General features: G+C 71.7%; 54 protein-coding genes and 1 pseudogene (1 of these 55 running past the window's edge). 21 read left to right on the top strand and 34 right to left on the bottom strand.

Annotated elements, in window-relative coordinates:
- Positions 1–709 carry the 5' portion of an LLM class flavin-dependent oxidoreductase gene (locus tag DEJ04_RS06305; RefSeq protein ID WP_110864787.1) on the bottom strand. It extends 341 nt beyond the left edge of the window, so the window shows 709 of its 1,050 coding nt (coding positions 1–709); its start codon is at positions 707–709; its stop codon lies beyond the left edge, outside the window.
- 63 nt (positions 710–772) lie between these two features.
- Complete coding sequence (locus tag DEJ04_RS06300) at positions 773–1,165, bottom strand: VOC family protein (protein ID WP_111046556.1); 393 nt, start codon at positions 1,163–1,165, stop codon at positions 773–775.
- Between the two features lie 70 nt (positions 1,166–1,235).
- Between DEJ04_RS06300 and DEJ04_RS06295 the strand changes: the two genes are divergently transcribed.
- The 3 genes from DEJ04_RS06295 to DEJ04_RS06285 all read left to right on the top strand — a co-directional run bounded on the left by DEJ04_RS06295 (position 1,236) and on the right by DEJ04_RS06285 (position 3,890).
- On the top strand, positions 1,236–2,102 hold the full coding sequence (locus DEJ04_RS06295; RefSeq protein ID WP_111046555.1) for an SMP-30/gluconolactonase/LRE family protein: 867 nt from the start codon (positions 1,236–1,238) through the stop codon (positions 2,100–2,102).
- Positions 2,099–2,698 carry a hypothetical protein gene (locus DEJ04_RS06290; RefSeq protein WP_146248655.1) on the top strand — a complete coding sequence of 200 codons (600 nt, stop codon included), beginning with the start codon at positions 2,099–2,101 and terminating at the stop codon, positions 2,696–2,698. The genes DEJ04_RS06295 and DEJ04_RS06290 overlap by 4 nt, the downstream gene beginning before the upstream one ends.
- A 184-nt stretch (positions 2,699–2,882) precedes the next feature.
- The gene (locus DEJ04_RS06285) at positions 2,883–3,890 is read left to right on the top strand and encodes an SPFH domain-containing protein (RefSeq protein ID WP_152377666.1); all 1,008 of its coding nucleotides are present in this window, start codon (positions 2,883–2,885) and stop codon (positions 3,888–3,890) included.
- 186 nt (positions 3,891–4,076) lie between these two features.
- Here the strand turns inward: DEJ04_RS06285 and DEJ04_RS06280 are convergent, their stop codons facing one another.
- The 5 genes from DEJ04_RS06280 to DEJ04_RS06260 form a co-directional block, all read right to left on the bottom strand.
- Positions 4,077–5,345 carry a sugar ABC transporter permease gene (locus tag DEJ04_RS06280; protein WP_111046553.1) on the bottom strand — a complete coding sequence of 423 codons (1,269 nt, stop codon included), beginning with the start codon at positions 5,343–5,345 and terminating at the stop codon, positions 4,077–4,079.
- Positions 5,342–6,106: an ATP-binding cassette domain-containing protein gene (locus DEJ04_RS06275; protein WP_110864792.1), complete on the bottom strand. Its 765-nt coding sequence runs from the start codon at positions 6,104–6,106 to the stop codon at positions 5,342–5,344. Before DEJ04_RS06275 ends, DEJ04_RS06280 begins: the two co-directional genes overlap by 4 nt.
- Positions 6,107–6,235: 129 nt before the next feature.
- Positions 6,236–7,351, bottom strand: coding sequence for a sugar ABC transporter substrate-binding protein (locus tag DEJ04_RS06270; RefSeq protein WP_110864793.1), 1,116 nt, complete (start codon positions 7,349–7,351; stop codon positions 6,236–6,238).
- A gap of 206 nt (positions 7,352–7,557) precedes the next feature.
- Positions 7,558–8,730: an ROK family transcriptional regulator gene (locus tag DEJ04_RS06265; protein ID WP_111046552.1), complete on the bottom strand. Its 1,173-nt coding sequence runs from the start codon at positions 8,728–8,730 to the stop codon at positions 7,558–7,560.
- 116 nt (positions 8,731–8,846) lie between these two features.
- Positions 8,847–9,782 (bottom strand): ketopantoate reductase family protein, encoded by a 936-nt coding sequence (locus DEJ04_RS06260; protein WP_111046551.1) that lies wholly within the window; start codon positions 9,780–9,782, stop codon positions 8,847–8,849.
- A gap of 78 nt (positions 9,783–9,860) precedes the next feature.
- Here DEJ04_RS06260 and DEJ04_RS06255 point away from each other — a divergent pair, with 78 nt between their 5' ends.
- Positions 9,861–10,427 carry a TetR/AcrR family transcriptional regulator gene (locus DEJ04_RS06255; protein ID WP_111046550.1) on the top strand — a complete coding sequence of 189 codons (567 nt, stop codon included), beginning with the start codon at positions 9,861–9,863 and terminating at the stop codon, positions 10,425–10,427.
- Positions 10,428–10,431: 4 nt separating this feature from the next.
- On the opposite strand, the gene DEJ04_RS06250 is transcribed toward DEJ04_RS06255, so the two are convergent.
- From DEJ04_RS06250 to DEJ04_RS06240, 3 genes are read right to left on the bottom strand one after another with little or no spacing between them, the layout of a single operon-like run.
- Entirely contained in the window at positions 10,432–11,391 is a 960-nt protein-coding gene (locus tag DEJ04_RS06250) for a hypothetical protein (RefSeq protein WP_258371322.1), read from the bottom strand.
- The gene (locus tag DEJ04_RS06245; RefSeq protein WP_111046549.1) at positions 11,388–12,350 is read right to left on the bottom strand and encodes an NAD-dependent epimerase/dehydratase family protein; all 963 of its coding nucleotides are present in this window, start codon (positions 12,348–12,350) and stop codon (positions 11,388–11,390) included. Before DEJ04_RS06245 ends, DEJ04_RS06250 begins: the two co-directional genes overlap by 4 nt.
- A complete protein-coding gene (locus DEJ04_RS06240) occupies positions 12,347–12,994 on the bottom strand; it encodes a MerR family transcriptional regulator (protein ID WP_111046548.1) in 648 nt (215 codons plus the stop codon). The genes DEJ04_RS06245 and DEJ04_RS06240 overlap by 4 nt, the downstream gene beginning before the upstream one ends.
- Positions 12,995–13,333: 339 nt before the next feature.
- Here DEJ04_RS06240 and DEJ04_RS06235 point away from each other — a divergent pair, with 339 nt between their 5' ends.
- From DEJ04_RS06235 to DEJ04_RS18850, 4 genes are read left to right on the top strand one after another with little or no spacing between them, the layout of a single operon-like run.
- Positions 13,334–13,903 (top strand): alternate-type signal peptide domain-containing protein, encoded by a 570-nt coding sequence (locus DEJ04_RS06235; RefSeq protein ID WP_111046547.1) that lies wholly within the window; start codon positions 13,334–13,336, stop codon positions 13,901–13,903.
- Positions 13,904–13,926: 23 nt separating this feature from the next.
- Positions 13,927–14,478, top strand: a complete 552-nt coding sequence (locus tag DEJ04_RS06230) for a hypothetical protein (RefSeq protein ID WP_111033127.1) — start codon at positions 13,927–13,929, stop codon at positions 14,476–14,478.
- Positions 14,475–15,743, top strand: coding sequence for an RICIN domain-containing protein (locus DEJ04_RS06225; protein WP_111046546.1), 1,269 nt, complete (start codon positions 14,475–14,477; stop codon positions 15,741–15,743). Before DEJ04_RS06230 ends, DEJ04_RS06225 begins: the two co-directional genes overlap by 4 nt.
- Positions 15,740–16,411, top strand: a complete 672-nt coding sequence (locus DEJ04_RS18850) for a signal peptidase I (protein ID WP_181433039.1) — start codon at positions 15,740–15,742, stop codon at positions 16,409–16,411. The genes DEJ04_RS06225 and DEJ04_RS18850 overlap by 4 nt, the downstream gene beginning before the upstream one ends.
- 483 nt (positions 16,412–16,894) lie before the next feature.
- Here the strand turns inward: DEJ04_RS18850 and DEJ04_RS18845 are convergent.
- Positions 16,895–17,497 (bottom strand): annotated as a pseudogene (locus DEJ04_RS18845) (epoxide hydrolase family protein); the annotation flags it as partial.
- A 93-nt stretch (positions 17,498–17,590) separates the two neighbouring features.
- On the opposite strand from DEJ04_RS18845, the gene DEJ04_RS06210 reads away from it, so the two are divergent.
- A complete protein-coding gene (locus tag DEJ04_RS06210; protein WP_071404274.1) occupies positions 17,591–18,184 on the top strand; it encodes a MarR family winged helix-turn-helix transcriptional regulator in 594 nt (197 codons plus the stop codon).
- On the top strand, positions 18,181–19,101 hold the full coding sequence (locus DEJ04_RS06205) for an NmrA family NAD(P)-binding protein (protein ID WP_111046544.1): 921 nt from the start codon (positions 18,181–18,183) through the stop codon (positions 19,099–19,101). Before DEJ04_RS06210 ends, DEJ04_RS06205 begins: the two co-directional genes overlap by 4 nt.
- On the opposite strand, the gene DEJ04_RS06200 is transcribed toward DEJ04_RS06205, so the two are convergent.
- The 4 genes from DEJ04_RS06200 to DEJ04_RS06185 all read right to left on the bottom strand — a co-directional run bounded on the left by DEJ04_RS06200 (position 19,070) and on the right by DEJ04_RS06185 (position 21,176).
- Positions 19,070–19,378, bottom strand: coding sequence for a hypothetical protein (locus DEJ04_RS06200; RefSeq protein ID WP_111046543.1), 309 nt, complete (start codon positions 19,376–19,378; stop codon positions 19,070–19,072). The genes DEJ04_RS06205 and DEJ04_RS06200 overlap by 32 nt on opposite strands.
- Positions 19,379–19,383: 5 nt before the next feature.
- Positions 19,384–19,629 (bottom strand): hypothetical protein, encoded by a 246-nt coding sequence (locus DEJ04_RS06195; RefSeq protein WP_111024494.1) that lies wholly within the window; start codon positions 19,627–19,629, stop codon positions 19,384–19,386.
- A 74-nt stretch (positions 19,630–19,703) separates the two neighbouring features.
- Positions 19,704–19,952 (bottom strand): hypothetical protein, encoded by a 249-nt coding sequence (locus DEJ04_RS06190; protein WP_146248653.1) that lies wholly within the window; start codon positions 19,950–19,952, stop codon positions 19,704–19,706.
- Positions 19,953–20,120: 168 nt separating this feature from the next.
- Complete coding sequence (locus DEJ04_RS06185) at positions 20,121–21,176, bottom strand: hypothetical protein (RefSeq protein WP_146248652.1); 1,056 nt, start codon at positions 21,174–21,176, stop codon at positions 20,121–20,123.
- A gap of 24 nt (positions 21,177–21,200) precedes the next feature.
- Between DEJ04_RS06185 and DEJ04_RS06180 the strand changes: the two genes are divergently transcribed.
- A complete protein-coding gene (locus tag DEJ04_RS06180; RefSeq protein WP_111046540.1) occupies positions 21,201–21,800 on the top strand; it encodes a TetR/AcrR family transcriptional regulator in 600 nt (199 codons plus the stop codon).
- 12 nt (positions 21,801–21,812) lie between these two features.
- Here DEJ04_RS06180 and DEJ04_RS06175 read toward each other — a convergent pair whose 3' ends face one another.
- The 11 genes from DEJ04_RS06175 to DEJ04_RS06125 all read right to left on the bottom strand — a co-directional run bounded on the left by DEJ04_RS06175 (position 21,813) and on the right by DEJ04_RS06125 (position 32,890).
- The gene (locus DEJ04_RS06175; RefSeq protein WP_111046539.1) at positions 21,813–22,952 is read right to left on the bottom strand and encodes a glycosyltransferase; all 1,140 of its coding nucleotides are present in this window, start codon (positions 22,950–22,952) and stop codon (positions 21,813–21,815) included.
- A 22-nt stretch (positions 22,953–22,974) separates the two neighbouring features.
- A complete protein-coding gene (locus DEJ04_RS06170; RefSeq protein WP_111046538.1) occupies positions 22,975–24,345 on the bottom strand; it encodes an FtsX-like permease family protein in 1,371 nt (456 codons plus the stop codon).
- A gap of 1 nt (position 24,346) precedes the next feature.
- Positions 24,347–25,081, bottom strand: coding sequence for an ABC transporter ATP-binding protein (locus DEJ04_RS06165; RefSeq protein ID WP_111030393.1), 735 nt, complete (start codon positions 25,079–25,081; stop codon positions 24,347–24,349).
- Positions 25,078–25,770, bottom strand: a complete 693-nt coding sequence (locus DEJ04_RS06160) for a hypothetical protein (protein WP_111046537.1) — start codon at positions 25,768–25,770, stop codon at positions 25,078–25,080. The genes DEJ04_RS06165 and DEJ04_RS06160 overlap by 4 nt, the downstream gene beginning before the upstream one ends.
- A gap of 129 nt (positions 25,771–25,899) precedes the next feature.
- Positions 25,900–28,725: a LuxR family transcriptional regulator gene (locus DEJ04_RS06155; RefSeq protein ID WP_220035549.1), complete on the bottom strand. Its 2,826-nt coding sequence runs from the start codon at positions 28,723–28,725 to the stop codon at positions 25,900–25,902.
- Positions 28,726–28,797: 72 nt separating this feature from the next.
- Positions 28,798–29,313, bottom strand: a complete 516-nt coding sequence (locus tag DEJ04_RS06150; RefSeq protein WP_111030391.1) for a MarR family winged helix-turn-helix transcriptional regulator — start codon at positions 29,311–29,313, stop codon at positions 28,798–28,800.
- A gap of 94 nt (positions 29,314–29,407) precedes the next feature.
- On the bottom strand, positions 29,408–29,764 hold the full coding sequence (locus DEJ04_RS06145) for a nuclear transport factor 2 family protein (protein WP_244993449.1): 357 nt from the start codon (positions 29,762–29,764) through the stop codon (positions 29,408–29,410).
- A 60-nt stretch (positions 29,765–29,824) separates the two neighbouring features.
- Positions 29,825–30,316 carry a nuclear transport factor 2 family protein gene (locus tag DEJ04_RS06140; protein WP_181433040.1) on the bottom strand — a complete coding sequence of 164 codons (492 nt, stop codon included), beginning with the start codon at positions 30,314–30,316 and terminating at the stop codon, positions 29,825–29,827.
- Complete coding sequence (locus DEJ04_RS06135; RefSeq protein ID WP_111030389.1) at positions 30,309–31,268, bottom strand: alpha/beta hydrolase; 960 nt, start codon at positions 31,266–31,268, stop codon at positions 30,309–30,311. The genes DEJ04_RS06140 and DEJ04_RS06135 overlap by 8 nt, the downstream gene beginning before the upstream one ends.
- An 82-nt stretch (positions 31,269–31,350) precedes the next feature.
- Positions 31,351–32,298 carry an SDR family NAD(P)-dependent oxidoreductase gene (locus tag DEJ04_RS06130; RefSeq protein ID WP_111046536.1) on the bottom strand — a complete coding sequence of 316 codons (948 nt, stop codon included), beginning with the start codon at positions 32,296–32,298 and terminating at the stop codon, positions 31,351–31,353.
- Positions 32,291–32,890 carry a type 1 glutamine amidotransferase domain-containing protein gene (locus DEJ04_RS06125; protein WP_220035548.1) on the bottom strand — a complete coding sequence of 200 codons (600 nt, stop codon included), beginning with the start codon at positions 32,888–32,890 and terminating at the stop codon, positions 32,291–32,293. Before DEJ04_RS06125 ends, DEJ04_RS06130 begins: the two co-directional genes overlap by 8 nt.
- A gap of 89 nt (positions 32,891–32,979) precedes the next feature.
- Here DEJ04_RS06125 and DEJ04_RS06120 point away from each other — a divergent pair, with 89 nt between their 5' ends.
- A complete protein-coding gene (locus tag DEJ04_RS06120) occupies positions 32,980–33,363 on the top strand; it encodes a helix-turn-helix transcriptional regulator (protein WP_111046534.1) in 384 nt (127 codons plus the stop codon).
- Here the strand turns inward: DEJ04_RS06120 and DEJ04_RS06115 are convergent.
- The gene (locus DEJ04_RS06115; protein WP_111046533.1) at positions 33,360–34,106 is read right to left on the bottom strand and encodes an NADPH-dependent F420 reductase; all 747 of its coding nucleotides are present in this window, start codon (positions 34,104–34,106) and stop codon (positions 33,360–33,362) included. The two genes, DEJ04_RS06120 and DEJ04_RS06115, sit on opposite strands and share 4 nt — an antisense overlap.
- Positions 34,107–34,139: 33 nt before the next feature.
- The gene (locus tag DEJ04_RS06110; protein ID WP_111046532.1) at positions 34,140–39,611 is read right to left on the bottom strand and encodes a discoidin domain-containing protein; all 5,472 of its coding nucleotides are present in this window, start codon (positions 39,609–39,611) and stop codon (positions 34,140–34,142) included.
- Positions 39,612–39,762: 151 nt separating this feature from the next.
- On the opposite strand from DEJ04_RS06110, the gene DEJ04_RS06105 reads away from it, so the two are divergent.
- On the top strand, positions 39,763–40,917 hold the full coding sequence (locus tag DEJ04_RS06105) for a low temperature requirement protein A (protein ID WP_111046531.1): 1,155 nt from the start codon (positions 39,763–39,765) through the stop codon (positions 40,915–40,917).
- Between the two features lie 75 nt (positions 40,918–40,992).
- Here DEJ04_RS06105 and DEJ04_RS06100 read toward each other — a convergent pair whose 3' ends face one another.
- Both DEJ04_RS06100 and DEJ04_RS06095 read right to left on the bottom strand, forming a co-directional pair.
- Entirely contained in the window at positions 40,993–42,822 is a 1,830-nt protein-coding gene (locus DEJ04_RS06100) for a BCCT family transporter (protein ID WP_258371321.1), read from the bottom strand.
- 54 nt (positions 42,823–42,876) lie between these two features.
- Positions 42,877–43,161 (bottom strand): YrhK family protein, encoded by a 285-nt coding sequence (locus tag DEJ04_RS06095; RefSeq protein WP_111046530.1) that lies wholly within the window; start codon positions 43,159–43,161, stop codon positions 42,877–42,879.
- A 258-nt stretch (positions 43,162–43,419) separates the two neighbouring features.
- Here DEJ04_RS06095 and DEJ04_RS06090 point away from each other — a divergent pair, with 258 nt between their 5' ends.
- The 4 genes from DEJ04_RS06090 to DEJ04_RS06075 are packed head-to-tail and all read left to right on the top strand — an operon-like array spanning position 43,420 to position 49,108.
- A complete protein-coding gene (locus DEJ04_RS06090; protein ID WP_111046529.1) occupies positions 43,420–44,691 on the top strand; it encodes an ABC transporter substrate-binding protein in 1,272 nt (423 codons plus the stop codon).
- Positions 44,692–44,716: 25 nt separating this feature from the next.
- Positions 44,717–45,688, top strand: a complete 972-nt coding sequence (locus tag DEJ04_RS06085; protein WP_111033103.1) for a carbohydrate ABC transporter permease — start codon at positions 44,717–44,719, stop codon at positions 45,686–45,688.
- Positions 45,685–46,596, top strand: coding sequence for a carbohydrate ABC transporter permease (locus DEJ04_RS06080; protein WP_111024510.1), 912 nt, complete (start codon positions 45,685–45,687; stop codon positions 46,594–46,596). The genes DEJ04_RS06085 and DEJ04_RS06080 overlap by 4 nt, the downstream gene beginning before the upstream one ends.
- Positions 46,597–46,606: 10 nt before the next feature.
- Positions 46,607–49,108 carry a TIM-barrel domain-containing protein gene (locus DEJ04_RS06075; RefSeq protein ID WP_111046528.1) on the top strand — a complete coding sequence of 834 codons (2,502 nt, stop codon included), beginning with the start codon at positions 46,607–46,609 and terminating at the stop codon, positions 49,106–49,108.
- Positions 49,109–49,175: 67 nt separating this feature from the next.
- Here DEJ04_RS06075 and DEJ04_RS06070 read toward each other — a convergent pair whose 3' ends face one another.
- Genes DEJ04_RS06070 through DEJ04_RS06055 form a run of 4 tightly spaced genes read right to left on the bottom strand, consistent with a single transcriptional unit; the run spans position 49,176 to position 52,481 of the window.
- Positions 49,176–50,222, bottom strand: coding sequence for a LacI family DNA-binding transcriptional regulator (locus tag DEJ04_RS06070; RefSeq protein ID WP_111046527.1), 1,047 nt, complete (start codon positions 50,220–50,222; stop codon positions 49,176–49,178).
- A gap of 54 nt (positions 50,223–50,276) precedes the next feature.
- Positions 50,277–50,990, bottom strand: coding sequence for a GAF and ANTAR domain-containing protein (locus DEJ04_RS06065; RefSeq protein ID WP_111046526.1), 714 nt, complete (start codon positions 50,988–50,990; stop codon positions 50,277–50,279).
- Complete coding sequence (locus tag DEJ04_RS06060) at positions 50,987–51,700, bottom strand: GAF and ANTAR domain-containing protein (RefSeq protein ID WP_111046525.1); 714 nt, start codon at positions 51,698–51,700, stop codon at positions 50,987–50,989. Before DEJ04_RS06060 ends, DEJ04_RS06065 begins: the two co-directional genes overlap by 4 nt.
- Positions 51,693–52,481, bottom strand: a complete 789-nt coding sequence (locus tag DEJ04_RS06055) for a helix-turn-helix transcriptional regulator (protein WP_111046524.1) — start codon at positions 52,479–52,481, stop codon at positions 51,693–51,695. Before DEJ04_RS06055 ends, DEJ04_RS06060 begins: the two co-directional genes overlap by 8 nt.
- A gap of 184 nt (positions 52,482–52,665) precedes the next feature.
- Here DEJ04_RS06055 and DEJ04_RS06050 point away from each other — a divergent pair, with 184 nt between their 5' ends.
- From DEJ04_RS06050 to DEJ04_RS06035, 4 genes are all read left to right on the top strand, one after another.
- Positions 52,666–52,998: a hypothetical protein gene (locus tag DEJ04_RS06050; protein WP_071405799.1), complete on the top strand. Its 333-nt coding sequence runs from the start codon at positions 52,666–52,668 to the stop codon at positions 52,996–52,998.
- Positions 52,992–54,032, top strand: a complete 1,041-nt coding sequence (locus DEJ04_RS06045; RefSeq protein ID WP_071405798.1) for an AraC family transcriptional regulator — start codon at positions 52,992–52,994, stop codon at positions 54,030–54,032. Before DEJ04_RS06050 ends, DEJ04_RS06045 begins: the two co-directional genes overlap by 7 nt.
- Positions 54,033–54,166: 134 nt before the next feature.
- A complete protein-coding gene (locus DEJ04_RS06040; protein WP_110864824.1) occupies positions 54,167–55,276 on the top strand; it encodes an acyl-CoA desaturase in 1,110 nt (369 codons plus the stop codon).
- Between the two features lie 16 nt (positions 55,277–55,292).
- A complete protein-coding gene (locus DEJ04_RS06035; protein ID WP_071405807.1) occupies positions 55,293–55,502 on the top strand; it encodes a cold-shock protein in 210 nt (69 codons plus the stop codon).
- The last annotated feature ends 495 nt before the right edge of the window (positions 55,503–55,997 follow it).

Raw genomic sequence — 55,997 nt, 5'->3', positions numbered from 1 at the left:
GGGCGGCAGCGGGGTCGGGGTGGACGTCGAGGTAGGCGTCGATCTGGGCGCGCTGGTTCGTGGCGAAGTCGGTGCCGTTCTCACTGCGGGTGACGCTCGAGGTGAGCAGGTGGAAGCCGTTCTCACCCGCCCACACGGCCGACTTCGTGCTGCCGGTGCCGTACCAGATCCGGTCGGCCAGACCGGCGCTGTGCGGCTGGACGGTGCTCGCGAACTCCTCGATGCCACGCCGTTCGACGGTCTCGGTCGCCGTCACCGGGTCACCGCGCACCAGGTCGCGGAAGCGCAGGAGCCGGTCGTTGCCGAGGTCCTCGTGCTCCAGGGTGTCGGGGTAGATCGCGTCGCGGTACAGGTCGAAGTTCATCGGCGTGCCGACCGAGAACCCGGGGTTCAGGCGGCCGCCGAGCAGGACGTCGACCGTGCTGAGGTCCTCCGCCAGGCGGAATGGGTTCTCGGCGCCGAGCGGGGTGACGGCGGTGCCGAGGTCGATACGGGAGGTGCGCTGCGAGGCCGCCGCCATCACCGCGACGGGGGAGGAGATGCCGTGCTGCAGGTGCCGGTGGCGCAGCCAGGCGCTGTCGAAGCCCAGGGCCTCGGCGCGCTCGATCACGCGCAGGGTGTCCTCGTGGCCCTCGGACGGTCGGGCGGGGTCGAACGACCCGATCGTCAGGAAGCCGAGCCGGTGCAGGGGAGTTCCGTCGAGGGGCATGGGTCGATCGTGCCAGATGCGTCGTCCGTTGCGGCTGTCGATGACCGTCGTGCAGCCGCCGGGTCAGTCGCCGCTTTCCTTGATCAGCGCTTCGACGTTGTTGCCGTCCGGGTCGGACACGAACGCGGTGTACGCGTGGTACTCCGGCCAGTAGCGCGGTTCGTGCCGTGACACCCCGCCGGCGGCGACGGCTTCGCGGTGGAAGGCCTCGACCTCGCTCCGTGACCCGGCCTGGAACGCCAGGTGGAGTCCGCGCGTCGTCGCCTCGGGGGTCCGGGCAGTCTCGAGCGAGACGCTCGGGGTGTCGTCCCCGTGCTGCCAGAACTCGGCGACGGCGTCCGTGCGGTAGCCCGCTCCGATGCCGAGGGGCGCGAGGGCGGCGGTGTAGAACGCGTCGCTCGCGGCGAAGTCGCTGGCGAAGACGCCCAGGTGGTGGATGAGGTGACGACCCGGCATGGGACGACCCTAGGCCGCCGTCACGGCATCCGTCCGGGCAGCTTCCCGGTCCCGCTGGCAGGCTGGATCCGTGCACATCACCCTGGACTCAGCGACCGACATCGTCATCTCCGGCATCCGCTTCCCGGAGGGCAACCGCTGGCACGACGGACGGCTCTGGTACTCGGACATGCACACGGGCCAGGTCTTCTCGGTCGACCCGTCCTCGACCGACGGCCCCCGGCTCGAGGCCACCGTCGACGGGCAGTCGTCGGGGCTCGGGTGGCTCGCCGACGGGCGGCTCATCATCAGCTCGATGGAGTCCCGCACGGTCGTCGCCGTCGACCCGGACGGCAGCACCTCGGTGTTCGCCGACCTGTCCACGATCGAGTCGTCGCTCGTGAACGACCTGGTCGTCGACGCCCAGACCGGGCGGACCTACATCGGTGCCTTCGGCTACGACCTGTACGCGGGCGAGGAACTGCGCCCCGGCCCGCTCTACGTGATCGGCACCGACGGCTCCGTCCGCCTCGCCGCCGAGGGCCTGGTGTTCCCGAACAGCGCCAACATCCTGCCCGGCACCCGGACCCTGGTGGTCAGCGAGACGTGGGGCGGCCGGCTCACCGCCTTCGACATCGAGGACGACGGTTCGCTGACCGGGCGGCGCGAGTGGGCAGCCCTGCCCGGCGGCGTGACCCCGGACGGCAGCACCGTCGACCGTGACGGCGCGATCTGGGTCTGCTCGGTCGACACGGGGGAGTTCCTGCGGGTCGTCGAGGGTGGCGAGGTGACGGACCGCATCGACGCACCCGGGGACTGCGCGATCGACTGTGCGCTCGGTGGCGAGGACGGTCGCACCCTCTACCTGGCGACCGCCGACAGCTACGACCCGGCCGTGACGGCGACGACGCGCGCCGGTCGGATCAGCTCGGTGCGGGTCGAGGTGCCCGGGTGGTGAACCCGAGCGACCTCGCCGAGGCGACGCGTCGTGCCGAGTACCTGGTCGAGCACGGGCCGACGGTGGTCGTCATGTCGCAGCAGGCGGGGTTCGCCGGCATGTCGATCCTGTGGGCGTTCATCAGCGTTCCCTCCGTGCTCCGCACCGACTCGGTGATCTGGTTCCTGTTCGCCCTGGCCGGAGCGGTCGTGAACGTGACCGCATGGGTCCGTGCTCGACGCCACCGCAGGCTGCTGCCGTACCTCGTCGAGACGCCGCAACAGCCGCTCGGCGCGCTCACCCCGGCGGACCGCAAGTCCGTGACCCGACAGGTCAGCGGGAGGGCACCAGTGACGCCCGATGCCGTGCCGCTGGTGCGGGCGATGCTCGCGTGGCAGCGTCGGTCCGCCCGGATCTCGGCCCCGACCCTGATCGGCACCGGGCTCAGCCTGTTGGGACTCGGCGGCGCCTCGGCTACGACGTTCGGTTGGGGTTGGGCGTTCCTGGTGTTCATCGCCGTCGTCGCGGTGTTCGTCACGGTCGCGTCGGTGATCGGCGTGCGTCGAAGCCGCCGAGTTCTGGCCGAGATCGATCGGGCAGGCGCGCCCGTCTCCTGATCGGCAGGGCCTCACTCGGTGCGAGGTTGTACGCCTGGTGCGAGGCGGCAGGGTCGCACCAGGCGGACAACCTCGCACCAGGCGACACGGACGGCGCGCACCGCCCGCCACCACGCGCACCCGCGTCACCCGCACCCCTCCGGTTACGGCAGACTCAACGGACAAGCATCCAGGAGTGATCGTCATGTTCGTCGCCGCCATCGTCTTCCTCGTCATCGCGCTCGTCGCGCTCTTCTTCCGAACACGCACCTACTCCACCCCCGCACGACCGGCCACGCCCGGTCGCGAGGCACGTCCCGCCGTCCCGACCCGCCGCCCGAACCTCATCGCGACGTGGACCGCGGCCGCCGCCGGCGTCCTGTTCGTCGGGCTCACGCTCGGCAGCACCCTGTACGCGCAGGACACGGGCGAGTCGAAGGTCCAGGTGGACATCTCCGGCAACATCGTCGGACAGACCACGGACTCCGGGTTCCACTTCAAGGCACCGTGGGCGACGCTCCACACGTTCAACATCCGGAACCAGACCGTCACCTACATCAACGCGGTGAACGGCTCCGACTCGGACAACAACGGCAACGTCCGCTCCGGCCCGTACGTCACGGTGCAGGACCAGGACGGCGTCTCGTCGAACGTCAGCCTGAACCTGCAGTACAGCATCGACGCGAAGTCGGTCACCGACATCTACCGGTCGTACAAGACCGAGGAGAACTTCAAGACGCAGTTCATCGGCAACTCGGTGCGCAGCGTCGTCCGCCAGGTGCCGAACGACTTCACCACCATCGAGCTCATCACCAAGCGCGGCACCGTCGAGAAGGCGATGATCCAGGCGCTCGAGACGCGCTGGAAGGGCTCTGGCGTGCACGTCGACAACTTCGCGCTGCAGGAGATCACCCCGCCGAAGTCGGTCATCGACGCCTACGCCACGGCGCAGCAGGCGCAGATCCAGGTCACGAAGGAGCGCGCGCTCCTGGATGCCAAGAAGGTGCAGGCGCAGCAGCAGGTCGCCGAGGCCCAGGGTCAGGCCGACGCCAACGAGGTCCTCAACGAGCACCCGCTCTCCGACGCGGCCCTCAAGCAGCGCGAGATCGAGGCGCTCAAGAGCGCCGGCGACAACGGCTCCCTGATCGTCGTGCCGCAGGGCACCGACAACATCCTCAGCCTGCCCGGCACCTCGGGTTCGAAGAGCAAGTAGCGCGCCGAGACGCCGCCCAGTCGCCGAGACGCCTCCGTTTTCGGAGGCGTCTCGCGCACGGGGCGGCGTCGGGGGCACACGACGGCGTCTTCCGGATCCGAGACGCGCGCCGAGACGGACGGGAGGCACGGTGCCAGCTGGCGCCGTGCCTCCAGTCAGTCCGCGTGGCGGGGTCCAGGGCCCCGCTCAGGCCGCGCCGTGACTGGCGCGGCTGCGCCGCGAGAGCGAGTCGATGATGACGGCCAGCAGCAGGACCGCGCCGGTGATCATGTAGCGGATCGACGAGTCGAGGCTCAGCAGGGTGAGCCCGTTCGAGATCGACTGGATCACGATGATGCCGAGCAGTGCCGACCAGGCGCTGCCACGGCCACCGAACAGGCTGGTCCCGCCGATGACGGCTGCGGCGATCGCGTTGAGGTTCGTGTCCCCGGCGCCGGACGACAGGCTCGCCGAGTTCAGGCGGGCGGCGGCGAGGATGCCGCCGACGGTCGCGAAGAGCGAGGTCAGCATGAACACCGAGATGTAGATGCGGTTCACCCGGATGCCGGAGCGCCGTGCGGCCTCGACGTTGCCACCGACCGCGAAGACCGAACGGCCCCAGCGGGTGCGCTTCAGCACGAAGTTCATCAGCACGACCAGCACGACGAAGAACACGAACGAGGTCCCGGTGCCGAAGTCGCGCGACAGGTACCAGACCATCAGCGCGAGGCCGAGGAACAGGGCGACGGCCTTCACGATGGTCAGCGACATCGCTCCGGTCGACAGCCCGGCACGGCGGCGGCGGGCAGCGCGTCGGATCTCGGTGAAGAAGAGCCCGCCGGCGGCCAGGACGGCGAGCAGGTAGGCGAGCCACGGCGGCAGGTACGACGCCGACGCGAACTGCACGATCGGGGAGTCGTACGGCAGGTTGATCGAGCCGTTCGGGCCGAGGATGAGCAGCTGCAACCCGAGGAACCCGAGCAGACCGGCGAGCGTGATGACGAAGCTCGGCACCCCGAAGCGGGTGAACAGCAGGCCGTAGAGCAGACCGGCGGCGGCACCGACGGCCAGGGCGACCGTGAGCACGAGCCACAGCGGCCAGCCGAGCGTCGTGAGCCCCTGGCCGAGGATCGCGGCGGAGAGCCCGCTGACGCTGCCGACGGACAGGTCGATCTCGCCGAGCAGCAGCACGAGGACGATGCCGATCGCGATGGTGCCGACCGCGGCGCACTGCAGGGCGAGGTTGACCAGGTTGCCCGGGGACAGGAAGTCGGGGGAGAGCGCCTGGAACACCGCCCAGATGACGATGAGCCCGACGACCACCGGCAGCGAACCGATGTCACCGCCGCGCACCCGGCGGACGAACGCCTTCGCCGCGCCGCCGATCCCCTGGTCGCGCAGGAGCCGCTCGTCCTGCAGGTCGGCCGCCGAGGGCGTCGGGGTCGCTGCGGTGAGGGTCTCGTCGGTCTTGCTCATGCGCTGGTCTCCTGCTCGGTGCGGGCGGCGGCGCGACGGGTGACGGCGTTGTCGGTGGCGCCGGTGATGGCCGCGATGATCTCCTCGTAGGAGACGTCGTCGATGCGGAACGTGCCGTTGTTGCGGCCGAGTCGCAGGACCGCGACCCGGTCGGCGACGGCCTGCACGTCCGCGAGGTTGTGGCTGATGAGGACGACGCCGAGCCCGCGCTCACGCAGGCGTTCGACGAGGTTGAGGACCTCGGCGGTCTGTGCGACGCCGAGTGCGGCGGTGGGCTCGTCGAGGACGACCACCTGCGGGTCGCCGATCAGCGAGCGGGCGATCGCCACGGTCTGCCGCTGCCCACCGGACAACGACGCGATCGGGATCCGCACCGAGGGGATCCGTGCGGCGAGCTGCTGGAGGAGCTCCCACGATCGGCGCTCCATCTCCTCTTCGTCGAGGAACGGGTGGGCGATCTCGCGCCCGAGGAACAGGTTCGAGACCACGTCGAGGTTGTCGGCGAGGGCGAGGTCCTGGAACACCGTGGCGATGCCGAGGGTCTGGGCCGCGGCGGGGTTCGGGACGCTGACCTCGTCGCCGCCGAAGGTGATCGTGCCGCCGTCCGGCGTGTAGACCCCGGCGAGGATCTTCACGAACGTCGACTTGCCGGCGCCGTTGTCGCCGACGATGGCGACCACCTCGCCCGGGTAGACGTCGAAGTCGATGTCGCTGAGGGCCTGGACGGCGCCGAACCGCTTGGTGATCCCGCGCAGGGACATCACCGGGTCGGCGGAGGGGTGTGCTGCTGGTGACGCGTTGCTCACGGGTGTCGTGCTCACGGGTGTCGTCCTCGATCGGTGAGGCCCGCCCGGTCCGCAGTCGGACCGGGCGGGCAGAGGGGGTCGGACCTACTTGATGCCGGCGCTGTCGCAGGCCGACTTGTACTGCGCGGTGCAGATCTTCGACACCTCGTACAGGCCGTCCTTGACCACCGTCGACTGGACGTTGTCCGTGGTGACGGCGACCGGGTCGAGCAGCGTCGACTGGACGCTGGCGCCGCCGGCGGTGTCGACGGTGGTGTCGCCCTTCGGGGTCTCACCCTTCGCGAACTGGATCGCCAGGTCGGCGGCCTTCGACGCCTCGGGCTTGAAGGCCTTGTAGACGGTCATGTACTGCTCACCGGCGAGGATCCGCTGGATGCCCGCGAGCGAGGCGTCCTGCCCGGTGACGGGCGGGAGCTCGGTGACGCCGGCCGACTTCAGGGCCGCGATGACGCCGCCGCCGGTGTCGTCGTTCGCCGCGTAGACGCCGGTGATCTTGTCCTTGCCGAGCTTGCTGATCTGGCCGGCTGCCCAGTCCTGCGCCTTGGCGGGGTCCCATCCGGGGGTGTCGTACTCGGCGAGCACCTTGTAGCCGCTGTCGTCGATGACCGAGTGCGCGCCCTTCTTGAACTGCGAGGCGTTGTTGTCGGTGGGGGAGCCGTTCACCATGATGATGCCCGAGCCCTCCGGGACCTTCTTCGCCTTGAGGGCGTCGACCAGGGCCTGGCCCTGCAGCTCGCCGACCTTCTCGTTGTCGAACGAGATGTAGTAGCTCAGGTCGGGGCTGTTGATGAGCCGGTCGTAGGAGATCACCGGCACCTTCTTGGCCTTCGCCTGCTGGACGATGGACGCTGCGGCCTCGCCGTCGAACGGGTCGAGGACCAGGACCTTGACGCCCTGCGTGAGCATCGACTGGGCCTGCTGCAGCTGCTTCGACGCGTCGCCGTCGGCGTTCGCGTAGATGACCGAGCAGCCGCTGCACTGCTTCTTCACCTCGGCGGTGAAGAGCGGACGGTCGGCGCTGGCGTAGCGGGCGGTGACGGAGTCGGGCAGGAGCAGGCCGATCTTGGCCTTCGACGCGTCGCCGCCGCCTCCGCCGGAACCGGTCCCGGCGTCCGCGCCGTTGGAACAGCCCGCCAGGGTGGTGATCGCGAGCAGCAGGGCGCTGACGCCCAGCATCGCTCGTGTGGTGGATTTCTTCATTGAAACGTCCTCCAACAGTGGACCGCCCCCATCGGCGGTGCCCTGAGTGTGACAGCGAGCGTTCTTGGCTGCAAGAGTTGAACGCAAGGACCGCGCGCCGTGACGAAAACGTTATCCGGAGGGCGCGGAGCGGCACGGCCGGCGCAGCGCGGAGCGCCCCGGCCTGCACGGGGTGCCCCGGCCGGCACGGCCCGGCGCGTCTCCGCCTAGCGTGCGCGCGTCACGTCCACGGCTTCGATCGCCAGGGCCAGCGCGCCGGTCACCGAGGCCTTCTCGCCGAGCTGCCCCTGCACCACGTCCGGCGTGCCGTCCACGTCGACGATCAACGACGACTCGAGGGCCTGCCGCATCGGGCCGAGCAGGAGTTCCCCGGCCCGTGCGAACTCGCCGGTGACCACCACCCGCTCCGGGTCGAGGACGTTGCACAGGCCCACCGCCGCCGAACCGATCGCCCGCCCGGCGTCGGCCACGGCACGCATGCAGACCTGGTCGCCGCCCATCGCGCGCAGGATCAGGTCCGCCAGCTTCAGGGTTCCGACCTCGTCGCGGACGCCCTCGAGCACCGCGGGCGCGCCGGCGATCGCCTCGAGGCACCCGCGGTTGCCGCACCGGCACAGGGGCCCGTTCGGCAGGACGGGGGTGTGCCCGAACTCACCGGCGATGCCGTGGTGCCCACGGAACAGGTGCCCGCCGAGCACGAGTCCGGCGCCGATGCCGTTGCCGACGTCGAGCGTCACCACGGTGTCGCGGCCGCGGGCCGCCCCGCTCCGGTGTTCCGCCAGGGCGGCGAGGTTGGCGGAGTTGTCGACCTGCACGGGCTTGTCCATCCGCCGGGCGAGCGACTGGCCGAGCGCGATGCCGTCCCAACCCCGCAGGATCCCGCCGCGCGCCGTCATCCCGGTGCGGGCGTCGATCGGTGCGGCCACGGCGAGGCCGACTGCGAGCACCTCGTCCATCGACGACTCGATGGACTCCACCATGTCCAGCACGAGCAGCGCGGTCTTGTCGAGCTCGGCGTCCGCGCGGTGGTCCCGGGCCAGGGGCATGTGCCGTTCGGCCAGGACGGCACCGTTCAGGTCCGACAGCGCCAGCCGCAGGTGCCGCGGCGAGACGTGCACCCCGGCGACCAGCCCGAGGCCGTGCGGCAGGGTCACGCGGAGCGCCCGACGGCCGCTCGAGGTGCTCGGCGTCGCGTGCAGAGCGCCGGTCGCGACGAGTTCCTTGACGATGTTCGAGACGGTTGCGGGGGAGAGTCCGGTCACCCCGGCGAGCTCGACCTGCGTCAGTCCGCCGTGCCGCTTCACCGCGCTGACGACCCGGCCCCGGTTGGCTTCACGCAGTGAAGCTTGGTTCCCCGGACTGCGGCGCGGCTCTGACACGGGGACAGCGTAACGGGCGGGTCCGGAACGCTCGCCGTGACGGTCTGGAGGCACGGTGCCAGCTGGCACCGTGCCTCCAGTCCGTGGGTCGTCGCGTCCACCGCCCGCACCCGTCGTCAGACGCGTCGCGCCGTCCGGTCGAGGCGCGGGGTCGGGATGTCCAGGGCGGCGGCGGTGCGCCGGACGTCCTCGAGGACCGCGAGGGGTTCGGCGGCGGAGGGGTCGTCGTGCGCGGCGAGGCTCGCCCGCGCGATCGGGACGAGCGCCGTGGCCGTGGCCACCACGGCGGCCGTCACCCCCGGGCGTCGGACGGGCAGGGTCGTGGAGCGGTGTCGGGAGAGGTCGACGCCCCGTGCCTCCAGGACCGGGAGGAGCTCGCGGCCGGTCAGGAACGCGTCGCGGAGCGCGTGCCGATCCCCGACCATCGTCGCCAGGCCACCGCTCTGCAGGGCCTGTGCGAACATGCCGGCGTCGAGTACGAAGTGCAGCCACAGCCATCCGCGGATGTCGTCCTCGTCCTGCACGGTGAACCCCGCCCGCTGGAACACCGACCGCACCAGCTCCCGCCGGTCCGGAGCCGTGCCGGTCGTCCCGAGCCGGATCGAACGGAGGACGGCACCGTGCAGGACCCCGTCGGCGTCGAACCCGCCGCCGGCGCCCGGGAACCCGAACAGCACCCGGTCCGCGGCGAGCGGTGCGACCGCGGCGAGGGGTTCGTCCCACACGTTGCCGAGGACCAGCACCGTGGCGTCGCCGATGCGAGGTGCCAGGGTGGCCACGGACTCCTGCAGTCGGTGGTGGCCGACGCTGAGGACGACGAGGTCGTACGCGTCGTCCGCGTCGATCGACTCGACCAGTCTCGTCGGCGACGTCGATCGGGTCCGCCGCCCCAGGGGTCCGCGGCGGCCGTCGATGAAGTCGGTCTGCACGCTGTCGCCGTACTCGGCAGCACGCCCCGGCCGCACCAGGTGGTCGACCTGGTGCCCGGAGTGCTGGAAGGCCTGGCCGTAGATCGTGGCGATGACGCCCCGGCCGAGCATGAGGATCCGCATCAGGCACCTGTCCGCTAGTCTGGAGACGATCTCCACTTTGAAGATATGGAGATTTTTTCCACTTGTCAAGGAGCGCCCGTGCCGGTCGAGGAACCCCTGCCTGCCGAGAAGCCGATGCGTGCCGACGCCCGTCGGAACCGCGACGCGATCGTGGCCGCTGCCCGGACGGCGTTCGAGCGTGACGAGCAGCTCCGGTTCGACGACTTCGCCGGACGCGCGGGAGTCGGCGTCGGCACCCTCTACCGACACTTCCCGACACGCGAAGCGCTGGCGGCTGCGGTCTACCGGGGTGAGGTCGACGTCCTCTGCCGCCGTGCTCGTGACTCGACGCGACCAGCGGCCGAGAGCCTCGACGACTTCCTGCACGGGTTCGTGGAGTACGTGGTCGACCACGCGGGGCTCGCGCGCACCCTCGCCGCCGTCGTCGACGCCACCACGCAGGCCGAGGGTGGGGGAGACCTGGAGCGGACGCTCGCCGAGCTGATGGCGCGCGCTGCTGCCGACGGCACCATCCGGTCCGACGTCGCCCCCGGGACGGTGCTCATGCTGCTGCACGGCATCGGGGCCGGGATCGATCGCCCCGGGTGGGCGACGGAAGCCCGTGCTGCCGCCGACCTGATCTCCCGAGGGCTCCGCGCCGGCTGATCCGTCAGCGCAGTCGCGCCGCGGGAGCGGTGCGGGCACGGAGCAGGCGGGCACGGAGCAGCACGGCCACGCTCGCGCCTGCGGCGAGCACGACGAGTGACCACGCCACCGCGCCCACCGCCCCGGCGGGGTGGACCACCGGCTGTCCGACCGCGGCCTGCACGGTGAGGAGCACGGTACCCGCCGCCCACGCGACCGCGACGACGACCACGATCCGCACCTGCGTGGTCGGGTGTGCCAGCCACGGCAGGCGCCGACCGGCGGCGGCGACCAGGAGCGCCACCAGCGGGAGCACCTGCAGGGCGTGCATGCCGACGAAGTGGGCGACCCGGTAGTCGCCGCCGACCGTGCTCCACCCGAGCAGCGGCACCCCGGGTCCGCCGTCCGCGATCCCCACCGTGTGGGCGCCGACGATCCCGTCCGGAGCGGTGAGCTGGGTGGGGGTCGGGCCGGTCATCAGGAACGCGACCCCGATGCCGCCGAGCGCGATGACGGCACCGGCACGGACGGCGACCGTCAGTGCCGGGGTGGGCAGGCGCAGGAAGAACAGCGCGATCGAGGTGACGAAGGTGCAGAGGTAGAGCGTCGTGATCGCCACCGCCATCACCGCCCACACCACCACGTGCACGCTGTTCGACACGTTGAAGTGACTCGTCGTACCGGTCGCGGCGGCCCACACGATGAGCACCTGTTCCACCACCAGGGCCACGGCGACCACGGTGCCGAGTCGGCGAGCCAGCGTCCGCCACTTCGGCAGGTGGGCGATGAGCCACGCCCACGTGACGGCGTAGAGCAGGATCGACAGCGAGAACTTCAGGGGCTTCATCCACGCCGGTGCCCCGAGGATGGTCCGGGGATCCACGACGAGTCCGACGAGGCAGACCGCGGCGGACACGACCATCAGGCCTGCCACGGCCATGAGTGCCGGGTGCCACGCGACCGCTCGGCGGACGGCGCCGATCACCGGGTCACGCTCCGGGCGTGCAGCAGGGCGGCGGCCACGACGTCGGCGGTGGGGGTCGGGTGCACGCCGAAGGTCTGCTCGAACGCCGACGAGTCGAAGACGTAGGGGTCGGTGTACTGGTACCGCAGCTCGAGCGTCTCGCGGGCGGACGTGTTGAACAGCGCACCGAAGCGCAGCGTGGCCGACGACATCACGGCCGTGCGAGCGGCGGGTACCCCGGCGAGCTCGACGTACTGCCGCCCGGTCAGCGCCGGGGCGGTCGGCAGGTGCCAGGTCCGGCCCGTCGCACGGTCGTCGGTGCCGAGGACCACGAGCGCGTCGCCGACGTCGGTCGTGGCGGTGAGGGAGTGCGGCTGGTCGGCGTCGAGCAGCCAGGTCGGGCGCTTGCCGGCGGCGATCCGGTCGACGACGAACCCGTTGAACACGCTCGTCGTCGCCCCGGGGCCGGTGAAGTCGGCGCTCCGCCCGATGGTGACGGCCAGTCCGCGTTCGGCCGCGGTCCGCAGCTGTTCGAGGGCGGCCGCGCGCACCGCACCCTTCCGGCCGGAGGGGTTGATCGGGGTCGCCTCGGTCATCGGCCCGGACACGCGGCCGTAGGCGTAGACGTTGTCGAGGTACACCAGGTGGGTGCCCTCGGCCAGGGCTGCCTCGACGACGTTGTCGACGATCCGCGGCCACTGGTCGGCCCAGACCCCCGACGAGTACGGCAGTCCGGCGACGAGGTACGCGACGTCGGCGCCGTGCAATGCGCGGCGGACGGCGGTGGGGTCGAGCAGGTCGGCGATGAGGTGTTCGGGGGTGGCGTTGGCGCTCTCGCTCTCGTTGTTGCCTGCCGTTGCTGGTGTCGACGGGCGCCGGCCGACGGACACGGCGGCGACGTCGTGCTCGCGGAGAGCTCGGAGCGTCTCGCGCCCGACGACACCGTTGCCGCCCAGGACGACGTGCAGCGGAGCGGTCATGCGCCGGCCTGGTCCGCCTCGGCGACGGGGAACAGCTCGTGGGTGGCGTCCTGCTGCGCCAGGCGCCGGAGTCCTGCGAAGAGCGGATCGCCGAGGACGGTGCCGATCACCATCAACTCCGCCATCGCGGTCCGGCCGTCGCGGTCCTGCAGCGCGGCGACGTCAGCACGTGCCGCGCTCGCCGCTGCCGACACGTAGGCGTCGAGGTAGTCGTCCGGAGCGTCGAACCCGATGGTGCGCAGCCCGTCGAGCGCCCGGGCCGCGGTCTCGAGTCCCGGGTTGTCCGATGTCGCGCACCAGCCGGCGGCCGACACCCGTTCCTCGATCCGGGTACGGGCCTCCGGGGTCGCCTCGGACTCGGGGGAGCGCGGGGTGGTCATCGCGTACTGGGCGACGGCGAAGACCTCGGCCAGCGGTGCGGTCTCGGCATCGAGCACGGCCAGGACCTGCTTCGTCACGGCGACCGAGAGCCCGCCGGTCTCCAGGAGTGCCCGGACGAGCCGGACCCGTTCGACGTGCCGGTCGTCGTAGGCGGTCTGGTTCGGCGCCGACTTCTGGCCGGGAGGCAGCAGGCCTTCGCGTTGGTAGTACTTGACGGCGGTGACCGGCGTGGCCGCCGCTCGGGCAAGTTCAGATATTCGCACTATCGGAGAGTAGCGGTATCTACCTGTGTCCACAAGGCTCTCGCCTCCGAGTGAGCAGGTGAGGGTGTGTCAACCTGCCAGTCTGCCTGTGCCTCCGCGCAGATCGGCACGCGGGGCATTGTCATGTCATACTCAGCGAAGCAGCACGACCGGCCGTCGGCGGGTCCCTGCTCGCAGGGCTTCGTCTCCTGCACTTGCCGCTCCCAGCAGGTCGAGCACCACGTTCTCCGGTCGATGCGCCGCGCCCTTCCCCGGGGCGTGGCTGCCAGCAGCTCATCGAGCTGTCCGCCCGCACGTGGTCGACGCAGATCCGACGTTCGACGTCGCAGAGAGCACACCATGAAGAAGATCATCACCGCCTCGATCATCGGCGCAGCGGGCGTCGCCCTCCTGCTCGGAGGCGCCGGCACCTTCGCGCTCTGGAACTCCAGCGCCGAGACCGCCGGGGGCACCATCGTCGCCGGCGCACTCTCGATCAAGCCGACCACACAGGCGGCGAGCTGGACCGTCAACGGCGGGTCGCCGCTCTCGACACTGGACGGCTACCCGATCGTGCCGGGCGACGTCGTCACCTACTCGCAGGACATGGTCGTCACCGCGAACGGCAAGGGATTGAAGGCCACCCTGGCCGTGGACCCGGCATCGGTCGAGGCCACCTCGACGTCGGCTCCGGCGGACGTCGCACTGGCGAAGTACCTGTCGGCGAACGCGGTGCTCACCGCGTCCGGTGACGGGGTCTCCGGTGCCGCTGCGCCTTACAAGGTGACCGGGCAGACCGGCTCGCAGCAGGACGTCCGCGTCGGCGTGACCATCGCCTTCCCGAAGAGCACCACCCCCGGTGTCGAGGACGGCACGCAGAACGGGTCGGTCGACCTCGACGCCATCGCCGTGACCCTGACCCAGGCGTGAGCCGCCGGCGCCGAGGGGGCGCGATGACCGGCTGGCCGACGGCGACGTTGCTCGCCGTCGCCGCGGTGGGGATCGTGGCGGTCGTCGCCATCTCCACCGACGGTGGCACGTTCGCCCTCCTCAGCGCCCGGTCCTCGACCGAGCCCGCGACGATCACCGCCGGGTCCGCGGACCTGTCGCTGAGCAGTCTCGCGCTGCCGTCCGCACCGCTCTACCCCGGTGCCACCGAGTTCGGCGTGGTCACCGCGACGAACACCGGCGACGTCCCCCTCGACCTCGGTGTCGCGATGGCGCGAGCCGGCACGACGACGTCGGCCTCCGGCGTCCGCAGTGACCTGCGGGTGACCGTCGGCGCTGCGACGTCGGCGGCCGTCTGCCGAGCCGGCAGCGTGCGCCCCACGTGGTCCGGCACGCTCGACTCGACCTCGCCGCGGTCCGCGGGCATCGCGCTGCCCCCGGGCGCCGCCGTCGTCCTCTGTCTCGCCGTCGCGATGCCGGCCGACGCAGCCGCCTCGCAGCAGGGCCTCTCCACCGACTTCACCACGACCATCAGCGGGACGCAGGCAGGATCATGACCGACCGCACTTCGCGTCGACGCGTGCTCCTGCTCGGAGCGACGGCCGCCGCGGTCGTCGCGCTCGAACTCGTGAGCGGCGGGACGGCGTGGGCGACGTGGACCGCCCCGGCACAGTCCGTCCGGGCCGCCGCGACGACCGGCTCCGTCTCGGTCGGCATCCGCGGCGTCGAGGACCTCGCCACGACGTACTCCTCGGCCGCGCTGTCCCACACGGCGCTCGTCACGGTGTCGAACTCGGGGTCCGTCCCCGCCACCACCTCGCTCTCGCTCGCGGCGACCGCCGGGTCAGCGGTGTCGAGCGCCGTCCGGGTCGACGTCTGGCAGTCCACGAACGCCAACCCCTGCTCCGGTGCTCCGTCGAGTGCGGCGATCACCGGTTCGGGCACGACGATCGCCCCCGTGGTCGCCACCCTCGCCGCCGGCGCGAGCCGTTCGACCTGTGTGCGGACGTCGGTCAGCCAGGGCCAGCGCTTCGACCTCTCCGGAGGCTCGACCACCCTGGACGCGACCGTCACCGCCCGCCAGGGGGCCTGGGTCGGCACCGCGCACGCCCGCGCCGCCCAGAACGTCGCCGACACCGTCACCCCGTCGGTGCCGTCGAAGACCGCCGAGACCGACAGCAGCATCACCGTCACCTGGGCAGCGCCCGCGGACACCAGCGGCATCGGGTCCTACGCCGTGTACCGCGACGGCGTCCTGGTCAGCGTGACGTCGGCGTCCGTCCGGTCCTTCACCGACACCGGTCTGCGGGTCTCGAAGTACTACGCGTACACGGTGCGAGCGGTCGCCAGCGGGGCGGGCGGCCACGCGTCACCGTCGTCTCCCGGCATCCAGCACGCCACCGGCTGGTACACGTCCACGAGCCGGTACGTCCTGCGGAACGACGCCACCGGCACGTGCGTCGCGAGTGGTGGGTCGGCGTCCGGCTCGCCGCTCACCACGACGTCCTGCACGACCAGCGCGACGCAGACCTGGCGCTTCACGCCCGAGGACGACTGGCTCCGGATCACGTCTCCGTCGAACCCGTCGCTGCACTGGGACGCCCCGAGTGACCGCTCCGCCCTGCTCCGTCCCGACAACGACATCAGCGCCCAGAAGTGGACGGCCGAAGCGGTCGGCGCGGGCAGTGGGCTCTTCCGGTTCCGCAACCGGAACGACCTCTGCCTGACGGCGTCGAGCGGGTCCGCCGCCACCAACCCGATGACGGTCGCCGACTGCAGCACGTCCGGACTCCAGCTGTTCTCCCTCCGGGCCACGTCGTGACGACCGCAGTGTTGCAGGCGAAGCCGGAGCGGGAGCCGCAGCCGCAGCCGCAGCCGCAGGGTGCCCGCTGGTCGAGCGCCCTCCGGCTGCTGGGGCAGACGGCCGCGGTCCTGCTCCTGATCGCCGTGGTCGGGCTCGCGGCGCTGGCGATCCTCGTGCCGCGGATCACCGGTTCGGTGCCGCTCACCGTGCTGACGAGCTCAATGGAGCCGGGGATGCCACCGGGCACCCTGGCGGTCGTCCGCCCGGTGGACCCCTCGGACATCGGTGTCGGCGACATCGTCACCTACCAGATCCGGGTCGATCGGCCCGGCGTGATCTCGCACCGCGTGGTCGCCGTCGCGATCGGCGCCGACGGTCGCCGCCTGTTCACGTTCAAGGGCGACAACAACTCCGCCGTCGATCCCGAACGGGTCGTCGCCGCGCAGGTCATGGGGCGGGTCTGGTACTCGATCCCCGGCCTGGGGTTCGTGAACACCGCCGTCGCGGGCGACGCGCGCGCCTGGCTCGTGCCGACGCTGGGCGGCGTGATGATCGGCTACGCCCTGCTGCTGGTGATCCGCTCGGTCGCCGTCACCGGAGCCCGCGGAACGTCGCACGGACGTCGTCGACGAGCAGCTCCGGCTGTTCGAGCATCGCGAAGTGGCCGCCGCGCGCGACCTCGTTGAAGAACACCAGGTCCGTGTACCGGCGCGCTGCCCAGCGGCGCGACCGCGGACGTACTCGCCGGGCATGATGCTCAGCCCGACCGGCAGGGTCAGTGGTTCCTCGACGGTGCCCGGGGTGGCCCAGCCGGTCCGCGTCGCCTCCCAGTAGATGCGCGCCGAGGACGCAGCGGTGTTCGGCAGCCAGTACAGCAGGACGTCGTCGATGATCTCGTCGAGCGGGAAGAGCCGTTCGGCATCGCCGTGTTCGTCGTGGGAGCCGCCGACGTCCTGGAACATCGCGTAGATCCACGACGCCAGCCCGACGGGGGAGTCCGCCAACGAGTACCCGATGGTCTGCGGGCGGGTCGACATCTGCTGCGAGTAGGCCGACAGCTCCTGCCAGTAGTGGCCGCTCTCCTGCAGCATGACCTGCTCGTCGGGGGAGGCGTTCCGGGCTTCGTCGTCGGTCGGCATGAACAGCGCCATGTTGAGGTGGATCCCGGCGAGCCCGATGTCCCCGGCGGCCTGCAGTGCCGCGAGCTCCGCGGTGACGGTGGCGCCGAGGTCGCCGCCCTGGGCGAACCAGTCCGTGTACCCGAGCCGGGACATCAGTGCCGACCAGGCCCGCGCGGTCCGGGCGGTGTTCCACCCGGTCGTCGTCGGCTTCCCGGAGAAGCCGAAGCCGGGCAGGCTCGGGGTCACGACGTGGAAGGCGTCCGCCGCGTCGCCGCCGTGCGCCACCGGGTCGGTGAGTGGACCGATCGCGTGGCGGAACTCCAGGACGGAACCGGGCCAGCCGTGGGTGAGCAGGAGCGGACGGGCACCGGGGACGGCGGACCGGACGTGCAGGAAGTGGACCTCGAGCCCGTCGATGTGGGTCGTGTACTGGCCCCAGCCGTTCAGCAGCGCCTCGGTCCGGCGCCAGTCGTACTCCGTCGTCCAGTGTTCGACGAGGGCGCGGATCTTCTCGAGTCGGGGTCCCTGCGAGGTGTCCCCGACGGTCTCGGCATCGGGCCAGCGGGTGGCCAGCAGACGGCGGCGCAGGTCGTCGAGCTCCACCTGGGGGACGTCGAGGGTGAACGGGGTGATGGCTGCGGTGTCCGACATGGGGTCCTCGGCTGCTCGGCGTCAGGGCGGCTGTCCGTCTTGATCGCAGATGATCTTTGCACAAGACGATCTTGTTCCGGTACGGTCTCCGGTATGGACAGTCCGACGCCGACCGACGCACTCCCCGAGATCGACTGGGGTGCTGAGGGCATCGAATCCGAACTCGGGTGGGCGCTGCCGCTGGCGCTCCAGGGCTTCACGCGTTTGGGCAGCGAGGCGGTCGCCGACGTGCCGGGAGGTCCCCGTGGCTACCAGGTGCTCGTCGCGACCACGACCGAGGAGCCGTCGTCGCAACTCGGGCTCGCGCAGCGCCTCGGGATCGACAAGACCCAGATGACCTACATCGTCGACGCGCTCGAGGCGGGCGGGTTCGTCGAGCGCCGCCCCGCCCCGACGGACCGGCGGGTGCGGCAGGTCCACCCCACCGACGCCGGCCGTGCCCTGCTCGCCCGGACGCGGTCCGCCCTGCGCGGCGCCGAGGGCGTGCTCATGCGGCACCTCGACGACGACGAACAGACGACGCTGCGCCGGCTGCTGGCCCGCGTCGCGCTCACCGCCGGGCTCGGCACCGCCGGACCGGACCAGGCAGACCCCACGTTCCAGCACCCCCTCGCCGTCCCGGAGCGATCCCGACGGCGCACCGCGACGACCACGTCGACCACCACTGCAGTGAGGCCCCGCCCATGACCACCACCATCCTCGTCGCCGGCGCCACCGGCGACCTCGGGCATCGCATCGTCCGCGAGCTCACCCAGCACGACGTGCGGGTCCGGGTCCTCACCCGGCCCGGCAGCAGGACCGCCGCAGAACGCTTCGGCGACGACGCCCGTGTCGACGTGGTTGCCGCCGAGTACGGCGACCACGACGCCCTGACCCGGGCCGTGAGCGGCGCCGACGTCGTGGTCTCCGCCGTGAGCGGGACCCGCCCGGTGATCGTCGACGCCCAGCGCGCGCTGCTCGCGGCGACCGTGGCGGCGGGCGTCCGGCGGTTCATCCCGTCCGACTACTCGGCCGACTACCGGCGGATCGCACCCGGCACCAACCGCAACTTCGAGCTGCGGCGCGAGTTTGCCGCCGACCTCGACGCGGCCCCGGTGCAGGCGACCTCGATCCTGACCGGCATGTTCACCGACCTGCTGACCGGCGAAGCCCCGATGATCCTGTCCGGCCGTCGGCTCGTGCTGTTCTGGTCGTCGGCGGACCAGGTGCTCGACTTCACCACGAAGGACGACGTCGCCAGGGTCACGGCGCTCGCCGCCCTGGACGACGATGCTCCGCGGGTGATCGAGATGGCGGGCGACCAGGTCACCGCACGCGACGTCGCACGCACCATGAGGGAGCTGACGGGGGAGCGCTTCCGGCTGCAGTGGGCCGGCACCACCGGGACCCTGTCCGCAATGAGCGCCGTCGGCAAGCGCCTGTCGAAGGACCCCGACGAGACGTTCCCGGCATGGCAGGGGATGCAGTACTTCGTGAGCATGTTCAGCGGGCAGGCGCAGCTGCACCACGTCGACAACGACCGCTACGGCGTGCAGTCGTGGACGAGCGTCCGTGACGTGCTCCGCGCGCACCTCAGTGGGCAGGGCCACCCGGCGACGGACTGACGGGCGCGGTGTGCGGTCGTCGGCGGCGGAGCAGGAACGCGAGACCGACGACGACGACCGGCACCAGCGCGAGCGCGGCGAGCCAGACGAGGACGTCCCACTCCGGTGAGAGCGGCACGCCGAGCGTGCTCGACGAGGTCCGCCACACCTGGTCGCCGGGCCCCTCGTGCTCGTCCATCCCCGTGACCGGGAACAGCAGCGCCGTCACGATCGCCCAGCCGACCAGCACCACGACGGCGATCAGCGTCCAGGGACGCGTAGCGGACGGGGCGGACATCTGTGTCACCGGACCGCAGTCCGCGAGCGCTCGGCCCGGGTGCCCCACCACGTGGCGACCAAGGCTGCGGCTCCCAGTGCGAGCCCGACGACGCCTGATCCGAGACACGGGATGAGGGCGAGGCCGAGGCCGATGTTCGCGCCGCCGCCCTCCGGGCCGTAGGACGCGTCGTACATCAGCGCCCCGACGCCGAGGAACCCCACGGCGAGGAGCACGGTGCTGACCCAGTGGAGTGTGCGGGCTGTGGTCATGGCGGTTGTTCCCCTCGAGAGTGCGGTTGACGAATCCTCGCACGGCTGTTCCGCCGCACATTCCTGGAGCGGTATCAGTCGATCGGCACGCGGCCGGCTCGGGCCGCCCGGACGATCTGCCAGACGCAGACCGCGAGCACGACGGCGCCGGTGACAGCCGCGACCCACGTGCCGGCGACACCGATCATCGGCGTGGTCGTGCAGGAGCTCGTGCCCGCTCCGGGGACGGCGTCGAGACAAGTGGTCGTCTGGACCACCAGCAACATCGACACCGTCACGGTGACGACCACCGCGATCGTGGCCCACCCCACCACTCGTTCCACCGTGCGCTCCGTCCTGCCTGCCATCGGTGGCTCAACCATGCCGCACGCCGGGCCGGACGGGTGTCTCGATCCGGCAACGAATCGGCCGTGCCGACAGGCGGACGGGAGGCCCGGTGCCAGCTGGCACCGGGCCTCCAGTCCGTCAGCCGCTCGCGGTGACCGCATCGCTCACGCCACGACGGCGGCCGGCGGCATCGGTCCGACGATCGCCGCGACGTCCCGTCGCCGTGCGGCGCCGGTCCGCACCCCGTGCGCCACCGACAGGGACACGGCTGCGGCGACGATCCACGCACCCAACGTGAGGAGCGCGCCCGTCGCGCCAGCCCCGTCGAAGTAGCTGAACCCCGTGACGGCGCCGAACGCGGCACCCGGCGGGAGGGCCTGTCCGACGGTGGCGAGCACGGGTGGCAACAGGTGGGTGCTGATCGTCGCACCGCTCGTCGCGTTGCCGAGGGTTGTGAAGAGGAGCGTCGAGACGATCACGCCCATCGGTCCGACGATCGAGGTGATCGCCATCGTGGACAGCGAGACGGCGACGGCGAGGAGCGAGAGCACCACGATCACGGCGCCCGTCGCTGCGGGGACGGCGCCGTCGATCGGCCCGGCGATGACGGCGACCACCGCGGCTGCGGCGATGCTCCCCACCACCGTGACGACGATCCGGGTGCGGAGGCGCGCGAGGGCGCCGAGTGAGTTCATGACCTGCGCCAGGATGAACGCCGCCAGGGTCGTGCCGAAGACCAGGTAGAACCCCGCGATCCCCTGGGCATCGTTCGTCGCGAGCGGGACGACGTCCTGTGTGCGGGTGACGGAGGCACCGGCACCGGCCGCGACCCCGGAGAGCATCGTGGTCGCGGCGGTCGTCGCGCTCCGTCCCTCGGCGCCTGCCGTGTACAGGGACCAACCGTCGCTGCCGGGGACGAGGGCTGCGACCGCATCGCGGGACCGGACGAGGTCGCGTGCGTCGGAGGGGGAACCGGCGGTGCGCACGTCGGCGCGGTCGCCGAGCGCCTTGCCCGCCGCGTCGGCCACCTGGGTGCCGACGACGGCGATGGGCAGGTGGTGTGGTGTCGGGGCCTTCTGCAGGCCGATGTACAGGCCGGCGAACGCTCCGGCGACGGTCATCGCGACCAGGACCTGGGTGACGAGGACGGGCAGCACCCGGCGGACCGGGGGGAAGCCGGCAGACTTCGCAGCGCTGTTAGTAATCGATTCATTACTCATGGAATCGGATGATACCCTCGCGGCATGACGACAGCAAGGGGTCCGGTCCAGAAGGGTGCGGAGCGCATGGCCGGCAGCCAGCGGCGCGAGGCCACCCTGACCGCGGCGGCCGCCGTGTTCGCCCGGCAGGGGTACCACGGCGCGACCACGGAGCGCATCGCCCAGGCCGCGGGCATCAGCCAGCCGTACGTCGTCCGGATGTTCGGCTCGAAGGAGAACTTGTTCCTCGCCGTCGTCGACGGGTGCCTCGAAGCCGTGCTCGACGCGTTCCGGGCGGCGCTCGACGACGGGCAGCCGGGCACCGTCGCGTCCCGCCTCGGCGCTGCGTACCGTGCGCTCGCGACCGAGGACGGCGTGCACCTCATCGTGATGCAGTCGTACATGCTCGGTGCCGACCCCGTCGTCGGACCGGTCGCCCGAGACGGCTTCACCCGGATCCTGCACTTCCTGGTCGAGGAGGCCGGGCTGTCGGAGTCCGCGGCGGAGTCGTTCCTGGCCAAGGGGATGCTCATCAACACGCTGCTCGGCATCCGGCTCGGGGACCAGGACGACCCGCTCGCGCAGCGGTTCACCCAGACGGTGTTCGACCCGGAACCCGCAGCACCCGGGCCGACCGACCGCTGACCAGACCGGTCGTCAGGCGACGCGCTCGACCCGTTCGACGAGCTCCCTGACGGCGTCCGTCGCGCTCGGGCGCTGCGCGGTCTCGTCGCTCAGTCGCCATGCCGCGGCGAAGTGACTGCGCTCCGCGAGCATCCGGTGCACCGCCGGGCCGACCGCCGACGGCTCGTCGACCACGACCGCGACACCGGCCTCGGCGGCACGGGCAGCGTTGATGAACTGGTCCGCGCCCTGCGGGAGCAGCACCATCGGCACGCCCACGCTGGCCGCGGCGAGCACCGTGCCGGCGCCGGCCGCTGCGACGACCAGGTCCACGCCCTCGAGCAGCTCGCGCATCGGGCGGAACGGCACGAAGTGCACGTGCTCGCTGTCGTCGAGGCGCTCGCCGATGACCCCGACGGTCGCCACCAGGTCGGCCTCGTCGGGCTGGAACCCGTCGAGGATCGCCGTCAGCAGCGCGGCGTCGCCGAAGACCGTGCCGAGGGTGACGAGCACCCGCGGTCGTCCTCCGCGCACCGAGACCGGTGCGAGCGGCTCGGCGGCGGCGGCGGTGTCGGGTCGGCTGTGCGGTTCGGAACGGAACGGGATCGTGACGGGCGGCTGCGTCCACCCGGGTGCCTGCAGCGACACCGGCGTCGGGTCGAGCAGGGCGATGGGCGGGGTGGGCACCACTGCTCGCTCGGCGTAGCGGGGGAGGACGAGCTCGGCCATCGGGCGGCGGAACTCCTCGGGGACCTCGGGGCCGAAGGCGACGATCGCGTACGGCACGCCGAGTTCCGCGGCGACGAGCGGTCCGACCAGGTCGACGGCGTCCGCGACGACCACGTCGGGCGGCCACCCGCGCGCTGCGCGCTCGGCGTCGTCGGCGGTCAGGTCGACGCGGGTGCCAGCGAAGAACTCGGCGACGGCCGCCGGTTCGGGCCGGTTCGCGGGGTCGCTGCCGGGGATGCGGCGGGCCACCTCGGCGAACAGGTCGGGAGGCATGGGTCCGGCCGCCAGGACCGGCACCGTGGGCAGTTCGGTCGCCATGGGCTCGCGCATCCCACCACTGGTGAGCAGGGCGACGTCGTGGCCGGCCGCCTGTGCGGCACGGGCGAGCGGGACGAGGGGCAGGAGGTGTCCGAGTGCGGGGACGCCGGAGAAGAGGATGCGCAAGAGGGGTCTTCCTGGTTCGGGGTCAGTCGGCGGCGAGGACGAGCGGGATGCTGCGTCTGCGTCCCGCGAGGAGGGGGATCGTGCCGGCGGCCACCATGAGCACGAGGCTCACGAGGGCGGCCGGAAGGGCGGCTCGCAGACCCAGGTGGGGCTGCGTGCCGGGGACGGTGACCGCGAGCGCGACGGCTTGTCCGCAGCCGGTCAGCACGAGGACGACGGCGGCGACGAGGACCGCGGTGCCGACGAGGATGACGGACTCCCAGGCTGCGCGGGCGAGCACGGTGGCGCGGGACCCGCCGGCGGCCTCGACCAGCGCGGCCTCCTGCTCGCGGGTGCGTCCGGCCATCAGGACGGTGGCGGCCGCGCCGAAGAGCGAAACGAGCAGCGGCCCGCCGAGCATGAGCAGGACGCTCTGCAGGTCGAGTCCACCACCCGATGACGACCCCGTGGTCCGGTGCACGGCGTCACCCAGGGTGTCGAAGCCGGCGAAGAGGCTTCCGGGCAGGGCGATCGTGATGACGAGCGCGCTCACCGTGGCGCTGCTCCGGTCGACGGAGAACGCGGCGGCGTTGCGTGCGAGGAACCACGATGCCGATCGGTGCGTGGGCACCACCGCGGTCCATGCCCGGAGGGCGACCGGGAACACCGCGTGGCCGATCGCGGTGCAGGCCGCCGTCAGGAGCGGCCCGATCAGCAGCACCTGGCCACCGGTCCGGACGCCGGCGTCGACGATCGAGCTGGTCAGGAGCCCGGCGAGCAGCAGTGCGACGGCACTCGCGGCCCAGCGGGTCCAGGTCGTCCGGGTGCGGACGGACTCGGGCTCCCGCAGGACCTCGATCGGGCGGACGAGACCGGCTCGGCGCGACGGCCGGAGACTGCTCAGGACGACGACGAGCGTCACCGCGAGCACGACCGCGACGGCGCTGGTCGGTCCGAACCCTTCGTCGAGGTCCCGGAGCCCGTCGGACTCCGACAGCCCGAAGTGCAGGAACGCCGGCACGAACGGGGCCACGACGAGGCAGCCGATCGTGCTGCCGACCAGTGCCACGACGGCGAGCTGCAGCCGGACGACGACCGTGACCGTGCGGGACGGCACCCCCACCAGCTGCCAGAGCGCGTAGCCCCGCCGCTGCAGGTCGATCGTCAGGCGGGTGACGCTGCCGAGGACGGCGGTGACGGCGATGATCGTCAGCACGACGACGAGCGAGGCGAGCGTGGCGAGGCCGCCGGCCCGGAGCAGGTCCGTCGGCCTGCCTGACCCGATGAGCGCGAAGCCGGTCTCGAGCATCCCGGCCGCGATGGCGGCAGCCGCCGCGGTGGCTGCGCTGACGACGAGTGCGCCGATCCAGATGCCGGCGTTCTGCCGCAGGTCGCTCAGGACGAGTCGGAGCACGTCAGGCCTCCTGCGCGGCGGCGGTCAGTGCTTCGAGGACCGCGGCGGCGTCCGGGTGCGCCAGCTCGCGGTGCACGGCCCCGTCGCGCAGGACGAGCACACGGTCGGCACGCGCAGCCGCTTCGAGGTCGTGCGTGACCATCACCACCGACCTGTCACCGTCGGCCACCCGGCGCAGCAGGTCGAGGACCGCGTCACCGGCGGTGGTGTCGAGCGCGCCGGTCGGCTCGTCGGCGAACACGACGTGCGGTTCGGACGCCAGGACCCGGGCGATCGCGACCCGCTGCTGCTGCCCGCCGGACAGCGCGCCCGGTCGGTGGTCGCCGCGGTCGGCGAGTCCGACCGAGGCGAGCGCCGCGTCGACCTGGTCCGCGGAGACCGGCCGGTGGGCGAGGCTGGCGGGCAGCGCGATGTTCTGCCGCGCGGTCAGCGACGGGATGAGGTTGAAGGACTGGAACACGAAGCCGACCGTCGAACGGCGGAGTGCCTGCAGTTGCTTCGGTCGGAGGGTCTCGAGGCGTTGCCCGGCGATCGACACCGATCCGCTGTCGTAGGGCTCGAGGGCGGACAGGCAGTACAGCAGCGTCGACTTGCCGGAGCCGCTGGGGCCGACGACGGCGACGAACTCGCCCGGCAGCACGGACAGTGAGACACCCCGGAGCACCGGGACCCTCGACTGTTCCGGCCCGGGGAACGACTTCGTCAGGTCGTGTGCCTGCAGGAGGGGTTCGGTCATGGTGTCAGTCCGTCTCGTTCTCGTCGTCGTTCTCGGGTGTCGGACCGCAGGATGCCGAGGACCCGCGCGTACCGACGCTCCTGGTAGACCCCGTGCACACCGGCGAGCAGGACGGCCGTGACCACCCCGGTCGCCAGGGACCCGGACGGCGCCCACGTGCTCGCGGTCAGCAGTGCCGCCCCGGCACCGGCGACGATGCAGTTCACGACCGCGATCGCGCTCGACAGCGTGAAGAACACCCCGTGCCAGGACAGCCGGAGCCCGATGTCGAGCAGCTCGTTCGGCGCGATCCGGTCCTCGGGCACCGGGAAGTACCGCCGGGCGCCGGGCAGGATCGTGCCGTACCAGCGGCGGATCCGCTGCATCGCGGCGAGGGCGACCACGTCCTCCAGCGAGGTCTGGACGAGTCGCTCGTAGGTGAAGACCCCGAGCAGCACGACGACCGGGATCACCACGGCGAGGTAGCCCGTGGCGAAGTCGGTGTCGGCCAGGAACCCGAACGCCACCAGGGCGCTCGACAGTGTCGTCAGGTAGATCGCTGCCCGGGTCGACGACTCCGAGACGGTGATGCCGCGCGCGGTCTGGAGCACGAAGTGCTCGGTCACGAGGGCCGTGAAGAACGCGCTCGGCGCGTCCGGCAGCCGCGCAGCCGCGTGGTCGGCGGTGTCGTCGGCGGAGCCTTCCGGCATGGGCGCCTCCCGGTGGTCGTCGTGGTCGCGACCCGATGCCGGGTCGCCGCCACGAGGCTCGCAGCTGGTCCGCCCACGGTGCATCCGTTGCGTGACGTAACCCGTGCCTCCAGGTCGTCGCCCGGTGCGTCAGTCCGTCGGACCGGACGCCGCCAGCGCGGCCGCCAGCTCGGTGCGACTCGTCACGCCGAGCTTGGGGAACACCTTGTACAGGTGGGTGCTGACGGTGCGGTGCGACAGGTAGATGCGGTCCGCGATCTCGCGGTTCGTCATGCCGGCGGCGGCGAGCCGCGCGATCTGCAGCTCCTGGGGTGTGAGCCGTTCGCGTGTCGGCGCCGTCGTGCTGTCGGCCCGTTCCGGGGCCTCGCCGGCTGCGCGGAGTTCCGCCGCGGCGCGGGCGGCGAAGCCCGCGGTGCCGGCGGCGTCGAACGCGTGGAGCGCCTCGCGGAGGTGCAGCCGAGCCTCGACCACCCGACGCTCGCGGCGGAGCCACTCGCCGAACAGCAGCTGGGTCCTCGCCAGTTCGACCGGGGAGTCCGCGAGGCGGCCGGCCTCGATCGCGCGGGCGTAGAGGGACTCCGGGTCCGCGCCGCCCGCGCCGTCGGTGTCGGTTCCCGTCGAGTCCGTGCCCTCGGCGAGCAGGGCCCGGCTCCGCACGACGAGGGCGGTCAGGTGCGCGGACCCGGTGGTACGGGCGACCGCCTCGGCCTCGGCGAGGTTCTCGACGACCGAATCGGGTCGACCGCCCCGGACCGCGGCCTCGGCGCGGTCGGCGATCGCCCACAGGGACCGGGTCGCGTGGACGGTCATGTGCGTGAACTCGATCTGGGCGTCCCGGTGGCGCCGCTGACCGAGGGCGACCAGTCCCGCTGCCCACCGCGCGTCGGCGCTGGCCAGGGCGAGCCGCCCGCCGTGCGCGAACTCCGAGCCCTCGCGCAGGGCGGCCAGCGCGGCCTCGTCGTCGCCGAGCAGGGCGTGGCCCCGGGCGAGCGTGGCGTAGGCCATCCCGGCGATGAGCGGGAGCTGGACGTCGCGGGCGATGCGGACGGCGTACTCGGCGTCGGCCAGACCGTCCCGCACCCGCCCGCGCAGCATGAGCACCGTCGCCCGGCCGCGGAGCGCCTGGGTCTCGTCGGCGACGGCGCCGAGCTGGTGTGCACGCTCGTACGCCAGCTCCCAGCACGTCAGCGCGGTCTCGAGGTCCTGCTGGGACTCGGCTGCGATCGCGAGGGACGCCATCGCGAGCGGTTGCTCGGTGAGCTGCGGCACCAGGTGTGCGAGTTCGGTGCGCAGGTGCTGGGCGGAGCCGAGCGGCGCCAGCACGGCGAGGGCCACCGACTTCAGCGGGCTCGCCGAGCGTGTCGCGAGCAGGGCCGCCTCGATGTCCTTCCACTCCGATCGCGGCAGGTTGCGGCCGCGGGCGTTGAGGGCCGCCGCCCAGAGCACCCGCACGAGCCGGTCCGCGTGCTCCGGGCCGGCGAGCACGGGCCGGATCCGGCGGAGTTCGATGCGTGGTCGACCGGCAGCACCCGTGGTCAGGCTCAGCACCGTCTGCGTGACGGCGGTCTCGGTGACCGTCTCGGGGTCGGCGGCGAGGGAGTCGACCTGCTCCAGGAGCTCGATCGCCTCGGCCGTCATGCCTGCGGCCCGTGCGGTCTCGGCAGCCCGGCCCAGCCGACGTGCCCGACCGGTGACCCCCTGCGACAGGGTGGCCGCACGCTCGTAGGCCCGGACCGCCTCGGGGCGGGCACCCCGTTGTGCCGCGCGGTCCGCGGCGGTCTCGAGGTCGGCGGCGATGGACTCGTCCCGCTCGAACGTCGCCGAAGCCCGGTGCCAGGCGGCGCGCATGCCGTCGGTGACCACCGACGCGAGTGCCCGGTGCGCCGCGGACCGTGCAGCGGCCGAGGCGTTGCCGATCACCGCCGAGCGCAGGAGCGGGCGGCGGAAGCGCAAGGAGACGAGGTCGGTGCGGAGGAGCCCGAGTTCCTCGAGCGGCTCGAGGTCGTCGACCCCGAGGTCCATCGTGCGGGCCGCCGCCATGACGTCCTGCAGGCCGGCGTCGTCGGCCGCCGCGGCGAGCAGCAGGAACGAGCGGCTGCCGGACGGGACGGCGGCGACCTGCTCGAGGAACGCCTGCTCGAGCCGCCGCGTGGTGGGGAGCCGGGACGCGATGGTGGCCGGGCCGCCCGTGGTCCAGGTGACGGGCAGTTCGTGCAGGGCGAGTGGGTTGCCGCCGGCCTCGGCCAGCACCCGTCGCCGGACCGAGGTGGACAGGGTGCCGGCGTGGGCGTCGAGCAGGGCCTCGGCGGCGTCGTCGGCGAGCGGTCCGAGCTCGAACCGCGTGAAGCTGCACGGGGGCACGGCGTCCGGGGCGTGTCCGGTCCGGACCGCCGCGATGACGACGACCGGGGTGTGCGTGAGCCGGCGTCCCACGAAGTCGAGCACCTCGGTGGTGGACCGGTCGAGCCACTGCAGGTCCTCGGCGCGGACGAACACCGGACGGTGCGACGCGGCCTCCTCGAGCAGCCCGAGCGTCGCGGTGCTCACCAGCAGGCGGTCCGGACTCGGGCCGTCCTCGACCGCGAGGGCCGTGAGCAGTGCGGTGCGCTGGCGCGGCGGCAGGGCAGACGCGAAGGGGAGCAGTGGGTGGAGCAGCTCGTGCAGGCCGTCGAAGCCCACGCTGTTCGCCCCCTGGATGCCGGTGCAGGTCAGCACGCGGAAGCCGGTCCGCCGCGCGTGCCGCTCGACGGCGGCGAGCAGCGTCGTCTTGCCGATGCCCGCCTCACCCTCGACCAGGACCGCGGCGCCGCGCTCTGCCGCTTCGTCCTCGGCCGCCCCGTCCGCAGTCACCGCCGCGGCGTCGTCGAGCAGGCGCGTGAGGGCCGCGAGTTCGTCCGCGCGGCCGAACAGTGCACGGTCGGGGAGCGGCGGTGACACGGCTCGTTCGGCGTCCACACGCTGCCCTTCGCTCGTTTAGGTGATCTTTCACCTAAGTTACGTCGCGCTGGTGCGTGAGGGCAAGCGGAGCTAGGGGTGGTCGGCCGGTCGGGGCAGGGTGCCGTGCTCGAGCACTGACTCGTACACGCGCTCGAGCACGTCGGCGAAGCCCGCCAGCTCGTCCTCGCGCAGGTCGCTGAAGAACATGTCCTTGACGAGTTCGGTGTGGCGCGGCGTGGCTTCGCGGAGCGTCCGCCAGCCCGTGTCGGTCAGGGCGACGGCGGTGGTGCGCCGGTCGTGCTCGCTCCGACGGAGTTCGAGGAACCCGCGTTCGGCCATGCGTTTCGCGTGGTGCGAGGCACGGCTGCGCTCCCACCCGATGCGGGTCGCCAGGGCCGACATCGTCATCTCGCCGCCCGGCTCGCTCGTGAGGGCGACGAGGACGTCGTAGTCGGCGAGCGAGATGTCGCTGTCGGCGCGCAACTGCCGGTTCATCTCGTACCGCAGGCGCAGCTGGAGCTTCATGTAGGCGTACCAGGTCCGCACCTGCTCGGCGCTCATGTAGGCGTACGGGGACTCCGGGGGCACCTCGTGCTGCATCGACATCGCCCGTGTCCTCCTGCCTCGCCCACCGTCCAGACGCCCGACCATCATCGCAGGGTGCGTGACACTGCGGCGGGTCGGGCGTCTGCGGGTGGATTCAGCTGGTCAGCAGCGTGTAGACCTTCGCGATGCGGTCACCCTCGACGAAGCAGATGTCCATCCCGGACACGACGGGCGGCGCTCCCTCCGGTCCGAAGTGCCAGGCGAGGTACCCCATCCCGTGGTTCTCGTAGACCGGGCCGGCCGGCGAGAACACGAAACCGGGAGCCTCGTCGAGCAGGCGCTGCGCCTTGGTGTGCAGGGCGTCGTGGCCGGTGACGACCTCGTCGGGGTCCAGGAACTCGACGTCGGGGGCGTAGGTCCGCTCGATGGCGGCGCGGCGGCGGTCCGGGTCGCGTTCCCCGAACACCTCGAACAGGTTGGCGTGCATGAGCGATTCGAGCGGTTGCGACATGGTGTCTCCGTCGGTGGTCGGTGGTCGGTGGTCGGTGTCGGTGTGCGGTGGCGGTCTCAGTCACGTGTGCGACGGGGACCGGTCGGTCCAGTCGAAGACGAGGTCCCGGTGGGCGATCGCCCACGCGCCCTCGACCCGGACGAACCGGTCGAGGTAGCGGATGGACATCGTCAGGAGCACCCGCTCGCCGCCGTCGTGCAGGACGTGGAACGCGACGCAGTACGTCTCGCCGTCGGCGGTGTCGGGCCCCGTGAACCGGATCGTGGACTGGCCGTTGAGGTACGTCGTCACGTCGTACCGGGCGATCAGTCCGGCGAACGTCTCGGCCAGGTGCGCTCGACCGTGGATCGTGTCGACCGGCTCGTGCGAGGAGGGGTCGCCCTCGTACAACACGACGACCCCGTCCTCGGTGAACACGGACGCCTCGAGCACGGCGTCGCGTCGGTCGGCCCCGCGGGCGTAGGTCGCCAGCAGCGTCCGGATCTCCTCGCGCGCGACGAGCGTCTCGAGCGTCTCCGGGGTGCTCGCGCGGGCACGCTCCTGCTCAGGCAAGGGCGGCACGGAGCGACGCGGTGGCGAGCATCAGCGCGTGCTTCGCGGCCTCGGTGTCGTGCAGTGCGTTCACCATCACGAAGTCGTGGACGATACCGCCGAAGCGGGCGTTCGTCGCCTTGACGCCGGCTTCGCGCAGGCGTGCCGCGAAGGCCTCGCCCTCGTCGCGGAGCACGTCGGCCTCACCGGTGATGACGAGGGTGTCGGGCAGCGTCGCGAGCACCTCGAGCGGTGCGCGGAGCGGCGACACCGTGGGCAGGGCGCGCACGGCCTCGTCGGTCGTGTACTGGTCCCAGTACCACTGCATGCCGGCACGGGTGAGGAAGTAGCCCTCGGCGAACTCCTCGTACGAGCCGGTGTCGAACGCGGCGTTCGTCACCGGGTAGAAGGCGACGAGCTTCACGAACTCGACGTCCCCGCGCTCGGCGGCGAGGAGCGCCAGGGCGATCGCCATGTTGCCGCCGACCGAGTCGCCCGAGACCGCGAAGCGCGAGGCGTCCAACCCCTTCTCGCCGCCCTCCTTGACGACCCACTGGGCTGCGGCGTAGGACTGCTCGAGCGCGACCGGGTGGCCGACCTCGGGGGAGCGGTCGTACTCCGGGAACACGACGGCGGCGTTCGACCCGATGGCGAGGTCGCGCACCAGGCGGTCGTGGGTGTGGGCGTCGCCGAAGACCCAGCCGGCACCGTGCACGTACAGGATCACGGGCAGGTTCGCGGTGGTGCCGGCCGGCTTGACCAGGCGGATCTTCACGGTGCCGGTGGGACCGCCCTCGATCTCCAGCCACTCCTCGTCGACCTCGGGCTTGAAGATCGGGGAGTCCTGCACGGAGTCGACCGCCTTGCGTCCCTCGGCGGGCGGCAGGTCGTTCAGGAACGGCGGGTTCGACGTCGCGTCGACGAACTCCTGGGCGGCGGGCTCCAGGGCGATGTGCTTCGGGTTTCCGGTCATGGTGGGCTCCTCGTGGATCGCTGGTGACGGATGGTGCGTGGCGTGCTCCACGCTGACAGGAGGCCCGTCCCGGCAGCATCCGTCAGGTGACGTATCCGGAACCCAGCGTCCAGAGCCGCTCCGCGTCACCGTGGTCCAGCGCGTACCGCGCCACCCCGCGGTCGTGGCCGGTGCCGTCGTCGAGCACGGGCGACTCCTGGTTGTCCTCGAAGTACCGCCCGGTCACGCCGGCGACCAGAGGGGAGGCGACCAGCAGTGCCGACGTCGCCGCGCCCTGCGCCGCGGTCTTGAAGAACGGCTGCTCGATCCGGTTGCCGTCGTCGTCGAGTGCGCCCATCGCCCGGAGCGTCGCGTCGTCGAGGTGGCGCTGCAGCCGGGTCCTGATCCAGCCGGGCATGACCGCGTTCGCGGTGACGCCGTGCTCCGCCCAGCGGTCCGCGACGCCCACCGCGAGGAGCACGTCGGCCGTCTTCGACTGCGCGTAGGCGGTCCACCGGTCGTACGGACGCACGGCGAAGTGCGGGTCCTCGAAGTGGAACGGGGAGCGCAGGTGCGCGGTCGAGCTCACCGTCACCACCCGGGCGGACCCGGCGGCGAACAGGTGTTCCCGCAACCCGAGCAGCAGGGCGAAGTGGCCGAGGTGGTTCGTCGCGAGCTGCATCTCCCAACCCGATGCCGCGAGTTGCTTCTCGGGCAGGGCCATCACGCCGGCGTTGGCGACCACCCCGTCGACCGTGCCCTGCCACGCGTCCGTGAACCGGCGCACGGAACCGAGGTCGCTGAGGTCGAGCGCACGTGGCACGACCAGGCCACGGGCCTCCAGGTCGGCGAACGCCGCGTCCGCGCGGGCCGTGTCGCGCACCCCGACGACGACCTCGGCTCCGGCACCGGCGAGGGCGCGGGCGGTCTCCGCGCCGATGCCGGAGGCGCCGCCGGTCACCAGGTACCGGCGGCCGTGCAGGTCCACGTCGGCGAGGACGTCGGCCGCGGTGGCGGACGCGGAGAAGGGGGTGCGGACGGGATCAGACATCGTCGCGTTCCGTCCGTGCCGTGGCGAGCCGCTCGAGGATCCGGGCCAGCTGCTGCGGCATGTCGCCGGGCTTCCGGGCGGTGACGAACTGGCCGTCCTCGACGACCGGCTCGTCGATCCAGGTGCCGCCGGCCGCATGGACCTCGTCGGCGACCTCGCGCCAGGACGTCAGGCTGCGTCCGTCGACCAGCCCGGCGGAGGCCAGGACCTGGGGTCCGTGGCACACGGCACCGATGAGTCGGCCCGTGGCGGCGAAGTCCCGGAGGAACGCCAGGGCCTCGGGGACGGTCCGGACCTCGGCCGGGGCCAGGCCGCCGGGGATGAAGACCGCGTCGTAGTGCTCGGCGGTGGCGTCCGCGACGCGCTGCAGCCCGGTCCGCAGGGACAGGCCGACGTACCCGGTGACGGTCCCGCCGTCGGGCGTCAGGACGTCGACGTCGTAGCCGGCCTCGACGAACCGGTAGTAGGGGTAGAAGAACTCGACGTCCTCGACGCGGTCCGCGGTGACGATCGCGATGCGGCCGATGGGCGGTCGGTCGGCGCGGATCGCGGCACGGTTGTCGGTGACGCGGGGGTCGGTGGTGGTGGGCACGGTGGTCACTCCTTCGGTTCCGAGGTCGTTGCCTCGGCTTTGTTTGACAAGCATCAAACCATTGAGATCATTCCTGATAGGTTTGATGCATGTCAAACGAAGAGTCGAAGGTCGGGCACGACCCCTTCCCGCTGCCCGACGTCGACGACCTCGAACTCGTTCGGGTGCTCCGGGCGGCCGGTGACCCCGCGCGACTCGTGATCATCGAGCGACTGTCGGACGGCGACTACCACCCGTGCAACCTCACCGACTACCGACTCGACATCCACAAGACGACGCTCTCGCACCACTTCAAGGTGCTGCGCGAGTCCGGACTGACCCGGACCCGTGTGACGGGACGCGAGCACGCCGTGCAGCTGCGCCGGGACGCGCTCGAGGCGCGCTGGCCCGGGCTGCTCGACACCCTCGTCGCGGCTGCGGTGCGGGACGACCCCGAGGCGCAGGCGGCGCCCGGGGTGACGGCGGCGGGCTAGCGGCGAGCCGCTGCCGCCAGAGCGGCGGTCATGCCGGCCCGGTCATGCCGCACGCCGTACGCCGGCTGGTCGCGTTCGTACCGCCAGCCCTCGCTCAGCGGTCCCACGTCGACCACGTCGAACCCGAACCGGTCGAGCAGCTCGGTGACGACGGCCTTCGCGTCCGCATCGTCCCCGGCGACGGTCAGGGCTCGGCGCCCCGGCGTTCCGGCGGGGGACCCGTCCGTGGTGACGTCGGCGGCGCCGAGGTTGTTGAACGCCTTGATGACGCGAGCATCCGGCAGCGACTGCTGGAGCAGCTCGGAGGTGGTCGGCACCGCGCCCTGCTCGAGCTCGTCCACCGGTCCGAAGAACTCCGGGTAGTAGTTGCCGGTGTCGACGACGACCTTGCCCGCGAACGCCTCGGCCGGCAGGTCCCGGTAGCCGTTGATCGGGATCGAGACGACGACCACGTCACCGGCCCGGGCGGCGTCGGCGACGGTGGCTGCTCCGGCACCGGGGGAGAGCTCGTCGATCAGGGACTCGAGCGTCTCGGGCCCGCGGGAGTTCGCGAGGACGACGTCGAGACCGACGGCGATCGCGCGGCGGGCGATCTGCGCGCCGACGTTGCCGGCGCCGATGATGCCGAGGGTCTCGAGGGGGGTGCTGGTCATGGTCCGTGCTCCTGACGTGGTGCGGGTGGTGTCCCGCCAGGATCCGTGGTCCGGCCGGTCGGGGGCATCCGTCGGACGACGTAACCGCACCGCGGCGGCGTCGTCCGACGGGTGCTGCCCCGGCTACCGGATCTCGAGGTCGTACAGCGAGTAGCCGTACGGGGTCGCCCGTTCGACACCGTGCACGCGGACGTACCGCCACGAGCCGTCCAGGGCGTGCCGGTCGGTCCCGCCGTCACCGTCGGTCTCGGTGGCGAGCGTCGTCCACCCGTCGTCGCCCGCGTTCCGCGCCTCGATCCGGTAGGAGCGTCCGAAGGCGTCCTCCCACCGGAGCACCGCGCCGTGCAGGCGGTGCGGTGCGCCGAGGTCGACGGCGAGCCACTGGTCGTCGGTGTGCCCGCTCGCCCAGCGCGATCCCGGGTCGCCGTCCACGGCGTTGTGCGCGGGCACGCCGTCGCCCTCGTCGGCCGATGACGACACGGTCGCCCGTCGTGCCAGGTCCGGCGTCGGTTCGCCCTGCGTCGAGGTGACGCGGAGCGCCCAGAGCGAGACGCCGAACGCGGTGTGCCGGCGGTCCGCGACGACCCGGACCCAGCGGCCGGTGACGTCGTCGCCCTCCAGCCGGTGGGTCACCTCGCCGCCGGTCCCGTGGGCTTCTTCCGCGACGGTCCGCCAGGGGGCGTCTTCGTCGTCGCGGACCTGGACGCGGTAGGCCTCGGCCCACGCGGCCTCCCAGTCGAGCTGCACCTGGTCGATCGGCACGACCTGCCCGAGGTCGACCGCCAACCACTCACCGTCGCGTGCTGCGCTGGCCCACCGGGTCCGGTCGTCGCCGTCCACCGCGTTGCCGCCGGACAGGTCGCCGCGCTCGTCCGACGAGGTGGTGACGGGCTTGCCGGCGGCCACGTCACGAGAGCGGGCGGGTGCCGTTCCGCCGTCGTCGTCACCGTCGGTCGCCTCGGCGAGGGTCGTGACGGTGGCCGTCCCGGATGCTCCTGGCACGGTGGCCGTGACCGTCGCGGTCACGCCGCCCTCGGTCGCTGCGGTGACGACGCCGTCCGGTTCGACACTTCCGCCGCCGTCGACGGCCCACTCCGGGCGGTCCGCGGCGAGCCGCCCGCCGAACCCGTGGCGGTCGAACCCGTAGGCCGCCATCCGGACCGTGTCACCGGTGCGGACGGTCGCGGTGCGCGGCGCGACGAGGACGTCCTCGACGTCGACGGTCGAGGCCGCCGGGGTGCCGGACACGTGCACCTCCCAGATGGAGTACCCGTACCCGGTGAGGCGGTCAGTCAGGTGCAGGCGCACGAACCGGGCGGTCTCGCCCACGGGCACCGTGTCCATGTCGGCCGTTGTCTTGTCGACGGTCCGCACGTCGCGCCAGGGGCCGTCGGCGGTGTCCCGGACCTGCAGCACGTACCGTGCGGCGGCGGCGTTCTCCCAGTCCACCCGCACGGTGCCGATGTCGGTCAGTCGCCCGAGGTCGATCGTGTAGTCGACCTCGTCCACACCGTGCGCGCTCTCCCACCGGGTGCTGCGGTCCCCGTCGACGGCCTTCCCGGCGACGTTCCCGCCGTCCGAGGAGCTCGCGTCGACGTCGGCACCCGCTGCGGCGTCGGGGATCGACGTCACCGAGGCGACGACCGCCGAGCCCTCGACACCGCCACCGGTCGCGACGACGTACCCGGAGCCCGCGGCGGTGGTCGTCACGGTGCCGTCGGTCCCGGCGCTTCCGGCACCGGTGAACGACCAGGTGACGTCGGCGGGCAGGGCCGCCGGGTCGCCGTACTGGTCGTGGCCGGCGGCACGGAACCGCTGTGGCGTCCCGACGACGAGCCGGTCGAAGCCGGGCGTGACGTCGAACCCGGTGAGGACCGGTGCCGGTGCGACCCGGAAGGCGTACGACCCGTGCACGCCGCCGATCGTGGCGGTGACGGTCGCTCGCTCCGCACGCTGCGATGCACGGTGGACGCCGTCGGCGCTGATCGTGCCGGTGTCGGTCGACCAGGTGACGTCGTCCAGCGCGACGGTGGCGCCGTACTGGTCGTAGCCGGTGGCGGTGAAGGTCGTGGTCGCACCGGGGACGATCGTCTTCGGGGCCCCCTCGGTACTGACGACCACCTCGGTGAGCCGCGCGTCCAGGTGCGACGTGATCTGGGTCTGCGCCGGGACCGCGATCTGGCCGATCACCTCGGTGCCCTCGTAGACGTCGTACGTGTGCTGCACGGTGTCGGGGTTGTCGAGCACGTAGCTGATCGTGCCGTCCGGTGCGCGGAACACCTGGCTGAGCGGGTCCGAGGTGTGCCGGTCGGTGACCTCGGTGCCGACGGTCCGGTTCGACATCGCCTGGTGGTAGACGAGGCCAGCCATCGACTGTCCGGTCACGGCCGGGTCGTCGGCGGCCCACAGTGCGGCGTGCACGTCGGCGTAGGTGTCCGGGTCGTACTGCCCGAGGAACCCGAGCACGACGTTGCCGAGGGCGTCACCCATGCCGCTGAACACCCGTGCGGCGTGCTCGGTGTCCTCGCCCGGGGTGTGGTCGGTGAGGTCGACGCCGTACAGCTGGTCGATGGTTGCGGTGTCGGCGCGGAAGTCGTCCACCAGGAACGGCATCAGCGGGGACGGCGTCGGCCAGTCCTGGGGCTTCCGGTCGGCGGTGGGACCGTCGAGCTCAGTGGGCACCAGCGAGTCGGGCAGGTTCTCCGGCGTCCAGTACCGGTCCGGGAACACCACCCGTCCGTCGTCCTCCACGCTCACCAGCAAGGTGTCGGTGGCCGGGACGTACAGCGGGTTCGCCGCGGTTCGCCGGGTGATGTACCCGGGGTGGTTCGTCTCGACCGCGCGGATCGCGTCCTGCAGCTCACCGATCGCGGCCGGGCGGTCGCGGGTGATCTTCACGTCGCCGTAGCTGCCGACGCCCCACCACTTCTTCGTGAGCATCTGGATGCGTGCCGCGTTGCCGTCGGTGACGCCGGCCTGCCCGATGGACTCCGGGCGGGCGGCCATCATCTCGCGCATCAGGGCCTTCGAGAAGCCCGGGTCCCAGCCGAAGTAGTCGAACCACGGGGCGATCGGCATCCACTGGATGCCGGAGATCCAGGCGGGGTCGCCGGAGAAGTACGTGGCGTGGGCCTGCCCGGAGTCGAACAGGATCCCCGCCTGCCCGTGCTCGTACTCGTCCGGGAACGCGCCGTTGCCGTCGTACGACGCCGAGGCGGGGTTGCCGCGGACGTTCTGCCAGTAGTCGCGGACGGCCGCGCGCTCGGTGACGTACTGCACCGCACCGGCGGCCTGCATCTCCTCGTCGCCGAGGACCGAGCCGAGCAGGAAGAGCCCCGCCTCGGACTGGATCGCCTCGGACGACGACTCCTGGTTGTTGCCGCCGGGTGACGACACACCGCCGGCGTTCGACCGGCCCTCCCAGACGCCGAACGTGCGCATGTGCGGGAACCGGGCGTCGTCGCGGTCCCAGTTCGCGTACTGCTTCGCGACGAGTGTCGCCATGCCCTGGTACTTCGCGGCCCACTCGTGGTCGACCCGGCCGAGCATGGCGGTCGCGACGGCGAAGTACCCGTAGTGGAAGTGATTGTCGTTGAACTGGGCCGACCCGTACGAGTCGGCGAACCCGATCAGGGCCTTCCACGTCGGGTACATCGCGAAGAAGTGCTCCGCTTCGCCGTCCGTGTACGTGTACCAGTCGGTCAGGGCGCGCTCGAGGGTGTCCTGCAGCGTCCGGGCGTCCTCGGTGGCACCGATCTGCCGCGCGATGGTCATGTACTCGGCGAGCTGCAGGACGTCCTTGCCGCCCCAGTAGGTGTCCCCGCCGTACGTCGTCTTCGCGGCGTAGTCGTGCAGGTACTCGCGCATGACCCGCTCGGAGTACGGGTCGTCCCCGACCGCCTCGGGCGTGGCACCGATCGGCGTGATGCCCGTGAACGCGTAGTCCAGGGTCCAGCCGTCGTGGCCGACGGTGGTCCGCATGGTGCCGCGCGGGGTCTCGTAGGTGGCGCCGGTGAAGCGCAGGTTCGTGGTGGCGTCGGCGTACTGGTGCTGCAGCCAGCCCTGCACGGTGTCGTGGTCGTCGCCCTGCAGCGTGTCGGTGCGGATCGACCACTGCTGGCGGACGTTCGCCGCCGCCGGGTCGTACGAGTACGTCATCGTCGTGTCACGGGGGACCGCGAAAGCGGTGCGGTGCAGGTCATCGAGGGACAGCCCCTGCTCGGGCACCGCGCTGAGCACCAGGTAGGGCGTGCCGGATGAGGCCTCCAGCGCGTTCCCGACACGGGTGAAGGTCGTCCCGTCGGGGGCGTGCACGCCGAAGACGTGGCCGTCCTGGCGGATCTCGAACCGGTCCGTCGTCACCGGCAGGTCGAGCGGTTCGCCGTCCCCATCGGTGATCTCGGCACCGTCCTGCAGGGTGAGGCGCGGGGTCATGCCGTGGAACTCGAACCACTCGTACGGCGAACCCTGCACGCTCGTGACGTCCATGTACTGCCCGCCCGGGCCGTCCTGCGGCATCCGCCAGCTGACGTTCCAGTCGCCCCAGCGGAGCGCATCGGCCTGCTTCGCCCGGAACGTGGTCGCGAAGCGGTCAGCGAGGCCGTCCGGGGCGTCGGTGAGCAGGACCTGGTCGACCAGCACGTGTGCCCACCCGGCACGCAGGTCATCGACGATCCGCAGCTGCGCGGACTGCCCTCGGTGGGCGGAGACGTCCCAGCTGTCCCAGCGCAGCTGTTCGCTGTCCGTCCCGGTGCTGCTCGCCACGACGTCGCCGTCGACCAGGAGCTGCACGGCTTCGTGGTCGGGGTGCCGGCCACCGCCGACCAGGAACGCCAGGGTCGAACGGTCGATCGTGAACGCCGGCGACGTGAGCGTGCCGGTCGCGCCGTCGCCGTCCTCGTCGCTGAACGAGTTCAGGAAGCGTCCGCCGAGCCGCCCGGAGACCGCGCTCTGCCCGACGGCCGTCCCGGTGGCGGTGGCGGTGAAGGCGTCACCGGTCGCGGTCCAGCCGTCGGGCAGGCCGTCCTCGAAGTCGGCGAGGGTGCGGTCGCTCGCGTCGGGGGTCGGCTCCACCGTCCCGCCCACCGTCACGGGGGACTCCAGGCGCATCGCCGTGCCGTCGCTGTTCCACCGCGTCGGGATCGTGAGCTTCGTGCCCGCGGCACTGTTCGACGAGACGAACGGGTACGCCCACATGTCGCCGGAGTACTTGCTGACCAGCAGGTCCGTCCACCACTGGTTCGTCGGCACCGGCTCGCCGGCCTTCGACGGGTCGATGTACAGCCGCTGGTCCAGCGTCTTCCGCACGTCGGCGATGTCCGTGATCTCGTCCGGCGGGGCCGGCGCGTAGGAGCCGGAACCCACCTGCACGCCGTCCGCGGCCGGGCCGACGCGGGACGAGCCTCCAGGCTGTTCCTGTGGTGCGGCCACCGCAGCGGTCGGATCGGCCGGTGAGCGCGGGATGTCCGAGGTCGCGGCGTGCGCCGGGGTGACGGCGAACGCCAGCAGCGTGGCGGCGGTCAGTGCGCCGGCGGTGGCGCTGACGGCCGCTCGGCGGAACGACCTGGGACGGACGGCGGGACGCGGTGAGGTCACCGGGACTCCTGTCGGAGGGGTTCGGCCGGACACGACGTACACGGCCGAGACGGGCTGGGTCTGGTGGTGCGGGGCCTGCACACGGACAGATCGGCCGGGCCGGTCCCGCCGTCAGCAGTCCGCGTTCTGGGGATGCCCTACCGTTGGCCCCATGCCGACCATCGGACTGCGCCGGATGGTGCCGCGCGACCCCGACCAGCGACACCGGGCAGCGAGCCCGCTGGAGCTCCTGTTCGACCTGGTGTTCGTCGTCGCGGTCGGCTTCGCCGCGACGAACCTGCACGAGATCGAGCTCGAGGGACACGTCGCCTCCGCCGTCCTGGCCTACGGGCTGGTGTTCTTCTCGATCTGGTGGGCGTGGATGAACTTCACCTGGTTCGCCACGTCGTTCGACACCGACGACTGGCTCTACCGGGTGATGACCTTCGTGCAGATGGCCGGGGTGCTCGTCCTCGCCGCCGGGGTGCACGCGGCCATGGTCGAGAACGACTTCACGATCGGCGTCATCGGCTACGTCGTCATGCGGCTGGCTCTGGTCGGGCAGTGGATCCGCGCCGCCGCGTCCTCCACCCGCTACCGGCGGACCGCCACCCTGCACGCCGTCGGCATCACGGTCGTGCAGGTGCTCTGGGTGGTCTCACTCGCCCTGCCTGACGACGTCTGGGGGTACGCCGCACCGTTCCTCGTGCTCGCCGAGCTGTCGGTGCCGATCTGGGCGCAGACCTCGACGGGGACGGCCCCGTGGCACACCCGGCACCTGGCCGAGCGGTTCTCCCTGTTCACCCTCATCGTCCTGGGCGAGGGGCTGGTGGCATCGGCCGGCGCGGTGATCGATGCCCTCGCGCACACCGAGCACCTCGGAGCCCTGCTGGCGCTCGCCGGGTGTGGGCTGGTGATCACCGTCGGCATGTGGTGGATCTACTTCTCCCGCGAGCAGCACGCACACATCCGCTCGCTCCCCACCGCGCTCGTGTTCGGCTACGGCCACTACTTCGTCTTCGCCGCCGCCGGTGCCCTGCCCGCCGGCATCGAGGTCGCGGTCAGCGCCGACGCCGGACACGTCGCGCTGTCGTCCGCCTCGGTCGCCGCGACCGTCGCGGTGCCGGTCGCGGTGTTCGTGCTGTCGATCTGGGCGCTCGCGATCCGGCCGTCGCTGTCGGCACGGGCCAACGCCGTCGTGGTGGCCCTGGTGCTCGTCGTCCTCGCGTCGATCGCGGTGCCGGCGGTGTCGCTGCCGGTCACGGCGCTCGCCGTGGTGGCGGTCGTCGTGACCCTCGAGGTCGCGTCCGCACGGACCGAGACCTGACGCACTGACGGACGGGAGGCACGGCGCCAGCTGGCACCGTGCCTCCCGTCCGTCAGGTGGTCGCGTCGACGCCCGTCAGCGCTCCGGCTGCTCCGTCGCGGGCCCGTCGTCCGCTGCCGGTCGCGCGTCGAGGCTCGGGTCGACCGCAGGGTCGGCCGAGATCGACTCGGGCCGCACCGGGAAGTCGTCGAGCGCACCGGCGCCCACCGTTGGGGAGGTGGTTCCGCGGCCGCCGCGCACACGGTTCTTCACCGCGGCCCACGGACGGCCGAGGCCGGACCGTGCCGGACGCTCGGTCGGCGCCTCGACCTCGAGGCCGTAGTAGGCGCCGACGTGCTCGAGCAGGACCTCGCGCTCGGCCTTGTCGTAGGCACGGCGCTCGCGGGTGAAGGCGATGATCGTCGACCAACAGGTGAGCAACAGGACGATGCTGAACGGCAACGCGGTCGTGATCGCCGCCGTCTTCAGCGCGTTCAGTCCACCGCTGAGCAGCAGGGCGACGGCGAGCAGCGCAGCGACACCGGCGAAGAAGACCCGCAGCCAGTTCTTCGGCTCGATGTCACCGCCCGACGCGATCATCGCCATCACGAGCGACCCGGAGTCCGACGAGGTCACGAAGAACACGCCGATGAGCAGGATCGCGCCGTAGGTCAGGACCATGCCGGCGGGCAGGTCGCCGAGGACCGCGAACAGCGACCCCTCGATGTCGACCGAGCCGTCCGAGCCGATCAGGCCGCCCGAGCCGTCGGTCTGGCGGTGGATCGCGGTGCCACCGAGGACCGCGAACCACAGGAACGTGAGCGCGGTCGGCACGAGCAGGACACCGAACACGAACTGGCGGACGGTGCGGCCCTTGGAGATGCGTGCGATGAAGACACCGACGAACGGTGCCCACGACATCCACCAGCCCCAGTAGAAGGTGGTCCAGGCGCCCTGCCAGGCCTCGCCCTCGGCGCCCTGCTGGGCGGTGACGTTGAACGACAGGCCGACGATGTTCTGCAGGTAGGAGCCGATCGACTGCACGAAGTCACGGAGCAGGAACTGCGTCGGGCCGACGATGAGCACGAAGAGCAGCAGTGCAGCGGCGAGCAGCAGGTTGAAGTTCGACAGGATCTTCATGCCCTTGGTCACGCCGGTGACGAGCGACACGATCGTGACGGCGGTGATCACCGCGATGATCGCGATCTGGCTGACGATGCTGCTGTCGGCGATGCCGGCGCTCTCGAGTCCGGCGCCGATCTGGATGACCCCGAGGCCGAGCGAGGTCGCGACGCCGAACAGCGTGCCGACCAGGGCGATCACGTCGATCAGGTTGCCCCAGCCACCGCGCACCCGGTTGCCGAGCAGCGGTTCGAGGGCCCAGCGGATCGAGACCGGGCGACCCCGGCGGTGGATCGCGTACGCCAGGGCCAGGCCGAGGACGACGTAGATCGCCCACGCGTGCAGGCCCCAGTGCAGGAACGTCTGGGTCAGTGCCTGCTGCGCGAGTTCCTTCTCGGTGCCGGTGACGCCGGGGCGCGGGGAGGCGAAGTGGCTGAGGGGCTCGGAGACGCCGTAGAAGACGAGGCCGATGCCCATGCCGGCGGCGAAGAGCAGTGCGAACCACGAACCGGTCGAGAACTCGGGCTCGTCCTGGTCCTTGCCGAGCTTGATGTCACCGAAGCGGCTGAAGCCGACGAACAGCGAGAAGCCGACGAAGAACGCGGCGATCAGCACGTAGTACCAGCTGAAGTTCTTGACGATGCCGTCCTGCAGACCGAGGAACAGCGCCTCGGCGGTGGAGGGGGAGATCAGGGTGAAGGCCACGAACCCCAGCACGATGACGGCGGCGGGCCAGAACACCCACCGCCGCAACTGCGGCGTCGTGGTCACGGGTCCGGGCAGGGGAGGAGTGGTGCTTGCCATGCAGTCCATGGTGCCTGCTCGCGATCCTGTGTGTTCGCCCAGGCGTGTCGTGGTTCAGAAATCGCGCGCGGACTCCGTGGGGTTCCCCCGGCCGACCCGTCCGAGGTGGAGTCTCCGCGACAGCCGGATGACGGGACGGATGAGCAGCTGGATGCTCCCGATCAGGAACAGCCACGTGCCGGCCTTCGTGGTGCTCTCGGAGAAGAAGAGGACGCTGCCGACGATGAACCAGAGCGCTACCATCACGTCGTTGATGATGCTGATCGTCTCGTAGACCCCGCGGATGCGGAGCTCCTCGTGCCCCACCCGGAGTGCGATGTCCCGTTCGTCCTCAGCCATCAGACGATCCTGCCAGCTCCGCGCCGTGTCCGTCCCGGTGGGCGGCGGCGCGCGGCGGTGGACGCGCTGCGCGGCGGACGGGAGGCGCGGGGCGGGCTGGCACCGTGCCTCCCGTCCGTGGGGCGCACTGACCACTGCCACATGCGATTACAACGTTGACGTACGCTTTACAGCGCTGTAAACAGGAGCCTGCGCGACGATGCGCGACGAGGGAGAGACCCGATGGTGGGAAGCAGGACCGCAACACTCCAGGCGGCGGTGAGCCGGCGGGGATTCCTCGCGGGCGCGGCCGGTGGCATCGCACTCGGCACGATGGCGCTCGCCGGGTGCGCGACCCCGGGGCGTGCCGCCGGTGGTGCCACGACGCTCCGCTTCTACGAGCAGAAGCAGGAGGTCATCGCGTACTTCGACAAGCTGCTGCGGAAGTTCGAGGGGGAGCACACCGGCTTGTCGGTCGTGCACGACAGCACGGCGGCCATCGCCCCGCAGTTCGTCCGCGGTGAACCGGCGGACGTCGGCTGCTTCAACGACAACCTCGAGCTCGCCCGGTACATCTCGCGCGGCGTGCTCAGCGACCTCGGTGACCTGCCGTCGGCGGCGCGGGTCCGCCCGGACATCGACACCCTCACGAACCAGTACGCGAAGTTCGAGGACCGCACGAGCGTGCTGCCGTACTCGCTCGCCGCGGCCGGGGTGATCTACAACAAGCGGATCTTCGCCGAGCACGACCTGCCGGTCCCGACGACGTGGGACGAGTTCGTCGAGGTCTGCCGGACACTGCAGAAGGCCGGCATCACGCCGATCTACGCCACCGACCGGGACACCTGGACGCTCTGGCAGGGCCTGTTCGACTACTCGGTGGGCAGCCTCGTCGACACCGGCTCGTTCTTCCGCAAGATGAAGGCCCTCGGCGCCGACGTCGGCCCGGACTCCGAGGTGTCGTTCGAGAAGGACTTCGCGGTGCCGATGGAGCGCGCGAAGACCATCTCGTCGTTCTTCAACCGCGACCACGCCACCCGGGCCTACGCCGACGGCAACCTGGCGTTCGGCAAGGGCGAGGCCGCGATGTACCTGCAGGGCCCGTGGGCGCTCGGGCAGATCGCGCTGATCGACGACAAGCTGCCGGTCGGCACCTTCGCCCTGCCGGTGTCGAACGACCCGGGCGACCGCAAGGCCCGGGTCAACATCGACCTCGGGCTCTGGATCCCCACGGCGTCCGAGCACCCGGAGCAGGCGAGGGAGCTCGTCGAGTTCCTCATGCAGCCCGACGTCATCGACGCCTACAACCGCGACAACCTGGCGTACTCGCCCCGCATCGACGCACCGCCGCAGCAGGACGAGCGCCTCGCCGGCCTGCAGCAGTACGTCGACGACGCCGCGTTCTACCAGGGCGCCGGCACCTTCATCCCCACGTCGATCCCGCTCGGCAACTACCTGCAGTCGGCGATCCGGAGCGGGGACTTCACCTCGATGCTGCAGCGGCTCGACTCGGACTGGCGGCGGCTCGCCGGCCGTTCCGCGACGGTCTGAGCCGGACCAGGACACAGGAGTCACCATGACCATGCAGACCCCGCTCTCCCGCGACACCGACCCGGACACCTCCGGACCGGCGACCGACGCAGCCCGCACGCACCGGCGTGTGGGTTCCCGCGGTGTCGGTTCACTCAGCCGCACCGAGGGCATGTACTACCTGTTCCTCGTGCCGGCCCTCGTGCTGTTCACGGCGTTCGTCGTCGCCCCCGCCTGCGTCGGCGTCTTCTACAGCTTCACCGACTACCTCGGGTTCGGGCAGTGGGACTTCATCGGCGTCGAGAACTACAAGGCGCTGGTCTCCGACCCGGCGATCCTGGCGTCGTACGGCTTCACGCTCGGCTTCGCGGCCGTCACCGTCGTCGTCACGCAGGTCGTCGCGCTGTCCCTGGCGATCGCCCTGGCGAAGAAGATCCGGTTCGCCGCCGGGTTGCGGTCGGTGTTCGTCATCCCGATGGTGATCTCGGGGATCATCGTCGCCTACGTGTTCAACTTCCTGTTCTCGAACACCGTGCCGGCCCTGGCCACGAGCGTCGGTTTCGGCCCGCTCGAGCAGAGCATCCTCGGCGACCCGAACCTCGCCTGGCTCGCGATCGTGATCGTGTCCGCCTGGCAGACCGTGCCCGGCGCGCTCCTCATCTACACGGCGGGCCTGACGTCCATCCCCGAAGAGCTGTACGAGGCCAGTGCGCTCGACGGCGCGACCGGCTGGAAGCAGCTCCGCTCGATCACGCTCCCGCTGCTCGGCGGCTTCATCGTCATCAACACCGTGCTCGGTGTGAAGGGCTACCTCGGCGCCTACGACGTGATCGTCGGTCTGACCAACGGCGGCCCCGGCAGCGCGACGAGCAGCGTCGCGATGACCATCTTCGGCGGCTTCACCGGCGGCGACTACGCCTACCAGATGGCGAACGCGACCGTGTTCTTCATCATCACCGTCCTCATCTCCGTGCTGCAGCTCGCGGCGACCCGCGGAAGGAACCTGCGACTCGCATGACCGCCATCGACACACGACCCCCGACCGACACCCGCGCCGTGACCACCGGCGGCGGCGGTCGCTCCGGCCGCGGCCACCGCCGACGACTGGGCGGCACGAACTGGACGCTGACCGTGGTCCTCGGCCTCGCGTCGCTGACCGTGCTCATCCCGCTGTACGTGACGCTCTCGATGGCGTTCAAGACGACCGAGCAGTCCGTCGACGGCAATGCACTCTCGCTGCCGTTCCCGTTCAACCCGGGCTCGTTCGCCGAGGCCTGGCAGCTGACCCGGTTCCCGGTGTCCTTCTCGGTGTCGCTGGGCGTCGCGGCGCTCACCGTGGTCGCCACGCTGCTGCTCAGCTCGTTCGCCTCGTACGCGATCGTCCGGAACTGGCACAAGCGGTTCTTCCGGTACTCGTTCGTCTACCTGCTCGCGGCGATGTTCCTGCCGTTCCCGGTGGTGGCGCTGCCGCAGATCAAGCTGACCGCCGAGATCGGCCTCGACAACCCGATCGGCGTCGGGATCCTGCACGCCATGTTCCAACTGTCGTTCAGCGTGCTGCTCTACTCGGCGTACCTGCGGTCGATCCCGGTCGAACTCGAGGAGAGCGCCCGCATCGACGGGGCGTCCACGTGGCAGATCTTCTGGCGGATCATCCTGCCGCTCCTCGGCCCGATGAACGCGACGGTCGGCATCTTCGCGTTCCTGGCATCGTGGAACGACTTCATGATGCCGTCGCTCATCACGGCGGATCCGGGGTTGCAGACCCTGCCCGTGGTGCAGAACATCTTCCAGAGTCAGTTCGGCACCAACTACAACGTCGCCTTCGCCTCGTACTTGATGGCGATGGCGCCCACGATCATCGTCTACCTGTTCGCGCAGCGCTGGGTCATCAGCGGCGTGACGCAGGGCGCGGTCAAGAGCTGAGAGGCACCACGTGAGCAGCAGCACCACCGGCACCAGCACGACCGGCACCACCGGCGCCGTCCTCCCCACCATCCGTCCGTTCCCGGGGTCGGACCCGGTCGCCGACACCGCAGCCGTCGTCACCGGCGACCACTGGCGCATCACCGTGCTCGACGCCGGGGCGTTCCGCATCGAGTGGAGCGACGACGGCGGGTTCGAGGACCGGGCGTCGACCTTCGCGATGCGCCGACGCCTGCCCGTGCCGGCGTTCACCGTGGAGCGGACGGCCGCCGCCGACGGCACCGGCACCGCCGCCGGCGTCGTCGTCACCACGGATCGCGCCCGCCTGCGCTACGACGGCCGCCCCTTCAGCCCGAGCGGCCTGGTCGTCGAGACCACCGGTCCGGACGCCAACCGCTGGCGCTGGGGGCAGGAGCCGCGCGACCTCGGCGGCACCGGCCGCACCCTCGACGACGTCGACGGCCGGATGCCGCTCGAGTCGGGGATCCTGGCCCGCGACGGCATCACCGCGCTCGACGACAGCGAGTCGTTCCTGTTCGCGGACGACGGCTGGATCGGCACACGGGTCCCCGGGCGCCGCGACGTCACGGTCTTCGCGTACGGCCGCGACTACGACGCCGCGCTCCGCACGTACCACGCCGTCTCCGGGCCGCCCTCACGGATGCCGCGGTGGGCACTCGGCAACTGGTGGAGCCGGTACCACCCGTACAGCGACACCTCGTACCTCGAGCTGCTGGACCGCTTCGCCGCCGAACACCTGCCGTTCTCGGTCGCCGTCATCGACATGGACTGGCACCGGGTGGACTCGGTCCCGCCGCGCTTCGGCAACGGCTGGACGGGGTACTCCTGGGAGCCGTCGCTGTTCCCGGACCCCGAGGCCTTCCTCGCCGAGCTGCACCGCCGGGGGATGCGCACGACGCTGAACCTGCACCCGGCAGACGGCGTGCGGGCGTTCGAGGACGCCTACCCCGCGGTGGCGCGGGCGATGGGCGTCGACCCGGAGACCGAGCAGCCGATCCCGTTCGACCCGACGGACCGGCGGTTCCTGCAGGCCTACTTCGAGCAGCTGCACCGCCCGATCGAGGAGCAGGGAGTCGACTTCTGGTGGATCGACTGGCAGCAGGGTCGTGAGACCGGGCTGCCCGGGGTCGACCCGCTGTGGCTGCTCAACCACTTCCACCTGCTCGACTCGGCGCGACACGCGGCGTCGAGCGACGCAACCGCCGACACGACCGCGGACACAGACACAGACACCGACGCAACCGCGGTCCCGGCGCCCGTCGACGGCATGACCTTCTCGCGCTACGCCGGCCCCGGCAGCCACCGGTACGCCGTCGGGTTCTCCGGCGACGCCGTCGTGTCGTGGGCGTCCCTGGCGTTCCAGCCCGAGTTCACCGCCACCGCCGCCAACATCGGCTACCCCTGGTGGAGCCACGACATCGGCGGCCACACGCGCGGCGTCCGCGACGACGAGCTCGCCACCCGCTGGGTGCAGTTCGGGGTGTTCTCGCCGATCATGCGCCTGCACTCCGCGAACAACCCGTTCATCCGCAAGGAGCCGTGGGTGTTCCCGGCCGAGGCCCGTGCCGCGATGGGGGAGGCACTCCGCTTCCGCCACCGGCTGGTGCCGTACCTGCACACGATGAACCACGGCACCGCCGAGGGCACCGCGCTGGTCCGGCCGCTGTACCACCTGGAGCCGCGCCGCGACGAGGCGTACCGGGTGCCGAACACCTACGCGTTCGGTTCGGAGCTGCTCGTCGCCCCCATCGTGGCGCCGCGCGACCCGGTCAGCCGACACGGGGTCGCCCGGGCCTGGCTGCCGCCGGGCACCTGGACCGACGTCTTCACCGGCACGGTGTACGCAGGTGACCGGTTCGTCGACCTGCACCGCACGCTCGACACGGTGCCGGTCCTGCTGCGCGCCGGAGGGATCCTGCCACTCGCGGCGGCCGATCAGCTCGACGCAACCGTCAACCCGACGGCGTTCGAGGTCCTCGTCGCACCGGGTGCGGCGGGTGACTTCACCCTGGTCGAGGACCACGAGGGCGAGGGCAGCCGCACCGCCCGGACCCGTCTGACCTGGGACCCAGAGCACGCCGAGTTCCGGGTGCACGCCACCACCGGAGCCCTCGACGTCGTCCCCGCCCACCGCGACTGGCGGATCACGTTCCTCGCCGCACCGGCCGACGGGCAACCGACTTCGGCACGCTCGGCCGACCGGTTCTCGGTCGACCTGTCCGTCGACTCGGCGTCGGGCGGATCGGTCACGCTGGTCGGCGCTCCGGTCATCGGTGTCGACGCGCGGGAGGCCGTGCGGCGGGTCCTCGAGGGCGCGCAGGCGGGCAACCCGGAGAAGCTCGAGGCGTGGGACGTCGTGGCGAAGGACCTGCCGCGTGCGGACCGCATCGTCGAGCTCGGCACCGTCGGGCTGCCCGACGCCGTGCGGGACGTCGTCGTCGAGCTGCTCGGCAGCGTGCACCCGGGGGAGTCGGCTCCCGCAGGCCGCTGACGGCAGTCGACGGGGAATTGCGGACGGGAGGCGCGTGGCAGCACCGCCACGGGCCTCCCGTCTGTCGTCAGGCGCCCTGGTGCGCCGCCCGGTCGGACGTGCCGTCCGCGTACGGCGCGCTCTCCCCGACGAGCAGGCGGTGGCCGACCGTGACCAGCCGGCCCGGCACGTCGGAGCCGTCCATCCGCTCGACCAGCAGGTCGAGCGCGGTGTCGGCGAGGGCGACCGTGTCGGGCGCGACGGAGGTCAGGCTCGGCACCAGGCTCGACCCGAGGCCGACCGCGTCCCACCCGACGACGGCGACGTCGCCGGGGGCGTCCAGGCCGCGCAGACGCATCGCCCGGAGCGCCCCGAGTGCAGCCAGGTCGTCGCGGCAGAGCAGACCGTCGACCCGCAACCCGGCGTCGAGCGCGGCGCCGAAGGCGACCTCGGCACCGGCGGCGTCACCGACCTCGCGGGGGACCAGCAACGCGTCGTCGAACGGCAGGCCCGCGGCGACGAGTCCGGCGCGGTAGCCGTCCAGACGCAGTCCGGACGTGCGCGACGACGGGCCGGTCTCGTGCCCGAAGAACCCGATGCGGCGGCAGCCGAGCGCCACGAGGTGCGCGACGGCCTCGGTGGCAGCCCCGGCATTGTCGATGACGACCTGGTCGGCGTGCGGGGGCCGGACGTCCTCGCCGAGGAACACCACGGCGGTGTCCCCGCGGATCCGGTCGATCGCCTCGGGCGTGAGCACCTGCGGGTGGATCACGACCCCGTCGACCACACCGGCCTCGCGTCCCCGCACCGCCGAGCGTTCACCGTCGGGGTCGCCGCCGGTCTCCTCGAGCAGGAGCTGGTAGCCGCGGTCGGCGCACACCCGGGAGAACACGTGGGCCAGTTCGGCGAAGTACGGACGCCGCAGGTCGGGGAACGCGAAGGCGAGCATGTTCGAGCGTCCGGTCGCCAGGGACCGGCCCGAGACGTTCGGGCGGTAGCCCAGCTCGTCGATCGCGGCCTGCACCCGGCTGCGCATCGGGTCGCTGACGTGCTGGTAGCCACGGACGACGTTGGACACGGTCTTCATCGAGACGCCGGCGTGCGCGGCGACGTCCTGCAGCGTGACCTTGCCCATCCGCTCACCGTAGCGGGCGGAGGGGCACCGGACCCGGGGGACGGGCCGGGCTCGTTACGGGACGAGTCGGCGCTGCACGATCGCGCGGGCGACCTCGGAGAGCGGCTCGTGGTGCTCGAGCGCGTACCCACGGATCACCGCGAAGGCGTCCTCGATCGAGACGCCGCGCAGGTACGACACGACGCCCTTGGCCTGCTCGATGACCTCGCGTGACCCGATGGTCCGCTGCAGCTGCGCGCGGACGACCTCGTGCTCGCGCAGCGACCGTTCGTGCAGGATGCCGATCGTGGCCACGTCCGCCAGGGCCCGGGCGACGCGCAGGTCCGACTCCGCGAGGGCACCGACGCCGGCCCCGAACAGGTTGAGCGTGCCGATGACGTTGCTCCCCAGCCGGAGCGGGACGGCGTGCACGGAGCGGAACCCGAGCGCGAGCGCTCCCGTGCGGAACGTCGCCCACTCCGCCGGCGCGACCTCGATGTCCGGGCACGTCACGACCCGTCCGGTCGCGAACGAGGTCATGCAGGGGCCGGCCTCGGCGTCGAGCTGCAGCACCTCGACGAGCCGGGTCGCCTCGGAGGTGGAGGCCACGACCTCGAGCTCCTGGTCGTCGTTCGCGAGCAGGATGCCCGCGGCGTCGATGTCGAGCACGTCGGCGCACGTCTCGACCAGGGTCTGCAGGAGTTCCACGACGTCGTAGGCGTCCACCAGGGTGTCGGCGAGCGACGTGAACGTCTCCAGGATCCGGGCTTCTCGGCCTGCCGTCGTCACTGGACCTCCTCGATCAGGTCGCCTCGCTTCTCGAACCGGACCGTGCCGTCGAGGATCTCCTCCGCCACCCGCCGCATCGTCGTCCGGCGGGCGAAGGCGTGGCCCTGCAGCAGCAGGTAGGCGTCCTCGGGGCTGATGTCGAGCTGCGCGAGCACGACCCCGGTGGCCTGGTGCACCACGCGCCGCGACGACGGGCTGCGGTCGAGCAGGGCGTCGTCCTCGTCCGCGATGGAGCGCAGCGCCCGGCGCAGGACCCGGCGGCTGACGGCCGAGGCGAGGGTCATGGCCTGCCGCACGGTGTCGTCCTCGATCGTCGCGGGCCCCGGCACGTACACGTCGATCGCGCCGAGCGGGAACGGCCCGAAGGCGACCGGGAACGCGAAGACCGCGCCAACGGGTTCGCTCCGGACGGCATCGTTGAAGGCGGGCCACGCGGCGTTCGGACGCTGCACGAGATCCGTTTCCAGCACTGGAGCATCGGTCGCGAGCGCGGTCCAGCACGGTCCCTCGGACAGGTCGAGCTGGATCTCGTCGATCCGGGTGGCGACCTCGTCGGTCGCGGACACGGTCTCGCTCGGGCACAGGTCACCGAAGGTCGAGATCGAGACACCGCCCATCGGCAGCGCGAGCGCGAACGGCCGACTGAGTTCGTCGTCGGCGATCTCCGCCGACCGGAGCGCACGGAGTGCACGCTCGAATGCGTCATCCATGGGCGCCTTCCCTGCCGTCTCTCGATCCTACGCGCTGGTCGGTGTCGGACGATCCGGACGGCGCAGGCACGTTCGGCGGTGGGCCGGCGCGCCAGGCCGGCAGCTCTGCGGGCGGGTACGACCCCTGCTCGTCCTGCACCCGGAGCATCGCGTCCAGGGCCACCAGCGTCACGCCGGAGGTCTCACGGACCACCGTCCGCACCGCGTTGCCGAGCAGGAACGCCATCAGGTCCTCGCTGCCGCCGTCCGGCCGGTAGTCCCGCCACGGACCGGTCCCCGCGCGTTGCAGGGCACCGGCGAGCACCGCCTTCGCGTCGTCGACGTCGACCTCGCAGTCGAGCACCAGGCGGAAGCGTCGCTGGCTCCGGTCCGACAGGCTCGGTGCGCCGTCTTCGTCGTCCTCGGGAACGAAGGACCGCAGCGCCGACGAGGGCGCGATGCCGTACGCCGCACGGAACGCCGCAGCCATCCGGCCCGCGTTGCTGAACTGCCAGCGTTCGGCGATCTCCGCGATCGTCCGCCGGTCCGGCGCACCGGAGGCTTCCTGCAGGTCGCGACGGACACCCTCCAGGCGCACGGCGCGCAGGAAGGTTCCCGGGGACTGCCCGATCTCGGCCTGGAACCGCTTCTGCAGGCTCCGCGGCGACAGCTGCACGGCCGCGGCGACGTCGGCGACGGTGATGTGGGTCGCAGCCTGCTCGTGGACGAACCGCATCGCATCCCGGACCGCACGCGAGAGTCGGGGCGGGCCGTCCTGGGTCGCGCTGCTCCCGTCGCTCATGCGCCGACCGTACGGGACCCGCCGATGGCGCGCTCCCAGGGCACCGATCGAGGCGACGGATGATCCACCTTGCGCGGTACGAAGTCAACCCCTGACATGACCGGAATCGTCCTGTCGATACTGAAAGTGTCTCGTGCATCGCGGTCGAAGCGATGCGCCACATCGAACCGACAGGGAGGGCGCGATGGGACACCGCCAGGGGTCCACGACCGTGATGACCGAGGCCGCCGTCTGGCAGCAGGTCGTCCACACCGACCGGATCCGTGCGCTCGCCGCGACGGACCCGACGGACATCCGCGTCCAGCCGGTCGACGCCGGGTGCTGGCGGGTGGTCGACGCCGCAGCTGCATGGGGGGATCCCGACATGCTCCTCGGCTTCATCGAGCGCACGGTGGACGGGTTCGACTGCACGCTCATGGCGGCGCTGCACGAGCACGACCGGCGAGCGAGCCTGCAGGACGCCCGCGCCTGGTTCGAACACCGCTGCGGACAGCGCTTCGACGAGGCACCGTGCTGACCGCGGTCCACGGGACCGACGCCGCCCGGACCGTCACCGCGAGGATCGACGCGCAGCGACGCCGCACCGAACGATCCGGTACCGACCGGGCCTTCGCCGCACGCGTGCTCGCCCAGGCCGGGCACGGCCGTGACGTGCGCTTCGACGTCGAGGACGACGCCTTCCGGCTGCCGTTCCGCTTCCGCTACCGGACCCGACGGGACGGTTGCGTGAGCCTCGTCACCGCGTCGGCGACCTCCGGCTTCTCCGGGGTCTTCGAGCCCATCGACCGCATCGTCGTCGGGTGGTCGAGCACTGGAGGTGTCCGCATCGCCGTCGAGGACGGCGTCGTCCTCGAGACCCGCCCGGGCACGCCCGTCCTGATGCCGACGTCCGGGGAGTTCTCGGTGCGCGCCCCGAAGGGCACGCTGCAGCTCGTGAGCATCGACCGGTCGCTCCTCGACCAGGTGCGCTCGTCGCTGGGAGCAGCGTCCGAACTGCCGACGCGGGGTGCCGAGCCCGCCGTCGCTGCCCTCGAACACCTGCGCCGGTGCGTCGAGCAGGTGGCCGTCACCGCGACGCGCGACGGGTTCACGTCCGGTGCCCGGACCGGTGCGCAGGTCGCGCTGGTCGAGGCCGTACTCGGAGCCTTCGGCGTGCGGACGCCCGCGGTCCTCCGCCGTGCGGTGACGCCGTCGACGGTCGAGCTCGCCGAGGCCTACCTCGAAGGACACTGCGAGCGGACGTTGTGCCTGGCCGACATCTGCGACGCCGTGGGCGTGAGCCCGCGGACCCTGCAGACGGCCTTCATGCGGGAGCACGGTGTGTCGCCGATGACGTTCCTGCTGCGGATGCGGCTCGATCGGGTGCGCGCGGCACTGGAGTCCAGCAGCCGGCACGAGACGAGTGTGAGCGAGGCCGCGATGGCCTGGGGCTTCCGGCACCTGGGGCGGTTCTCGGGCACGTACTTCCGTCGGTTCGGGGAGTACCCGGGACAGACGTTGCGCGCATCGTCCGGTCGGTGCGCGGACGGTCCGGAGCGCCACGCGGGCTGAGTTCGTGCACTGCGCAACGTGTTCTGGACACCACGGTGAACACGCAAGTTCGGCCCCTAGGGTCGCCGCAAGCGCAATCGCGTGAACTCCCTCGAACCGGTTGAAGGACCGATCCGTACCGGAAGGCGGTCCACATGACCACCACTCCGCTCGCTCCGGGTTACACCCGCACTCGTCCCGCTACGGGGGCCCGCAAGGGCACCTCGACCTACTCCGCGCTCCTGGCGCAGGTGAAGGAGAACGGCCTCCTGCGCCGTCGTACCGGTTTCTACTGGGCACTGTTCGGCGCACTCGTCGGCAGCCTCGCCCTCACCTGGGTCGCGTTCGCGTTCCTGGGTGACTCGTGGTTCCAGCTGATCGTGGCCGGTGCGCTGGGCGTGCTGTTCACGCAGTTCGCGTTCCTGTCGCACGAAGCCGCGCACCGTCAGGTGTTCGAGTCCCAGAAGTGGAACGACCGCGCGGGCCGCTGGCTCGGCACGTTCCTCGTGGGCCTCAGCTACTCGTGGTGGATGAACAAGCACACCCGTCACCACGGCAACCCGAACACCGTCGGCAAGGACCCGGACATCGCCCCCGACGGCATCCGGTTCCTGCCGGAGGACGCCGCCGCCGTCAAGGGTGGCGCGATGAAGACCTTCATGCGCTTCCAGGGGTGGCTCTTCTTCCCCCTCCTCACGCTCGAGGGCCTGAACCTGCACCGCTACGCCGTGATGTCGATCGTCACCGGCAACGGCACCAAGGCCGACAAGAAGCACCGCCTCATCGAAGGCGCCCTGCTCGTTGCCCGTTTCGCGATCTACCTGACGGTGGTGTTCTGGTTCCTACCGTTCGGGATGGCGTGCGCGTTCCTCGGGGTGCAGCTGGCCGTGTTCGGCGTGATGATGGGTGCTTCGTTCGCCCCGAACCACAAGGGCATGCCGACGATCGCCCATGACGCGAAGGTCGACTTCTTCTCCCGCCAGGTGCGCACGTCGCGCAACATCCGTGGCGGCTGGTGGGTGTCGTTCCTGATGGGCGGCCTGAACTACCAGGTCGAGCACCACCTGTTCCCGTCGATGCCGCGTCCGGCGCTGAAGCAGGCTCGCCTGCTCGTCCGTGACCACTGCGACACCCTCGACGTGCCGTACACCGAGACCACGTTGCTGCGTTCCTACGGGATCGTCGTCCGGTACCTCAACCGCGTCGGCCTCGCCGCCCGCGACCCCTTCGCGTGCCCCATGGTCGCGCAGCTGCGCATCCACTGACGCCGTGCTGACCGCCATGCCCACGGGCACCGTCAAGTGGTTCGACCACAGCAAGGGGTTCGGCTTCATCCACCCCGACGACGGGTCCCAGGACCTGTTCGCGCACTTCTCCAGCATCGTCGCGGCGACCGGCTCCCGGCCGCTCGCCCAGGACGATCACGTGCAGTACGAGATCGGGCCCGGCAAGAAGGGCCCGCAGGCGGACAACATCTCGATCATCCGCTGATCGGCACCACTACGAGCAACGCCCCGACCGGTCCGGTCGGGGCGTTGCTCGTTGCTGCGGACGTGGCCGTGGCCGCGGCCGACCGAGTCTCGCCCTGCCGGACAGACCGCGCCTCCCGTCACCCGCAGCCTGTCCGCGGAACCGAGTCTCGGTGGGGGCCGCCGGCCCGGCGCGCCCACGAGACGGACGGGAGGCCCGGTGCCAGCTGGCACCGTCCCTCCCGGCACGGCCGTCGTGCCGCCTGCGCGCAGTCCACGGCTGCGGGCTGGGCTGTGTTTCGCGCTGAGCGACAGACCACGCGGACGTGAGCACGTGAGGTGTCGCCCAGCCCGTGACGGCGGCGGCCGCCGGCCCGGCGTGCCCACATGACGGACGGGAGGCCCGGTGCCAGCTGGCACTGGGCCTCCCGTCCGTCGTGTGCGCCCGTTCTTTCCCATCGCGCGCGCGTTGGTTCGCAAGAACGGGCGTACCTGGTCGAAAGAACTCGCCAGGTAC

Origin of the sequence: Curtobacterium sp. MCLR17_044 (assembly GCF_003234435.1) — a bacterium.
Lineage (GTDB): Bacteria > Actinomycetota > Actinomycetes > Actinomycetales > Microbacteriaceae > Curtobacterium > Curtobacterium flaccumfaciens.
The sequence above is the reverse complement of the archived record's forward strand: the minus strand, read 5'-3'. Positions and strand labels throughout refer to the sequence as shown.

Coding starts and splice junctions, on each gene's coding strand:
- DEJ04_RS06120 (WP_111046534.1), top strand. CDS start 32,980: ATGTCAAACGAAGAGTCGAAGGTCGGGCACGACCCCTTCCCGCTGCCC.
- DEJ04_RS06135 (WP_111030389.1), bottom strand. CDS start 31,268: ATGACCGGAAACCCGAAGCACATCGCCCTGGAGCCCGCCGCCCAGGAG.
- DEJ04_RS06230 (WP_111033127.1), top strand. CDS start 13,927: ATGACCGGCTGGCCGACGGCGACGTTGCTCGCCGTCGCCGCGGTGGGG.
- DEJ04_RS06105 (WP_111046531.1), top strand. CDS start 39,763: ATGCCGACCATCGGACTGCGCCGGATGGTGCCGCGCGACCCCGACCAG.
- DEJ04_RS06195 (WP_111024494.1), bottom strand. CDS start 19,629: ATGACCACAGCCCGCACACTCCACTGGGTCAGCACCGTGCTCCTCGCC.
- DEJ04_RS06225 (WP_111046546.1), top strand. CDS start 14,475: ATGACCGACCGCACTTCGCGTCGACGCGTGCTCCTGCTCGGAGCGACG.
- DEJ04_RS06210 (WP_071404274.1), top strand. CDS start 17,591: ATGGACAGTCCGACGCCGACCGACGCACTCCCCGAGATCGACTGGGGT.
- DEJ04_RS06070 (WP_111046527.1), bottom strand. CDS start 50,222: ATGGGCAAGGTCACGCTGCAGGACGTCGCCGCGCACGCCGGCGTCTCG.
- DEJ04_RS06165 (WP_111030393.1), bottom strand. CDS start 25,081: ATGACCGAACCCCTCCTGCAGGCACACGACCTGACGAAGTCGTTCCCC.
- DEJ04_RS06080 (WP_111024510.1), top strand. CDS start 45,685: ATGACCGCCATCGACACACGACCCCCGACCGACACCCGCGCCGTGACC.
- DEJ04_RS06270 (WP_110864793.1), bottom strand. CDS start 7,351: ATGAAGAAATCCACCACACGAGCGATGCTGGGCGTCAGCGCCCTGCTG.
- DEJ04_RS06285 (WP_152377666.1), top strand. CDS start 2,883: ATGTTCGTCGCCGCCATCGTCTTCCTCGTCATCGCGCTCGTCGCGCTC.
- DEJ04_RS06050 (WP_071405799.1), top strand. CDS start 52,666: ATGGGACACCGCCAGGGGTCCACGACCGTGATGACCGAGGCCGCCGTC.
- DEJ04_RS06235 (WP_111046547.1), top strand. CDS start 13,334: ATGAAGAAGATCATCACCGCCTCGATCATCGGCGCAGCGGGCGTCGCC.
- DEJ04_RS06040 (WP_110864824.1), top strand. CDS start 54,167: ATGACCACCACTCCGCTCGCTCCGGGTTACACCCGCACTCGTCCCGCT.
- DEJ04_RS06100 (WP_258371321.1), bottom strand. CDS start 42,822: ATGGCAAGCACCACTCCTCCCCTGCCCGGACCCGTGACCACGACGCCG.
- DEJ04_RS06060 (WP_111046525.1), bottom strand. CDS start 51,700: ATGGATGACGCATTCGAGCGTGCACTCCGTGCGCTCCGGTCGGCGGAG.
- DEJ04_RS06275 (WP_110864792.1), bottom strand. CDS start 6,106: ATGTCCCTGCGCGGGATCACCAAGCGGTTCGGCGCCGTCCAGGCCCTC.
- DEJ04_RS06280 (WP_111046553.1), bottom strand. CDS start 5,345: ATGAGCAAGACCGACGAGACCCTCACCGCAGCGACCCCGACGCCCTCG.
- DEJ04_RS06160 (WP_111046537.1), bottom strand. CDS start 25,770: ATGCCGGAAGGCTCCGCCGACGACACCGCCGACCACGCGGCTGCGCGG.
- DEJ04_RS06260 (WP_111046551.1), bottom strand. CDS start 9,782: ATGCGGATCCTCATGCTCGGCCGGGGCGTCATCGCCACGATCTACGGC.
- DEJ04_RS06205 (WP_111046544.1), top strand. CDS start 18,181: ATGACCACCACCATCCTCGTCGCCGGCGCCACCGGCGACCTCGGGCAT.
- DEJ04_RS06035 (WP_071405807.1), top strand. CDS start 55,293: ATGCCCACGGGCACCGTCAAGTGGTTCGACCACAGCAAGGGGTTCGGC.
- DEJ04_RS06200 (WP_111046543.1), bottom strand. CDS start 19,378: ATGTCCGCCCCGTCCGCTACGCGTCCCTGGACGCTGATCGCCGTCGTG.
- DEJ04_RS06245 (WP_111046549.1), bottom strand. CDS start 12,350: ATGACCGCTCCGCTGCACGTCGTCCTGGGCGGCAACGGTGTCGTCGGG.
- DEJ04_RS06095 (WP_111046530.1), bottom strand. CDS start 43,161: ATGGCTGAGGACGAACGGGACATCGCACTCCGGGTGGGGCACGAGGAG.
- DEJ04_RS06085 (WP_111033103.1), top strand. CDS start 44,717: ATGACCATGCAGACCCCGCTCTCCCGCGACACCGACCCGGACACCTCC.
- DEJ04_RS06185 (WP_146248652.1), bottom strand. CDS start 21,176: ATGAGTAATGAATCGATTACTAACAGCGCTGCGAAGTCTGCCGGCTTC.
- DEJ04_RS06150 (WP_111030391.1), bottom strand. CDS start 29,313: ATGTCGATGCAGCACGAGGTGCCCCCGGAGTCCCCGTACGCCTACATG.
- DEJ04_RS06145 (WP_244993449.1), bottom strand. CDS start 29,764: ATGTCGCAACCGCTCGAATCGCTCATGCACGCCAACCTGTTCGAGGTG.
- DEJ04_RS06055 (WP_111046524.1), bottom strand. CDS start 52,481: ATGAGCGACGGGAGCAGCGCGACCCAGGACGGCCCGCCCCGACTCTCG.
- DEJ04_RS06300 (WP_111046556.1), bottom strand. CDS start 1,165: ATGCCGGGTCGTCACCTCATCCACCACCTGGGCGTCTTCGCCAGCGAC.
- DEJ04_RS06130 (WP_111046536.1), bottom strand. CDS start 32,298: ATGTCTGATCCCGTCCGCACCCCCTTCTCCGCGTCCGCCACCGCGGCC.
- DEJ04_RS06180 (WP_111046540.1), top strand. CDS start 21,201: ATGACGACAGCAAGGGGTCCGGTCCAGAAGGGTGCGGAGCGCATGGCC.